This is a genomic window from Streptomyces nodosus, from assembly GCF_008704995.1.
In the GTDB taxonomy this organism is placed as follows: Bacteria; Actinomycetota; Actinomycetes; order Streptomycetales; family Streptomycetaceae; genus Streptomyces; species Streptomyces nodosus.
In genome coordinates this window covers 7,615,447-7,671,348 of record NZ_CP023747.1, presented here as the reverse complement: position 1 = coordinate 7,671,348, position 55,902 = coordinate 7,615,447, and the positions used below count along the sequence as shown (strand labels likewise).

General features: G+C 69.4%; 52 protein-coding genes and 3 pseudogenes (2 of these 55 cut by a window edge). 25 read left to right on the top strand and 30 right to left on the bottom strand.

From position 1 onward, the window contains the following. The 3 genes from CP978_RS34190 to CP978_RS34180 form a co-directional block, all read right to left on the bottom strand. Positions 1 to 608 carry the 5' portion of a FecCD family ABC transporter permease gene (locus tag CP978_RS34190; protein ID WP_043447592.1) on the bottom strand. Its footprint begins 454 nt before the window's first position, so only the first 608 of its 1,062 coding nucleotides appear in the window; its start codon is at positions 606 to 608; its stop codon lies off the left edge, out of view. Beyond that, a complete protein-coding gene (locus CP978_RS34185) occupies positions 605 to 1,663 on the bottom strand; it encodes a FecCD family ABC transporter permease (RefSeq protein ID WP_043450308.1) in 1,059 nt (352 codons plus the stop codon). Before CP978_RS34185 ends, CP978_RS34190 begins: the two co-directional genes overlap by 4 nt. 198 nt (positions 1,664 to 1,861) lie before the next feature. Beyond that, positions 1,862 to 3,217, bottom strand: a complete 1,356-nt coding sequence (locus CP978_RS34180) for a lysine N(6)-hydroxylase/L-ornithine N(5)-oxygenase family protein (protein WP_043447588.1) — start codon at positions 3,215 to 3,217, stop codon at positions 1,862 to 1,864. 252 nt (positions 3,218 to 3,469) lie between these two features. On the opposite strand from CP978_RS34180, the gene CP978_RS34175 reads away from it, so the two are divergent. Next, positions 3,470 to 4,417, top strand: coding sequence for a methionyl-tRNA formyltransferase (locus CP978_RS34175; RefSeq protein ID WP_043447585.1), 948 nt, complete (start codon positions 3,470 to 3,472; stop codon positions 4,415 to 4,417). Between the two features lie 185 nt (positions 4,418 to 4,602). Here CP978_RS34175 and CP978_RS34170 read toward each other — a convergent pair whose 3' ends face one another. Further along, entirely contained in the window at positions 4,603 to 6,030 is a 1,428-nt protein-coding gene (locus CP978_RS34170; protein ID WP_043447583.1) for a lamin tail domain-containing protein, read from the bottom strand. A 350-nt stretch (positions 6,031 to 6,380) separates the two neighbouring features. Here CP978_RS34170 and CP978_RS36285 point away from each other — a divergent pair, with 350 nt between their 5' ends. From CP978_RS36285 to infA, 9 genes and pseudogenes are all read left to right on the top strand, one after another. Further along, positions 6,381 to 6,473 carry an Ms4533A family Cys-rich leader peptide gene (locus CP978_RS36285; RefSeq protein ID WP_311775061.1) on the top strand — a complete coding sequence of 31 codons (93 nt, stop codon included), beginning with the start codon at positions 6,381 to 6,383 and terminating at the stop codon, positions 6,471 to 6,473. 174 nt (positions 6,474 to 6,647) lie between these two features. Then, entirely contained in the window at positions 6,648 to 8,366 is a 1,719-nt protein-coding gene (locus CP978_RS34165; RefSeq protein ID WP_043447580.1) for an ABC transporter substrate-binding protein, read from the top strand. A gap of 4 nt (positions 8,367 to 8,370) precedes the next feature. Then, on the top strand, positions 8,371 to 9,408 hold the full coding sequence (locus tag CP978_RS34160) for an ABC transporter permease (RefSeq protein WP_043447577.1): 1,038 nt from the start codon (positions 8,371 to 8,373) through the stop codon (positions 9,406 to 9,408). After that, the gene (locus CP978_RS34155; protein WP_043447575.1) at positions 9,405 to 10,403 is read left to right on the top strand and encodes an ABC transporter permease; all 999 of its coding nucleotides are present in this window, start codon (positions 9,405 to 9,407) and stop codon (positions 10,401 to 10,403) included. Before CP978_RS34160 ends, CP978_RS34155 begins: the two co-directional genes overlap by 4 nt. Then, on the top strand, positions 10,400 to 11,992 hold the full coding sequence (locus tag CP978_RS34150; RefSeq protein ID WP_043447573.1) for a dipeptide ABC transporter ATP-binding protein: 1,593 nt from the start codon (positions 10,400 to 10,402) through the stop codon (positions 11,990 to 11,992). Before CP978_RS34155 ends, CP978_RS34150 begins: the two co-directional genes overlap by 4 nt. A 222-nt stretch (positions 11,993 to 12,214) precedes the next feature. Then, on the top strand, positions 12,215 to 12,601 hold the full coding sequence (locus tag CP978_RS34145) for a nuclear transport factor 2 family protein (protein WP_079162454.1): 387 nt from the start codon (positions 12,215 to 12,217) through the stop codon (positions 12,599 to 12,601). A 12-nt stretch (positions 12,602 to 12,613) separates the two neighbouring features. Continuing rightward, positions 12,614 to 12,764 (top strand): annotated as a pseudogene (locus CP978_RS34140) (IS701 family transposase); the annotation flags it as partial. A gap of 173 nt (positions 12,765 to 12,937) precedes the next feature. Then, positions 12,938 to 13,729 (top strand): GNAT family N-acetyltransferase, encoded by a 792-nt coding sequence (locus tag CP978_RS34135; protein WP_043447566.1) that lies wholly within the window; start codon positions 12,938 to 12,940, stop codon positions 13,727 to 13,729. Next, complete coding sequence (infA, locus tag CP978_RS34130; RefSeq protein WP_010981942.1) at positions 13,726 to 13,950, top strand: translation initiation factor IF-1; 225 nt, start codon at positions 13,726 to 13,728, stop codon at positions 13,948 to 13,950. Before CP978_RS34135 ends, infA begins: the two co-directional genes overlap by 4 nt. A gap of 185 nt (positions 13,951 to 14,135) precedes the next feature. Here infA and CP978_RS34125 read toward each other — a convergent pair whose 3' ends face one another. Together CP978_RS34125 and CP978_RS34120 are read right to left on the bottom strand one after the other, a co-directional pair. Next, positions 14,136 to 14,789 carry a class I SAM-dependent methyltransferase gene (locus CP978_RS34125; RefSeq protein ID WP_043447563.1) on the bottom strand — a complete coding sequence of 218 codons (654 nt, stop codon included), beginning with the start codon at positions 14,787 to 14,789 and terminating at the stop codon, positions 14,136 to 14,138. A 287-nt stretch (positions 14,790 to 15,076) separates the two neighbouring features. After that, positions 15,077 to 15,430, bottom strand: a complete 354-nt coding sequence (locus tag CP978_RS34120; RefSeq protein ID WP_043447560.1) for a beta/gamma crystallin domain-containing protein — start codon at positions 15,428 to 15,430, stop codon at positions 15,077 to 15,079. Between the two features lie 626 nt (positions 15,431 to 16,056). On the opposite strand from CP978_RS34120, the gene CP978_RS34115 reads away from it, so the two are divergent. Next, positions 16,057 to 16,617, top strand: a complete 561-nt coding sequence (locus tag CP978_RS34115; protein ID WP_227745591.1) for a barstar family protein — start codon at positions 16,057 to 16,059, stop codon at positions 16,615 to 16,617. Positions 16,618 to 16,665: 48 nt separating this feature from the next. Here CP978_RS34115 and CP978_RS35980 read toward each other — a convergent pair. Beyond that, positions 16,666 to 16,779 (bottom strand): annotated as a pseudogene (locus CP978_RS35980) (MerR family transcriptional regulator); the annotation flags it as partial. An 11-nt stretch (positions 16,780 to 16,790) separates the two neighbouring features. Then, positions 16,791 to 17,360, bottom strand: a complete 570-nt coding sequence (locus CP978_RS34105; protein ID WP_311775060.1) for a GNAT family N-acetyltransferase — start codon at positions 17,358 to 17,360, stop codon at positions 16,791 to 16,793. A 35-nt stretch (positions 17,361 to 17,395) separates the two neighbouring features. Here CP978_RS34105 and CP978_RS34100 point away from each other — a divergent pair. Further along, positions 17,396 to 17,560: pseudogene (locus CP978_RS34100) on the top strand (GNAT family N-acetyltransferase); the annotation flags it as partial. Positions 17,561 to 17,640: 80 nt separating this feature from the next. Here CP978_RS34100 and CP978_RS34095 read toward each other — a convergent pair. Further along, entirely contained in the window at positions 17,641 to 18,213 is a 573-nt protein-coding gene (locus CP978_RS34095) for a TetR/AcrR family transcriptional regulator (RefSeq protein ID WP_043447554.1), read from the bottom strand. A gap of 101 nt (positions 18,214 to 18,314) precedes the next feature. Between CP978_RS34095 and CP978_RS34090 the strand changes: the two genes are divergently transcribed. Further along, positions 18,315 to 18,653, top strand: coding sequence for an EthD domain-containing protein (locus CP978_RS34090; RefSeq protein WP_043447551.1), 339 nt, complete (start codon positions 18,315 to 18,317; stop codon positions 18,651 to 18,653). A gap of 89 nt (positions 18,654 to 18,742) precedes the next feature. Here the strand turns inward: CP978_RS34090 and CP978_RS34085 are convergent, their stop codons facing one another. From CP978_RS34085 to CP978_RS34075, 3 genes are all read right to left on the bottom strand, one after another. After that, the gene (locus CP978_RS34085; protein ID WP_052454472.1) at positions 18,743 to 20,236 is read right to left on the bottom strand and encodes an amidohydrolase family protein; all 1,494 of its coding nucleotides are present in this window, start codon (positions 20,234 to 20,236) and stop codon (positions 18,743 to 18,745) included. Between the two features lie 140 nt (positions 20,237 to 20,376). Further along, positions 20,377 to 20,943, bottom strand: coding sequence for a DoxX family protein (locus CP978_RS34080; RefSeq protein ID WP_221501033.1), 567 nt, complete (start codon positions 20,941 to 20,943; stop codon positions 20,377 to 20,379). Continuing rightward, entirely contained in the window at positions 20,936 to 21,745 is an 810-nt protein-coding gene (locus CP978_RS34075; protein ID WP_043447549.1) for a citryl-CoA lyase, read from the bottom strand. Before CP978_RS34075 ends, CP978_RS34080 begins: the two co-directional genes overlap by 8 nt. Before the next feature lie 393 nt (positions 21,746 to 22,138). Here CP978_RS34075 and CP978_RS34070 point away from each other — a divergent pair, with 393 nt between their 5' ends. From CP978_RS34070 to CP978_RS34055, 4 genes are all read left to right on the top strand, one after another. Beyond that, a complete protein-coding gene (locus CP978_RS34070; protein WP_043447547.1) occupies positions 22,139 to 22,999 on the top strand; it encodes a DODA-type extradiol aromatic ring-opening family dioxygenase in 861 nt (286 codons plus the stop codon). Continuing rightward, positions 22,996 to 23,355, top strand: coding sequence for a hypothetical protein (locus tag CP978_RS34065; protein ID WP_043447544.1), 360 nt, complete (start codon positions 22,996 to 22,998; stop codon positions 23,353 to 23,355). Before CP978_RS34070 ends, CP978_RS34065 begins: the two co-directional genes overlap by 4 nt. A gap of 187 nt (positions 23,356 to 23,542) precedes the next feature. Next, the gene (locus tag CP978_RS34060) at positions 23,543 to 24,745 is read left to right on the top strand and encodes a CaiB/BaiF CoA transferase family protein (protein ID WP_043447542.1); all 1,203 of its coding nucleotides are present in this window, start codon (positions 23,543 to 23,545) and stop codon (positions 24,743 to 24,745) included. Positions 24,746 to 24,958: 213 nt separating this feature from the next. Beyond that, complete coding sequence (locus tag CP978_RS34055; protein ID WP_043447540.1) at positions 24,959 to 25,795, top strand: IclR family transcriptional regulator domain-containing protein; 837 nt, start codon at positions 24,959 to 24,961, stop codon at positions 25,793 to 25,795. Positions 25,796 to 25,909: 114 nt separating this feature from the next. On the opposite strand, the gene CP978_RS34050 is transcribed toward CP978_RS34055, so the two are convergent. From CP978_RS34050 to CP978_RS34025, 6 genes are all read right to left on the bottom strand, one after another. Beyond that, positions 25,910 to 26,290 carry a hypothetical protein gene (locus CP978_RS34050; protein ID WP_043447537.1) on the bottom strand — a complete coding sequence of 127 codons (381 nt, stop codon included), beginning with the start codon at positions 26,288 to 26,290 and terminating at the stop codon, positions 25,910 to 25,912. 3 nt (positions 26,291 to 26,293) lie between these two features. Then, complete coding sequence (locus CP978_RS34045; RefSeq protein ID WP_043447535.1) at positions 26,294 to 26,530, bottom strand: hypothetical protein; 237 nt, start codon at positions 26,528 to 26,530, stop codon at positions 26,294 to 26,296. 167 nt (positions 26,531 to 26,697) lie between these two features. Further along, complete coding sequence (locus CP978_RS34040) at positions 26,698 to 28,182, bottom strand: peptidoglycan D,D-transpeptidase FtsI family protein (RefSeq protein ID WP_043447530.1); 1,485 nt, start codon at positions 28,180 to 28,182, stop codon at positions 26,698 to 26,700. 264 nt (positions 28,183 to 28,446) lie between these two features. After that, positions 28,447 to 28,818, bottom strand: coding sequence for a hypothetical protein (locus CP978_RS34035; RefSeq protein WP_144401530.1), 372 nt, complete (start codon positions 28,816 to 28,818; stop codon positions 28,447 to 28,449). Positions 28,819 to 28,921: 103 nt separating this feature from the next. Continuing rightward, complete coding sequence (locus tag CP978_RS34030; protein ID WP_043447522.1) at positions 28,922 to 29,626, bottom strand: SDR family oxidoreductase; 705 nt, start codon at positions 29,624 to 29,626, stop codon at positions 28,922 to 28,924. Between the two features lie 274 nt (positions 29,627 to 29,900). Further along, a complete protein-coding gene (locus tag CP978_RS34025; protein WP_043447517.1) occupies positions 29,901 to 30,470 on the bottom strand; it encodes a TetR/AcrR family transcriptional regulator in 570 nt (189 codons plus the stop codon). Between the two features lie 128 nt (positions 30,471 to 30,598). Here CP978_RS34025 and CP978_RS34020 point away from each other — a divergent pair, with 128 nt between their 5' ends. Continuing rightward, entirely contained in the window at positions 30,599 to 31,261 is a 663-nt protein-coding gene (locus CP978_RS34020; protein ID WP_043447513.1) for a M15 family metallopeptidase, read from the top strand. 177 nt (positions 31,262 to 31,438) lie between these two features. Here CP978_RS34020 and CP978_RS34015 read toward each other — a convergent pair whose 3' ends face one another. Then, the gene (locus CP978_RS34015; protein ID WP_227745590.1) at positions 31,439 to 31,984 is read right to left on the bottom strand and encodes a hypothetical protein; all 546 of its coding nucleotides are present in this window, start codon (positions 31,982 to 31,984) and stop codon (positions 31,439 to 31,441) included. Between the two features lie 255 nt (positions 31,985 to 32,239). On the opposite strand from CP978_RS34015, the gene CP978_RS34010 reads away from it, so the two are divergent. Further along, positions 32,240 to 33,064, top strand: coding sequence for an alpha/beta fold hydrolase (locus CP978_RS34010; protein ID WP_043447509.1), 825 nt, complete (start codon positions 32,240 to 32,242; stop codon positions 33,062 to 33,064). Positions 33,065 to 33,130: 66 nt separating this feature from the next. Here CP978_RS34010 and CP978_RS34005 read toward each other — a convergent pair whose 3' ends face one another. Next, the gene (locus CP978_RS34005; protein ID WP_043450294.1) at positions 33,131 to 34,366 is read right to left on the bottom strand and encodes an FAD-dependent monooxygenase; all 1,236 of its coding nucleotides are present in this window, start codon (positions 34,364 to 34,366) and stop codon (positions 33,131 to 33,133) included. 159 nt (positions 34,367 to 34,525) lie between these two features. On the opposite strand from CP978_RS34005, the gene CP978_RS34000 reads away from it, so the two are divergent. Then, the gene (locus CP978_RS34000) at positions 34,526 to 35,038 is read left to right on the top strand and encodes a MarR family winged helix-turn-helix transcriptional regulator (protein ID WP_043447505.1); all 513 of its coding nucleotides are present in this window, start codon (positions 34,526 to 34,528) and stop codon (positions 35,036 to 35,038) included. A 269-nt stretch (positions 35,039 to 35,307) separates the two neighbouring features. On the opposite strand, the gene CP978_RS33995 is transcribed toward CP978_RS34000, so the two are convergent. From CP978_RS33995 to CP978_RS33950, 10 genes are all read right to left on the bottom strand, one after another. Continuing rightward, complete coding sequence (locus CP978_RS33995; RefSeq protein WP_043447501.1) at positions 35,308 to 36,963, bottom strand: beta-1,3-glucanase family protein; 1,656 nt, start codon at positions 36,961 to 36,963, stop codon at positions 35,308 to 35,310. Between the two features lie 304 nt (positions 36,964 to 37,267). Next, positions 37,268 to 38,164, bottom strand: a complete 897-nt coding sequence (locus tag CP978_RS33990; RefSeq protein ID WP_043447497.1) for a glycoside hydrolase family 19 protein — start codon at positions 38,162 to 38,164, stop codon at positions 37,268 to 37,270. 208 nt (positions 38,165 to 38,372) lie between these two features. Continuing rightward, a complete protein-coding gene (locus tag CP978_RS33985; protein WP_150478361.1) occupies positions 38,373 to 39,182 on the bottom strand; it encodes a helix-turn-helix transcriptional regulator in 810 nt (269 codons plus the stop codon). A 77-nt stretch (positions 39,183 to 39,259) separates the two neighbouring features. Continuing rightward, positions 39,260 to 39,634, bottom strand: coding sequence for a hypothetical protein (locus CP978_RS35130; RefSeq protein WP_043447494.1), 375 nt, complete (start codon positions 39,632 to 39,634; stop codon positions 39,260 to 39,262). Continuing rightward, a complete protein-coding gene (locus CP978_RS33975) occupies positions 39,631 to 41,994 on the bottom strand; it encodes a nitric-oxide reductase large subunit (protein ID WP_052454469.1) in 2,364 nt (787 codons plus the stop codon). Before CP978_RS33975 ends, CP978_RS35130 begins: the two co-directional genes overlap by 4 nt. Positions 41,995 to 42,248: 254 nt before the next feature. Beyond that, entirely contained in the window at positions 42,249 to 42,731 is a 483-nt protein-coding gene (locus CP978_RS33970) for a GNAT family N-acetyltransferase (protein ID WP_221501032.1), read from the bottom strand. Positions 42,732 to 42,869: 138 nt separating this feature from the next. After that, positions 42,870 to 43,634, bottom strand: a complete 765-nt coding sequence (narI, locus tag CP978_RS33965; protein ID WP_043447489.1) for a respiratory nitrate reductase subunit gamma — start codon at positions 43,632 to 43,634, stop codon at positions 42,870 to 42,872. Continuing rightward, the gene (gene narJ / locus CP978_RS33960) at positions 43,631 to 44,401 is read right to left on the bottom strand and encodes a nitrate reductase molybdenum cofactor assembly chaperone (protein ID WP_043447485.1); all 771 of its coding nucleotides are present in this window, start codon (positions 44,399 to 44,401) and stop codon (positions 43,631 to 43,633) included. The genes narI and narJ overlap by 4 nt, the downstream gene beginning before the upstream one ends. Then, the gene (gene narH / locus CP978_RS33955) at positions 44,398 to 45,957 is read right to left on the bottom strand and encodes a nitrate reductase subunit beta (protein ID WP_043447482.1); all 1,560 of its coding nucleotides are present in this window, start codon (positions 45,955 to 45,957) and stop codon (positions 44,398 to 44,400) included. The genes narJ and narH overlap by 4 nt, the downstream gene beginning before the upstream one ends. 1 nt (position 45,958) lies before the next feature. Beyond that, positions 45,959 to 49,687, bottom strand: a complete 3,729-nt coding sequence (locus CP978_RS33950) for a nitrate reductase subunit alpha (RefSeq protein WP_043447479.1) — start codon at positions 49,685 to 49,687, stop codon at positions 45,959 to 45,961. 271 nt (positions 49,688 to 49,958) lie between these two features. On the opposite strand from CP978_RS33950, the gene CP978_RS33945 reads away from it, so the two are divergent. The 5 genes from CP978_RS33945 to CP978_RS33925 all read left to right on the top strand — a co-directional run. Next, positions 49,959 to 50,141, top strand: coding sequence for a hypothetical protein (locus CP978_RS33945; protein ID WP_043447477.1), 183 nt, complete (start codon positions 49,959 to 49,961; stop codon positions 50,139 to 50,141). Positions 50,142 to 50,433: 292 nt separating this feature from the next. Next, positions 50,434 to 51,687: a TIGR04053 family radical SAM/SPASM domain-containing protein gene (locus tag CP978_RS33940; RefSeq protein ID WP_052454468.1), complete on the top strand. Its 1,254-nt coding sequence runs from the start codon at positions 50,434 to 50,436 to the stop codon at positions 51,685 to 51,687. Beyond that, complete coding sequence (locus CP978_RS33935) at positions 51,684 to 54,287, top strand: multicopper oxidase domain-containing protein (protein WP_207312858.1); 2,604 nt, start codon at positions 51,684 to 51,686, stop codon at positions 54,285 to 54,287. The genes CP978_RS33940 and CP978_RS33935 overlap by 4 nt, the downstream gene beginning before the upstream one ends. Then, positions 54,287 to 54,733 (top strand): hypothetical protein, encoded by a 447-nt coding sequence (locus CP978_RS33930; protein ID WP_043447474.1) that lies wholly within the window; start codon positions 54,287 to 54,289, stop codon positions 54,731 to 54,733. Before CP978_RS33935 ends, CP978_RS33930 begins: the two co-directional genes overlap by 1 nt. Positions 54,734 to 55,147: 414 nt before the next feature. Beyond that, positions 55,148 to 55,902, top strand: the 5' portion of a protein-coding gene (locus CP978_RS33925) for an MFS transporter (RefSeq protein ID WP_043447473.1). Its footprint extends 487 nt past the window's final position; the window shows 755 of its 1,242 coding nt (coding positions 1–755); the start codon lies at positions 55,148 to 55,150; its stop codon lies off the right edge, out of view.

The following is a 55,902-nucleotide window of genomic DNA, read 5'->3' as shown; positions in this document are numbered from 1 at the left end:
TGGGCCCGGGCCACGTCCCTGATGTCGGCCTTGACCAGCAGCCAGGTCGTGATCGACTCCATCACCGCGCTCACCGAGATGCCGATGAGGATGAGCCGGAAGCCGTCGATCCCGCGCCGCCAGGCCAGGAAGTAGACGAGCAGTCCGGTGCCGAGACCGCCGGCGAGCGCCGCGGCCGACAGGCCGATGGAGCTGACGATCGCCGCGGTGGTCCCTCCGGACACCGTCACCAGGAACACCGCGACGGTGCCGGCACCGCTGGTGATCCCGAGGATGTCCGGGCTGGCCAGCGGATTGCGCGCGATCGACTGGGTGAGGGCGCCGGACACGCCCAGCGCCGTCCCCACGACCAGTCCGGCGAGGGCCCGCGGCATCCGCAGATCCATGATCACGAACTCGTCGACCCGCTCGCCCCGGCCGAGGATCGTGGCGAGCACCCGGGGCAGACCGATCGGGAAGTCCCCGACGGCGATGGACACGCAGAAGACCAGGAAGGCGAGGGCGGCCAGTACGACCGTGACCAGGACCATCCAGGGCCGCCACACGAAGGACAGCTGGCCGAGCCGTACGCCCGGCGCCACCGAGGACTTCATATCTGTCGCGTTCATGTGTTCCTGAGCTTTCCGCGCCACACCAGAACCGCGAAGAACGGGGCGCCGAGAAGGGCGACGAGCACACCCGCGTCCAATTCTCCCGGCCGCACCACCAAGCGGCCCACGATGTCGCAGACCAGCAGGACGACGGCGCCGAGCAGCCCCGCGTACGGGACCAGCCAGCGGTAGTCCGGTCCGGTCAGATACCGGGCCACATGGGCCACCATCAGTCCGAGGAACGCGATGGGGCCGCAGGCGGCGGTCGCCGCGCCCGCGAGCAGGGTGATGGCGGCGATGCCGACCGTCCGGGTCAGCGCGATGTTGACGCCGAGGCCCCGCGCCACGTCGTCGCCGAGATTGAGCAGGTTGAGGGTGGGCAGGGTGGTCAGCGCGAGCACCAGTCCGACCGCGATGAACAGCGTGACCGGCCCAATGACGTCGAATCCGACACCGGCCACGGAGCCCGCGTTCCAGAACCGCAGCGCGTTCAGCGCCGCGTTGTCGGACAGCGAGATCGCCGTGGTCATCGCCGCGAGGAACACCGTGACGCCCTGCCCGGCCAGCGCGAGGGTCAGCGGGTTGCCGGCTCCCCGGCCGATGCTGGCCAGCCCGAACACGACGACGCCGGCGACCGCGGCCCCCAGGAACCCGAACCAGACGTACTGGAAGGGGTGGGAGAACCCGAACACCGCGATCACCGTGACCACGGCGAACGAGGCGCCGGAGTTCACGCCCAGCAGGCCCGTGTCGGCGATCGGGTTGCGTGTGTACCCCTGGATCAGCGCCCCGCCTACCCCGAGGGCGATGCCCGCGGCGATCGCGAGCACCGTCCGGGGCACCCGCACGGTCTGGACGATCAGCCTGATCTCGGTGAGCCGCCGGTCGGCGTCCGGCGCCGCGAACAGCCCGTGCCACACCTCGGCCGGGCTCAGTGCGCGGGCACCGACGGCCAACGACACCACTCCCGCGACCACGAGGATCACCAGCAGCGCGCCCAGACCCACGAGCCGCCGCCTACGGGCCGGGATCGTGCCCATGGGCGCGGAACGCTCCACAGCGGTCGTGACCATGCCGACGAACGTCATCCCTCGGATCCGTCGGAAGTGCGCGACCGGGAGCCGGCCGACTTCCGGCGGAGGCCGGCGAAGCCGGTCGGCACGGAGGGTGTGTCCGTGGGCATGGTCATTCCTTTCACAACGTCGCACCGTGCTGTCGCGCGGATCGCGCCGGGGCGGCGGCGCGGGTGTGGGCCCGGACGGCGGCCGGGTTCAACGGGCGGTGCCGCCGGTTCCGTCGGCGACGGTCCGTGCCTCGTCGGAGGCGGACTTCAGGCCCCGGTCGAGGAGCGAATCGAGGATCTCACCGACCCTGACGGCGGTGTTGGACAGCAGGGGCGACGTGATGCCGTGCGTGTGCTCGGTGCCGCCCTGCAGATAGATGCCGCAGCGCAGATCGGGATCGGTCGCGATGCGGTAGTCGCGCTCGACGCGGACCCGGCCCTCGTCGTCGCGGAGGCAGCGGTCGGCGACCTCGCCGAGCAGACCGATGGGGTCGGCGGGGCTGTAACCGGTGGCGTAGATCACGACATCGGCGTCCAGGAGGGTGTCCTCGCCGGTGACCAGGGAGGTGACGGTGGCCCGGACACCGCCCGGGGTCTCCTTGACGTCGGTGAGCCGGGAGACGTTGAGGAACCGCAGGCGCTCGGTGCCGAGGACCTTCTCCTGGTACATCTGGCGGTACAGGTCGTCGATCAGATCGATGTCCACCACGGAGTAGTTGGTGTTGCCGTGGTAGTCCATGAGCCGGCGCTTGACGTCCTGAGGGGCGCTGAAGAAATCGTCGACCGCGGCGGGGTCGAAGATCCGGTTGGCGAAGCTGCTGTCGTCGGCGGGGCTGTAGCCATAGCGGGAGAAGACCGCGCAGATCTCGGCCTGCGGGAAGCGGCGGTGCAGGAACGCCACATTCTCCGCGGCGCTCTGTCCGGCGCCCACCACGACGAACCGTTCGGGCGCGGTGCCGTCCAGGCCGTCGACCTTCGCGAGCAGATCGGAGTTGTGCCAGACGTGGTCGGTGCGCTCCACACCCTCCGGCATCAGCGGGCGCAGCCCGGTGCCGAGGACAAGGTTGCGCGTCCGGTGGACCGCGAGCCCCTCCGCCGAGCGGACGGTCACATCCAGGTACTCCACGGCGCCGTCACGGACGACAGGCATGACGCCGACGACCTCATGGCCGTAGGAAACCATGCCGTCGACCTGGTCGGCGGCCCATTCGAAGTAGTCGTGGAACTCCACCCGCAGCGGGAAGAGGTTCTTGTGGTTGATGAAGTCGATCAGCCGCCCCCGGCTCTTCAGATAGCACAGGAAGCTGAACTCACTGGCGGGGTTCCGCAGCGTCACCAGGTCCTTGAGGAAGGACACTTGCATCGTCGCGTCATCGATGAGCATGCCGCGATGCCATCCGAAGCACGGCTGCTGCTCGAAGAAGTGAGCGGTGACCGCTTCCTCCGCGCCGACGCGTGCGTTGTGCTCGCTGAGCGCGATCGCCATGGCCACATTGGACGGCCCGAAGCCGATGCCAATGAGGTCGTGGATCAATCGCGTGTCGCCAGGACGAGCCTGTGCCATGTCACTCCCATCGTGCGGGCGGCGCACGTGCGAGACACGCAACCGCTGGTCGAGCATCGGGAAGTACGGACGTGGGGCACGCCAAGGAGGCGCGACCCGAACTTAGGCAAGGCTAAGCTCATCTCGCAAGGGCTGTCCAGTACGGAAGTGCCGGGAATGGATCATCAACTCCACTCCCCCTGGGCCCCGTTGACCACTTAGGTAAGCCTTGCTTTACTGGCCACGCCATTCCCGGAGCTGAGGAGGAACCCCATGCGGGTCGTCATGTTCGGTTACCAGACCTGGGGGCACCGCACCCTCCAAGCCCTCCTGGACTCCGAGCACGACGTGGTCCTGGTCGTGACACACCCCAAGAGCGAGCACGTCTACGAGAAGATCTGGAGCGACTCGGTCGCCGACCTCGCCGAGGACAACGGCGTACCGGTCGTGCTCCGCAACCGGCCGGACGACGACGAGCTGTTCGAGCGCCTCAAGGAGGCCGACCCGGACATCATCGTGGCCAACAACTGGCGTACCTGGATCCCCCCGCGCGTCTTCGGCCTGCCGCGCCACGGCACGCTGAACGTGCACGACTCGCTGCTGCCGAAGTACGCGGGTTTCTCGCCGCTGATCTGGGCACTGATCAACGGGGAGCCCGAAGTGGGCGTCACCGCGCACATGATGGACGAGGAGCTCGACGCGGGCGACATCGTCCGGCAGGAGGCGGTACCGGTCGGCCCGACGGACACGGCCACCGACCTGTTCCACAAGACGGTCGACCTCATCGCCCCGGTCACCATCGGGGCGCTCGACCTCATCGCCGCCGGGCGGACCGACTTCACCCGGCAGGACCGCTCCCGGGCGAGCTTCTTCCACAAACGCTCCATCGACGACAGCCGCATCGACTGGACCTGGCCGGCCCAGGACCTGGAGCGCCTCGTCCGCGCGCAGTCCGAGCCGTACCCCAGCGCCTTCACCCACCACAAGGGCAAGCGGCTCGAGGTGCTCAGCGCCTTCGTCTCCGAGGGGCGGTACGGCGGCACGCCCGGCCGCATCTTCTACCGCGAGGGCGACGGCGTGGTGATCGTCGCGGGAGCCGACGCCCGCACGGGGCGCAACCACGGCCTCGCCATCACACGTGTACGGACCGAGGACGGACGGGAGTTGCCCGCCACCCAGTACTTCACCTCCATGGGCGGCTACCTGACCGCTCACCCCTGACGGCCCTAGCGGGGAGGTCGGCTGGTTGGTTCCGGCGGCGAGTTCGGGAGTCGATATGCCGGTGGTCTCGGCCCGGGGCGGGGCCGACAGTTGTGTTCGTCACGGCCTGGGCGGCGGGCGGCGGGACCGCGCGGCGGGAGGTCACCGCCGACCGCCTCCAGGATGCTGTGGAGTGCGGTGCCTGATCAGCAGGTGATGGTGCCCTTGCGCAAGGCGTGACCGCCGTCGTTGCTGTCGTCGGCCCAGTAGACCGGCTTGGAACCGGCCACACATTCGTCGGCGCCGGCGAGGGAGAAGCCCTCGTTGTTGTAGTTGGGCATGCCGCTGGGACGGTTGTAGACCGCGCTCGTGGTGAAGGCGCCGGTGGTGTCGATCTTCAGGGTGCGGTGCTGGCCGTTGCAGGTGTCGTCGCAGACCGCCCACAGTCGGGTGGCCTGCGGTTCCCACTGCAGTTCCATCACGCCGGACATGCCGCTGCTGAAGGAGGCGACGCGGGTGTACGAACCGGAGTCGGTGAGGACGTATCCGTAGATCATGCCGGTGCCCTCGACGGCGACGAAGAACACGCCACCGCTGTGGGCGCTGTAGCGGGCCGGGGCGTAGGCCGCACCGGTGGAGGCGTCCTTGAGGCCGGCGCCGGTGAGGTAGGCGTCGGGGATCCAGGTGATCCCTTCGAATCCAAGATTGGGGTCGGTCTTGGGCAGGTCGGAAGTGAGGTTCCATTCCGTGGTGGCGGTCAGCGACGAACCGCCGGCAGCGACGTCGTACTTCAGCACCGACAGACGGCTGGTGCCCGAGGCATCGCCGTTGCGCTCACTGGCGATGAACACCCCGCCGGCCGAGCCGGAGCCGGTGAGGGTGACGCCCTCACTGTCGGGGCTGCCGGAGCCGCCGGGGAAGCGCAGGGTCCTGCCGGAGGACCAGTTGCCGGTCGTATCCGGCTTCCAGCCGCCGGAGCCGTCACGCACCAGGCGCCACAGCTTGCCGCTGTTCTGCGCGCCCCACAGCACGTTGCCCTCCTGGTAGAGGCCGCTGAGGTCCTGACCGAACACATTGGCGGCATCCGCGGTCGACACACTGCCGCTGCCGGGCCACGCCACCGGGGTCGTCGGACCACCGCCGGTGGTGCCGCAGGCGTTGGGGCCGCCGAGGGTGACGGCCGTCGCCTGCTTGAACTCGCCGGTGCCGTCGGGACAGCGCGACCAGGACGGATCGGAGTGCTTGCTCCAGGAGAAGCTGTCCACCAGGGTCTTGCCGTCCGCGAGGTAGAGACGGGCCTTGTCGTCGGAGCCCAGGCCGAACTCGTTGTGGATGTCGAACGCCCGGTACCCGCCCGGACTCAGCGTGGTCCCGGAAGCGATCTTGTACTTGTGGTCGTTGTCGTCGTCCTTGAGGATCCAGCCCGAGACGTCGATCGTGGCGGTGCCCTTGTTGAAGAGCTCGATCGAGTCATTGACCTCGTCGCTGGTCACCACCTCGTTGATGCGGATGTCGTCGGCCGCAGCCGCGTGCGCTGAGGGCACACCGGTCAGGGCGCCCGCGACCAGCAGCGGTCCGGCCACGAGCAAGCGGGTGAGAACACGACGCCGACGGCGAGCGATCGATGCGGTCACAGAGATCCGTCCTGACTTTGTCATGGGCAGGGCGACCTGACGGTCCCGGCCCCGCCCGAACAGGACTCCATCATTGAGGGGGACGGCCTACGAACGGCGGACGAAATTCTGTGCCGCTCGACGTGGGTGGGTGATGTGCTCGGGGCAACGGCTCCGCCCCTACGAACGGAATACCGCTCGCCTCCTGGCCTTCACCAGCATGTCCGCCCCAACTGGTCCCCGCATCCGAGATACCCTGCGCGTCGACCGCGACCGGCACCTTCTGCCCAACCCCTGGCTGTGTCCGGGGAGTTGACACGTGACGCAGGCGTCACATTGACATGCGCAGAAAGTTCCTTCATATTTCTGGCATGTCGTCCCTTCACGCCTCCCCGCGCGCCGCCATCGAGCTGGCGCTCATCGGCGTGACCGCGCTCTGCGTGGCCGACGTTCACTGTCGCTGACACCCGCCCACGGGCGGTCGCGTCGCGATCTCTCTTCTCCCGCGTGACTTCGGTCAGGCTCTTTCGACGACCCGACGACCCGACGCCCGGGCGGACGTCTGTCTCTTTTCGTCTCGCTCCTCGTCAATCCGTCTCGTCAACCGAGACTCCCCTTTCCGAGAGGTCGTCATTCCGATGCGTCAACCGTCCGTAAACAGCGCCCGCGCGGCGTACGTTTCGCTGACCCTGGTCGTGGCAGCGGGCGCAGCCGCCTGCGGGCCGAAGGACAACGATGCCAACGGCTCCGGTGGCGACTCCACGCCGCACAAGGGCGGCACACTCACCGTCCTGAACTCTGCTCCGCAGTCGAACTTCGACCCGGCTCGTCTGTACACCTCCGGCGGCGGCAATGTGCCCTCGCTGGTGTTCCGCACGCTCACCACCCGCAACCGCGAGAACGGCGCTGCCGGTACGAAGGTCGTCCCCGACCTGGCCACCGACACCGGGCGTCCCGACAAGAACGCGACCGTCTGGACGTACACCTTGAAGACTGGCCTGAAGTACGAGGACGGCACCCCGATCACGTCCGCCGACATCAAGTACGGCATCGAGCGGTCCTTCGCCCCCGAACTCTCCGGCGGTGCGCCCTACTTGCGGGACTGGCTGGTCGGCGCGGCGGACTACCAGGGGCCGTACAAGGACAAGAAGGGGCTCTCGGCGATCGAGACGCCGGACGACCGCACCATCGTCTTCCATCTCGACAAGCCCGAGGGCGAGTTCCCGTATCTGGCCACGCAGACGCAGTTCGCGCCGGTCCCGAAGGACAAGGACACCGGTACCAGGTACGAGCAGCACCCGATCTCGTCCGGCCCCTACAAGGTCGTGAAGAACGAGAACGACGGTGAGCACCTCGTCCTGGAGCGCAACACGCACTGGTCCGCCGCGACGGACGCCGAGCGCAAGGCCTATCCCGACACCATCGACGTCAAGTCCGGGCTGGACTCGTCGGTGATCAACCAGCGGCTGTCGGCGTCCCAGGGCACGGACGCGGCCGCGGTCACCACGGACACCAACCTCGGCCCGGCCGAACTCGCCAAGGTGACGGGCGACAAGGAACTCGCCTCGCGCGTCGGCACCGGGCACTTCGGCTACACGAACTACGTCGCCTTCAACCCGAAGGTGAAGCCGTTCGACAACCCCAAGGTGCGGCAGGCGATCTCGTACGCCGTCGACCGGTCGTCCGTGATCAACGCGGCGGGCGGCAGTGCGCTCGCCGAGGCCGCCACCACCTTCCTGCCGAACCAGAAGTCCTTCGGCTTCACGGGGTACGACCTCTTTCCGGCCGGAGCCACCGGCAATGCGGCCAAGGCCAAGGAGCTGTTGAAGGAGGCGGGTTACCCGAACGGGCTCACCGTCACACTGACCCACAACAACGCCCAGAACTTCAGGACCAGCCCGGAGATCGCGACCGCGGTCCAGGACGCCCTCAAAAAGGCCGGCATCACGGTCAAGCTCCAGGGGCTTGAGGACAACAACTACTCCGACACGGTCTACAACGTGAAGACCGAGCCCGGCTTCTTCCTCTCCGCATGGGGTGCCGACTGGCCCTCCGGCGGTCCCTTCCTCGCCCCGATCTTCGACGGCCGGCAGATCGTCAAGGACGGTGCGAACTTCAACACGGCCCAGCTCGACGCCACATCGGTCAACGAGGAGATCGACGCGATCAACAAGTTGACCGATCTTGACGCCGCTGCCGGGCGATGGGGTGCGCTGGACGAGAAGATCGGCGCGCAGGCCCTGACCGTGCCGCTGTTCCACCCCGTCTACAAGCGACTGGTCGGCAAGGGCATCAGGAACGTCGTGATCAGCGACTGGACCGGTGTCCTGGACATCTCCCAGGTCGCGGTGAAGTAGCGCCGTGAGCAAGGCACTTGTCGCCACCCAGGCCTCCGAGGCGCCCGCCTCGGGGGCTTCGGGGGCCCGTCAGTTCTGGCGGCGGCTGCGTGCGCAGCGGGCCGCCATGGTCGCGGCGGGGACCGTCGCACTGCTGGTCCTGGTCGCGCTCGCGGCGCCGCTGCTCACCGCGCTGGAGGGCCAGGACCCGACCACCTACCACTCCGCCCTGGTGGACTCGGCGCGCGGTGGCGTGCCGATCGGCTCCCTCAGCGGTATCAGCTCCGACCACTGGCTCGGCGTCGAACCCCAGACCGGACGGGACCTGTTCGCGCGGCTCGTCCACGGTGCCCGGGTCTCCCTGGGCGTCGCGCTGGCGGCGACCACCGTGCAGGTCGTCCTCGGTGTCGTCGTGGGCGTCACGGCCGCGCTCGGCAACCGCTGGGTCGATCAACTGCTGAGCAGGGCCACCGACATCATCGTGGCCATGCCGTTGATCATCATGGCTCTGGCGCTGCTGGCCGTCGTGCCCAGCGGTTTCCCCAGGCCGGTCCTGGTGTCCCTGATCATCGGCTTCGTCGCCTGGGGCACCATCGGCAAGATCGCGCGCGCGGCAACGCTCTCCCTCAAGAACCTCGACCATGTGGCCGCCGCGCGGCTCAGTGGCTGGAGCACCTGGCGGATCGCCCGCCGGGAGCTGTTGCCCGGCCTCGCCGCGCCGGTCATCACCTATGCCGCGCTCATGGTGCCGAGCAATATCGCCATCGAGGCCTCGCTGTCCTTTCTCGGCGTCGGGGTGAAGCCGCCGACGCCGTCCTGGGGACAGATGCTCACCTCCGCCAACGTCTGGTATCAGGCGGCCCCGCAGTATCTGCTGCTGCCGGCTGGCGCCCTGTTCGTGACCGTGCTCGCGCTCACGGTGCTCAGCGACGGTGTCCGCACGGCCCTCGACCCGCGCGCGGCCTCCCGGCTGCGTGTCGGCACGGGCCGCAGGCAGGAGGCGCAGGCGAACGCCGTGGCGGAGACGGCGAAGACGAACGCCGTGCAGGAGGCCGGGTCATGAGCGGCTTCGCCGGATTCGCGCTGCGTCGCACGGTCGGCGCGGTGATCACCCTGCTGGCCATCTCGGTGATCGTCTACATCGTCTTCTATGTCACTCCCGGGAACGTCGCCCACATCACCTGCGGCCCGCGCTGCTCGCCGGAACAGGTGCACCAGGTCGCCCGGCAGCTCAGGCTCGACGACCCGCTGTACGTGCGGTACTGGCACTTCCTGGAAGGTATCTTCGTCGGCCAGGACTACTCGACCGGCACGTCCGTCGGGCACTGCTCGGCGCCGTGCCTGGGACTCTCGTACCAGACCGACCAGCAGGTCACCCAGATCATCCTGGCCAAGCTGCCCGTCAGCCTGTCACTGGTGATCGGCGCGATGGTGCTCTGGCTGCTGCTGGGCGTCGGCACCGGCGTTCTCTCCGCCTGGCGGCGCGGCCGGTTCACCGAGCGCGCCCTGACCGGACTCACCCTGGCGGGCATCTCCACACCGGTCTTCGTCATCGGACTCGTACTGATGATCGTGGTCTGCGGGCAGCTGGAACTGCTGCCGTTCCCCGAGTACGTCCCCTTCACCGACGATCCCGAGCAATGGGCGTGGAACCTCGTACTGCCGTGGCTCACCCTCGCACTCGCCGAGGCGGCCTACTTCGCCCGGCTGACCCGGGCGTCGATGCTGGAGACGCTCGCCGAGGACCATGTCCGCACCTTCCGGGCCTACGGCGTCGGCGAGCGCTCGATCGTCGGCCGGCACGCGCTGCGCGGCGCGCTGGCGCCCGTCATCGCCCTGAACGCCAACGACCTCGGCAGTTCCGTGGGGGGAGCCGTGCTCATCGAGACCCTCTTCGGTCTCCCCGGCATCGGCCAGGAGCTGGTCCACGCCGTCACCGTGGTCGACCTGCCCGTCGTCGTCGGCATGGTCCTGGTCATCGGCTTCTTCGTGGTCCTCGCCAACGCCGCTGCGGATGTGCTGTACGCGCTGGCCGACCGAAGGGTGGTACTGACATGAGCCTGGTCCAAGTCACTGACTTGACCGTCGAGTTCGGCGATCTGCGGGCCGTCGACGGGCTCACCTTCGAGCTGGAGCGGGGCGCCGCCCTCGCGCTGGTCGGCGAGTCCGGCTCCGGAAAGTCCACGGTCGCCTCGGCCTTGCTCGGGCTGCACCGGGGCACGGGCGCGGGGGTCGGCGGCTCGATCGAGGTCGCCGGCACCGACGTCCAGCGGGCCTCCGACGAGGAACTGCGCAGGCTGCGTGGTGCGAAGGCGGCGATGGTCTTTCAGGACCCGCTGTCCTCGCTCGACCCGTACTACGCGATCGGCGACCAGATCGCCGAGGTCCATCGCGTACACACGGGCGGGTCACGACGGGCCGCACGCGCGCGTGCCGTGGAAGTCCTGGACCGGGTGGGCATCCCGGACGCCGCGCGCCGGTCCCGGTACCGGCCGCACGAATTCAGCGGCGGCATGCGCCAGCGCGCCCTGATCGCCATGGCCCTCGCCTGCGAGCCCCAGCTGCTGATCGCCGACGAACCCACCACCGCGCTCGATGTCACCGTCCAGGCCCAGATCCTCGACCTGCTGCACACGCTGCGCGAGGAGACAGGCATGGGCCTGCTGCTCGTCACGCACGACGTGGGGGTCGCCGCCGAGAGCGTCGACGAGGTGCTCGTCATGCGGCACGGGCGCATGGTCGAACAAGGTCCGGTCACCACCGTGCTCGGCACGCCCGCTCAGCCGTACACCCGCGAACTGCTCTCCGCCGTCCCGCGAATCGGTGCGGTGCGCACGCCCTCCGGGGCCACCGATGAGGTCGTCCTGGAGGCGGCCGGCCTGCGGCGTGCATTCGGGCGCGGCAAGCGGGCGTTCACCGCCGTGGACGACGTGTCGCTGACCGTCCGCCGGGGGGAGACCCTGGGCGTCGTCGGGGAGAGCGGCAGCGGCAAGACCACGCTCGGCCGGATGCTGGTCGGGCTGCTGGAGCCGACGGCGGGGGAGGTCCGTTACTGCGGGCACCCGCGCATCGGCGTTGATCCGGCCGTCCAGATGGTCTTTCAGGACCCCGTCTCCTCTCTCAACCCCCGCCGCAGTGTGGGCGAGTCCATCGCCGACCCGCTGCGCGCACGTGGCGAGAGGGACGAACGGCGCATCCGGGGGCGCGTGACCGAACTGATGGAGCGGGTGGGGCTCGACGGGGCGCACTACCACCGCTACCCGCACGAGTTCAGCGGCGGTCAGCGCCAGCGCGTGGGCATCGCACGGGCACTCGCGGCCGACCCGCGCGTCATCGTCTGCGACGAGCCGGTGTCCGCGCTGGACGTCACCACCCAGGCGCAGGTCGTCGCCCTGCTCGGCGAACTCCAGCGCGAACTCGGGCTGGCACTCGTCTTCGTAGCCCACGACCTCGCCGTCGTGCGCCAGGTGAGCGACCGGATCGCGGTGATGCGTGGCGGCCGGATCGTCGAGACGGGGCCTGCCGACGAGGTCTACGACCGCCCCGGTGACCCGTACACCAGGCAGCTCCTTGCCGCCGTACCCACACTCGACCCGGAGGCCGCGGCCCGGCGGCGGACGGATCGACGGAAACTGGCGTTGACGTGACGTCCCTGCCGATCCGGGCGTGCCGCCCCTCCCCCGGCTGATCGCTCAGCGCGACGTACACGGGAATGCCACGGCCGGCCGTTCACCCGTCCCGGTGGCGCGATGGACAAGCGTCCACCGCGCCACCGCGTCGCTCGTCGCCTTGGTACTGCCCGCTGCGCGGACGTGGCAGCAGATGAAATCGGTTGCGGCGGGAACCCTGAGTCCGCTGAAGATACGTCCATGGACGATGCAGAAGATGATGTGAGTCAGGCGATCGCGGGCGAGCTGCAGCTCATGGATCCTCGTGTCCGCGCCTCTCAGGAACTCGCCGCGCAGCTTCTCGACCCAGAGTTCGTGGAGGTCGGCGGGTCGGGGCGGCGATGGACTTATGAGGACATGCTCGCCGAACTGCCTCACCTTCTGGGCAGTTCGGCGGATGGTCTTCGATATGAACCTTCGGAGATCTCGGGAGTGCTGCTCGCTCCGGGCCTGGTACATCTGACCTTCGAGACCCTGCTCGGCGAACACAGGACCAGGCACAGTTCGATCTGGCGCAAGGGAGACCACGCCGCAGGCTGGCGGATGTACTACCACCAAGCCACGCGCGTGCCGCCCGAAGTGGATTAGGACTACCGGCACCAGTTGCTGCTGCGCTGCAACCGCGCCACCGGTGAACTCGCCTACTACCGCTGCTGATCCGCCCGGCTCGGTGTCCCTGGCCACACTGGTGCGGGTCGCCGGGTCGAGGTGGCGGGTAGAGGAGAGCTACCCATCCGAAAAGGGTTTGAGCGAGGCGGCGCCCCGCTGCTACTTTCGCGGTGGACCGTGAAGTCGTCGTTTTGGAGGTGAGCCCCGTGAACGCAGTTACCCGTGGGTGCTCCCTCAACCCGTCACGGTCCGGCGGCTGACGTTCGGTGTCGCCAGGAGCGCCTGAGATCGAGGCACTCCTGGAGGGAGACTCCGATGAACACAAAGCCTTTCGTATCTGGCCTGAGCGAGAACGCGGTGATGATCACGCGCGTCGCGGACAGGCAATGGCATGCACTGGATGACGACCTGGTGGTCGGCCGCGGGTACGCGCAGCACCGGCCCGACGGACGGCTGTTCGTCAGCATCGACGCCTGGCACGACGCCGCCTTCGACCGGCTCGCCGCGGCGATGCCGGCGGAACTGCCGGCGCCGCTGTACACGGTGGTCGACGAAGCCGACGTCGAGCTGACAGCTCGCTGGCGGCGAGCCGGTTTCACGATCCGGCGCCGTGAGTGGGAGTACGTCGTGCCGACCGACCCGCGAGTCACAGGGCTCGAAGACGTCCTGCCGCCTTCGGGCGTGACGATCGTGCCCGCCGGTCAGGCGGACGAGCGTCTACTGCGGGCGGTGGACCGCGCGATCCGTGACGAGGTCGAGGCGACCGTCGGATGGCAGTCGATGCCCGCGGAGGTAGTTCCCCGACCCGAAGGCGACACCGTCGTCGACCCGTCGAAGTACGCGGTGGCCGCGGCGCCGGATCACTACCTGGGTCTGATCCGAGTGGTGCCGATGTACCGGCCGCGCATCGGGCTCGTCGCGGTCCGGGCCGGCGAGCAGCGTCGCGGCATCGCGCGGGCGCTGCTGGCCCATGCATTGGGGGCACTGCACCGCTCCGGGTTCGCCACGGCCTGGACCGAAGTCCACGAGTCCAACCGAGCGGCCTCGGGACTGTTCGAGAGCATCGGCGCCCGGCCGCTGAGCAGCAACCTGGAGCTGGTGCGATGACCAAGAACAAGAATGTCATCGAAGTCGAGGGCAAGGTCGTCGAGTGCCTGCGCAGCGCCATGTTCACCGTGGAACTCGAGAACGGCCACCAGGTACTCGCGCATATCAGTGGGAAGATCCGCAAGAACTACATCAAGATCATGCTGGAAGACCGGGTGCTGGTGGAGCTCCCGCCGTACGACCTGACGCGCGGCCGGATCGTGTTCCGGTACCGGAACTAGCGGCGGTCGGCACCTTCCGCAGTAGCTGACCCTGGACCCCGGTCACGGCGCCTTCGTGACCGGGGCCCCGATGATCACGTCGCCCGTCGTCCCGACGCCCTGGCCGGCCAACGCCGGGAGTGCGCCGGGTCCACAGCAACGTCAGTGATCCGGCGCGGGCGGCCTCGCCGCAGGAACCTGCTCTGTCAGGGCCTTTCGGGCTTGCGGGCCAGGAGGCAGGCGTGCGGTCTCTTCACCCGTCCGCTTGGCTCCTGCTCCAATCGCGCAGTGACGACGAGTCCAGCCTGGCCCAGCAGGCCGACCAAGCGGTCCAGGGGCAGGAGGTGTGACCCGTAGGACACCGGACGGCCATAGCCGTGGGTCGGCTGCAGCCATTCATCGCCGACGTAGTCTCCCCAGAGCAGGAAGCCGCCGGGCGCGAGCGTGCGGTGGAATTCAGCGAACACCGCGGGCAGCCACTGCGGGGGCGTGTGGTGGGTGGAATACCAGGCCAGGATGCCGCCGAGTTCATCGTCCTCCATCTCAAGGGCGGTCATCGAGCCCTCGGTGAACCGCAGGTCCGGGTAGGCGTTGCGGGCCAGCTCGATCATCTTCGGTGACAGATCGACGCCGAAGGCGGACACCCCCAGCTCGGCGAGGTGCGCTGTGATGCGGCCGGGCCCGCACCCCAGGTCCGCGACGGGTCCCAGACCTGCTGTCCGCACGAGTTCAGCAAACCCCGCCAGCATCGCGCGGGACAGCGGGTCCATCTCCGCTGGAGGCGGGACGCGTTCGACGTAGTCGGCGGCGACTGTGTCGTACGACTCCCGGACAGCGGTCAGAAAGGAGGGCTCGGCCATGCGGGCGACCCTAGACCAGGGAACTGACAGACAGTGGCGCGGCCACCGCGTCTGGGCCTGATGTCCGCGAGCGGTGCCCTGGCCTTCTGAGGCTCGCCCGATCGGAACAGAACACCGCGTCAATGGCCGCAGGGTCTACCGCCACGGCCAAGTCCGCACCCCGCCCCCGGCCGTCCGGCCGTCGGCGGTTGAACCGCCTGATAGCGGCCGGACAGGCCGGATCAATCACTGTTCGATCCCTGAGCGCGGGTTCGCTCCGCCTTGGCTGACGGCCTACTGTCAGGCCGTCACAGGATCTGGATGGCGCGGACCTTCGGCGGGCGGTTCGGGAAGGTGATGTCGTGCCAGCGCTCGATCTTCACGGAATCGCCGTTGGCGTCGTAGTAGATCAGGTCGTTGTTACCTGTGGAGATCCGGTCGACCCACCACCCGCCGAAGTCGGTCTTCCCGGCGTTCGCGTAGCAGTCGACACTCTGGCGGCCGTTGAGGTGCGACCAGATCTTCAGGTAGTTCTCGCCGCCTACGCATTGAATGTGGTCGATAGCGAAGGCGGTACCGCTCGGTACAGCGACGGTGAACGCAGCCGCTGCGGAAAGTGCCATGGCCAGGGAACCGACAGTTCTCTTGCCCTTCGAAATCACAGGTTCTCCTTTACACGAAGCCCAGCGCACGGCCTGGCTGTGTGGGTGATATCGCGCCACGACTGGACAGGGCGCTTCGTTGGTGCCGGGAATCGGCCCGGGGCCGATCTTGTTGCCAGGCCCTCGGCAGGCGCAGTAGGCAGAACCATGTCGCCGGTTTTCAACCCGATCGGACGCAGACGAACCCTTTTCCTAGAGGACGGCCTGCTCAGAGTTCGCGAAATGGCACTCAAACGGTGTCTCACGCGGCACTTGGCATTGGGGCATCATGAGCGGCCGTTCCGAGGCTCAGGGCATCCCACTGGCTGTCGGCGACCGTGTGGCAGGTCGCAAGCCGCCGGTAGGATCAGTGCTCTCATGGGGAGTGCGATGCGAACATCAGGGTGGGGCGGCGAGGGGCAGAAGTACGCGCTGACCTCGAGCGATGACGACGCTGACTTCTGGGGCTTTGCTCGCGAGGCCGATGGGTTGTTCACGCCGCTGCCGGATGAAGAGGGAGCACGCCGGGTGCATCTCGCGGGCTGTCTCCCGCAAGGTGGCCTAGTCAAAAGCGCTGAACGCATCGGTAGCCGTCGCGCCCGGCGGGCAACGCCTGGTTCGCGATTCTGGATGCCGACGGTGACACCATGGGGTCCTACTTTGTCAACGATGTCACCGTCGTCGGTGTCGAGCCTTCCGCCCGTGGCGCCGGCCTCGTCGACCTCACGGTGACGCTGTGGTGCGAGAACGCCCTGCCCGGAGCGGAACGAGTGTGGGATCTGGTCCGCACGGGTCGCCTGGACCACACCGGCATCTGGCATGAACTTGCGCCCGAGGACAGAGACGCGTGGCTGTCGGTGGCGCTGTGGTCCCGGGAGTACCAACGCCAGGGAAAGCCCGATGCTCCCGCAGGTCAGGTGTTCACCTTGGACGGCCGGCACATCGTTGACAGGACCAGCTTCTACTGCGCGATCGGTGAGGCCATCAACGGGCCCGGCGGATACTTCGGCTGGAACCTTGACGCTCTGAGGGACTGCCTGAGGGGCGGCTGGGGCGCCACTGCTCCGTTCTCCTTGCGCTGGGATTCCTCGGCCGAGACCAGAACACGGTTGGCAGAGCGCGTGCCCATCGGCGATCGCGACGTTTCGCTGTTCGACCTGCTCCTGGAGATCTTCGAAGAACGGGGCGTAAGCGTCATCCTTCATTGACTGCCGGTCGCTTCCAAGCAACGGTCGGCCCGGGGAAGGCCATTCGACCTTGGGTGCGATGATCCGGTTGAGACGGGTGAACTGTGCAGCCGTGTAGGAGCGGTAACCGGTGGCGGGGTCGACATGGTCCGGGCGCAGCAGGCCGGTTGCGTCGTAGTGACGCCCTCAAACCATCAGGCTGTCATTGAGTGGAGTTGGCCGAACTCGCCGGCGAGCATGCCCATCATGACGACATCGCGGTGGCGACCGGCGAGGAACGCATGCTCGCGAAGGCGGCCCTCCTCGATGAACCCGAGGCGACGATGAAGAGCCAGCGATGCCTCGTTGTGTGCGAAGATCCGCACTTGGCATTTGTGGTAACGCTGCTCGGCGAACATGAAGCGCAACAGCAGCACCGCGGCCTCCGCCGCGTGGCCCTTGCGGCGATGTTCGGCACCGATCGTGACGCCGTACTCGAACCAGCCCATACGCGCGTCGGCATGGTGCGAGCCGACGGCACCGACTATTTCCCCGGTGTCAAGGGATTCGACTGCGAGCTGGAAACGGCCGCTGTCAGGCTTGGCGGCCGCCTGCTCCTTCGCCCAGACCCGGTAACTCTCGGCGGAGCGGGGCGGGTGCAACAGGTCGCCCAGCCGCTCCTCGTCCTGGGCGAAACGCATCAACGCAGGCGCGTCGTCGGGCTCAATACCGCGCAGACGGATGCGTTTACCCACCCAAAACGATGTCATCCCGTATTCGATCATTTCCGGCTCCTCAAGTCCAGACCGTCGAGACGTCTCACGCCGTGACCGGCAGTTCCTTGCATGTCTTTCAACAGAACACCGCTGCCCGCGCGTTCTACGAGCGCCACGGTTTCACCGTTCTCGACGCCAGCGAAGGTGATCGCAACATGGAGAACCTGCCCGACATGACACTTCGCTGGACACCGATCGGCACGCGGTAAGCCGTGCCACCCTGACGAGTCGAGGGCCTACGCCGCGTTGGCCGGGTAGCGTCCGCCCAGAGCCAGCAAGGTGCCGCCCGTCAGCCGGCGATCCCTTCGATGACCAGTCGGAGAAGTCTCTCGGGCCTCTCCTGGTCGCCGCTCTCGCTCGCCGTCGCCAAGGCGCCCACCAGGGCGAGCAGATCGGAGATCCGCAGGTCCCCGCGTACCTCTTCGCTCCGGACAGCCGCTTCCAGCAGTGCGCTACCGGCCTCGGTGACCGCCGCCTGGCATACGGCGACCAGGGTGTCGTCCTCCTGCGTGCCGGTGTTCAGCGCGGCGCCCAGTCCTCGGTGGGCACTGACGTGGTCGATGTAGGCCCGGATCCAGTCGATCAGTGCGTCGCGTGGATTCGGCTCAGCGCGCAGTCGCTCGGCCAGCTCGCACAACGTCTCCACCTCGCCGACGCATACCGCCACCAGAAGGTCGCGCCGGGTCGGAAAGTGCCTGTAGAGCGTCGCGTTGCCGACGCCGGCCCGTCGCGCGATCACGTCCAGGGGGGCGTCGGGGCCTTCCGCGGTGAAAACCTCCTCCGCGGCGGCGACCAGCGCCTCGTAATTGCGCCGGGCGTCGGCACGTACCGGCGGGCGGGCGAGTTGCCTCGGGGTGATCACGGACAGTCCTCGTTTGACGAAGTGGGGAGTTCCCCGTTAGCTTACCAGGAGAGAACCGGGGAACTCCCCGGATTGATTCACCAGGAGGCGCGACCACCGTGATGAAGTTGCTCAGCTACCTGAAGAAGCGGGACGGCATCACCAGCGAGGCGTTCAAGGAGTACTACGAGACCAACCACATCCCGCTCATCCTGAGCCTCGCTCCGTCACCCATCGTGTACAAGCGGCACTACCTGATACGCGGCGACGCGTTCAACATCCAGGAGGACGAGATCGACTTCGACGTGGTGACCGAGATGGGCTGGGAGGACCGCGACGCCTTCCAGGCGTGGATGACGGCCGTCATGTCCGACGAGCGGGTGAGCATCGATGAGGCGCAGTTCCTCGACCGGACCCGGACCCGTGCGGTCCTGATCGACGACCGGGTGACGGCGGGCTGAACCCGTAGGTCCCGGCAGTCCCTCTCAAGGTGACTGCCGGGGCTTTCCGTCCAGCAGCCGAAGGGTCTCGCCCGCTTCCGCCGGCGGCGTCAGCTCTCCGCCCCTGTCCGCTCCGGAGCCGGTCCGCCGGGGGCGTTGCGGTACTCGGTGTAGGTGTACGGGTTGTCGAGGACCTTCGACTCGGGGATGTCCGGCTGCATGCCGGCGATCCACTCCTGCTCGCCCAGCGCGCTGCGAAGGTGTTCCACCGTGCCCTCGACCGTCTGACGCGCCCGGGACAGGTCGATGCCGACCAGGCGGCCGCCGTACTTCACGACCCGGCCGTCGACCAGCACGGTGTGGACATCACCGCGCTGAGCCTGGAACACGACATGGCCGTAGGGGTTGACGATCGGAAACATGGCGGGAGACTCGTCGTTCTTGATCAGTACGATGTCCGCGCGCTTCCCCGGCTCGAGGCTGCCGACGACGCCGTCGAGCCCCAGTGCCCGGGCACCGCCGCGGGTGGCGTACTCCACGACGTGCTCGGCGCGCAGCCCGATATGGGTGACGGTGTCGCCCCGTGCGTGCGCCTCCAGATGCTCCCGGGTGCGGTCGGAGGACAGGGTCGCGCGCATCGCGGCGAACGGGTCGGCGCTCCACCACACGCTGGTGTCGACCGAGAGCGAGATCGGGATGCCGTGTCGCCGCAGCGCCCAACTCGAGGGGTAGCCCTGACCGCAGGAGGCCTCGCTCTCGGCCGACACCGAGGCGTGGCCGCCCGTGGCCGCGATCCGCTGATAGGAGTCGTCGGAGAGGGTCGCGGCGTGGACATAGACGGTCTCCTCGGTCATGAACCCGTGTTCGTGCATGAGGCGGATGCCGTTGTCGTTGGTCGCGCCCCACACTCCGGCGTGGGTGGTGACCGGTGCGCCGAGCTCACGGGCGGCCTCGAATGCCGTCTTCTCGGGGAACTCCGGGTCTCCGGTGACGTCGAAGGCGAGCTGAAGACCGAGCATGTCGGTGCGCGGCATGCGGCGCTCGACGAAGCTGAGGAAATCGGCCGAGGTGCTCCACTCCCAGGGTGCGCTGTGGATGTTGCCGTAGCCGAACACAAATCGGCCGGGCACCTCCTCGAGGGCATCCACCGCGGCATCGGCGTGGTCGATCGTGGACAGACCGTGCGACCAGTCGACGCTGGTGGTCACGCCGGAGTCGAGCGCTTCGATCGCCGAGAGCAGATTGCCGGCGTAGCAGTCCTCGGGGCGGAACTTCTTGCCGTGTTCGAGATAGTTCCATACGAAATACTGAGTGAGTGTCCAGTCCGCGCCGTACCCGCGCAGGGCGGTCTGCCACATATGGCGATGTGTGTCGATCATGCCTGGCAGCAGGATTCCACCGGACGCGTCGATCTCGGCGGTTCCCTCGGGCACCTCGAGGTTGTGCCCGACTGCCTCGATCGTGGGTCCGACGACGAGCACATCGCCGGAGTGCAGGACCGTATGTGCGTCGTCCATCGTGAGGACCAGCCCCCGGCGGAACACGACGGCGGGTGCGGCGCCGGGCGTCGCGAAGGGTGCGGTCGGGCTGCTGGGGTCTGACATGCCGGTCTCTCCGTTTCTGCAGGCGGCTTGGGCCGGGGCCCTGCTCGGTTGGCGGTCGGGGTCGGCCGGGGGCGAAGGGCGGTTTCTCCTCGGCCAAGGGCCGGGCGGTACGAGAGGGGAAGGGGCGGTCGGTGGGCCCGTCACGTGTTCGGGTCTCCTTGAGGTCCCGCTTCTGATCGGTCGGGCGGTCGGACGGGCTCGGTGGTGTGGCCGCGGAGGGCACGACGCCGGTTGAGCAACGGCGGTACGGCGGCGACGACTCCGAGAGCGATGGCCGCCGGAGCGCCCCAGACTCCCGCGTCCGGCAGCCCCGCGACATGGTCGAGGGAGAACTGCCCGGGCCCGGCGATCGCGAGGCAAGCGGCTGTTCCGGCATAGGTCACGGGGACCTCGCAGCCGCCGAGGTGCGCCCAGAGGCCGTTGCCGGCGTTCGGAGCGGCGGCCACGATCATCGTTCCGATCACGATCGCGCAGCCGACCCGGGTGAGCAGACCGGTCGCGAGGAGTGTGCCGCCGAGGAGTTCGCAGGTGGCGGCCAGGGCCACTTGGCGACGGCCGGGGCGGAACCCCCAAGACTCGAACACCTCGGCGGTCTTCTCGAATCCTGTGCCGCGGAACCAGCCGACGCTCTTCTGCAGGGCGTGGCCGGCGAGCAACCCGGCCAGCAGCAGCCGAAGTGCGAGCAGCCCCGCGTCGATCTCATCCATCGTCGTCCTCCGTCAAGGTCGCCGGGTCCACGAAGACGGCGTTCCTCTCGACCATGAGATAGGTGTCCATTCCGACGGGCATGCGCAGTTCCTCGGCGAGTTGGCCGAGGAGCCCGGCGGCGCGGGCGAACAGGGCGAAGCCGCGCAGCAGTTGCGGAGGCAGTCCCAGATCGGCGAGCGCCGCACCGACCGCACCGGCGCCGTTGAGGACGAGTCGCCGGCCGAGGACTTCCTCGTGGACCCTGCCGATCGCCTCGAACAGCGCCAGGTGGGGGCCGTAGCAGCCCTCCTCATGGGCGATGTTGATCAGGGCCGGGGTGCGCGGGTCGAGTTCCTTGTGGACCGGGTGGCCGAGCCCCGGAATGATCCGCCTCTCGGTCCGCTCACGCCGTACCACGGTCCTGGCCGTGTCGTCCCAGCCCAGGTCGTCGGTCGGCTGCTCGGGGAGTTCCGTCACGGTGGTGGCGAGGAACTGGCCGCAGTCCTCGGTCACTCCGAGGAACCGTGAACCGCCGCCCAGCAGGCCTGCGGCCATCGCGCCCTGGACCGAGTCCGGGGCGGAGAGATACGTCAGCCGCGCCGCGATCGCGGTCGGGGTGAACCCGTGGTCCGCGAGCGCCAGCAGGCAGGCGTCGAGCATCCGGACCTGGCCGGGGCTGGGCACTCGAAGGGTCACCATCCGGTGGACCAGTTCGGTCAGGCTGACCTTTCCCATCAGGTCGCGGGCCAGGTCCTCACCGAGGAGCGTGATCGTCGAGGTGGTCGACATTCCCAGCGAGGTCGGGAAGCGCGGCTCGTTCATCGGCGGGCTGCCCGCTGCCGTGTGCGGTCGTCATATGTCCCGGTCCGGGTACGGCCGGGCAGGCCGCCGACCGCACGGCCCCGCGGGCGGATGGCGTCCATGCCCGGTGCGGCGACACCCGGGTGATCGACAGGGATGAGTGGCCGGCCGTGTGTACCCATGGCGTTCCCCAAGCTGTACGGACAGGTGTCCGGCAGCATAGGGACCCTCTGAGGTTGCATCAAGAGCCTTGGATATACGGGCTATTACAGGAACGCACCCTTGACGCGGTGACGCGGTCGGAGTCAAGGTGACACAGGAGGCCGCAATGCGGACGACTGTCCGCCAAGGGTGGGGACGGGAGTCCGGCCCGCCTCAGGAGGGCTCGGAGGCGCCTTCGGGCAAGGAGGTCCCATGGCGAAGGTCGTGGCCGTGCTGGCCACCACGCACCACCCGTTCTTCTACCGGACCAGCAACCTGCCCGCCGAGGAACGTCCGGAGTACGCGGACGCATGGGTGCGCAAGGTGGAGGCCTACCGGGCGACACTGGAGCGGGCCCGTCCGGACCTGCTGGTGATGGTGGGCTCGGACCACTTCCACCAGTTGTGGCTGGACAACATGCCGCAGTTCCTCGTAGGCAAGGCACCGATGTACGACGCCAACTTCTACAACGAGGAGCGGGAGTTCGGCCTGCCGCGCATGTCACTCAAGGGGCATGAGGAGCTGTCCGCCCATGTGCTGCGCGAGGGGCTGGACCGCGGATTCGACCTGGCGTTCAGCAACGAACTGCGGATCGACCACAGCATCACCTGCCCGATCATCACGGTGCGGCCCCAGAACGATCTGCCCATCGTGCCGATCTACACCAATATCTTCGCCCCGCCGCTCCCCCGGCCCGAGCGTTTCGTGCAACTGGGGCGCACCATCAGGGAGATCATCAACTCCTGGCGGGGAGACCTCAGGGTCGCGGTGATCGGCAGCGGCCATCTGTCCCTCGAACTGGGCGGTCCGCGCCAGTTCGGACCGCACGGCCCCGACCCCGAGTTCGATCGACGGGCCATCGGGTGGATCTCCTCCGGTGACATCGAGGGCGCCCTGGCCGGGGTCAGCCTGGACAGCCTGTGGGAGCCGGGCAACGCCACCCATGGCTTCCTGGACTTCCTGCTGATGATGGGCGTGGCCGGCGAACGCAAGGCCGACTACGCGGACAGCCTCGATCTGTTTCACACCATGGAGGCCTACTTCACCTGGTACCCGAACGGAGTGCCGGCATGAGCAAGTACCTGCTGGACAAGTTTCTGTACACCGTCGACCGCGACCCGGAACTCGTCAAGGCCTACAAGGAGGACCCGGCCGCCCTGGTCGCCCGCTGGGAGGCCGACCATATGACGCGGCTGACCGGTGTCGACGCCGACCGCACGACCTGGCTCGCGTTCACGGAACGGGAGCGCACCGCTCTGATCGAGCACGATCATGTGACGCTTTTCGAGCTCGGTGCGCACCCCTTCCTCACCCTCACGCTGTGGATCGGGCTGTTCGAGCAGGACTACGACGAACCACTGGCCATGCAGCGCGAGTACGCCGCCCGCCTCGCGCACTTCTCGCTCCCGTACCCGGACATCAGCACCTGAACTGTGGTCGCCATCGCTCTGCCCGCTTGTGCCCCACGCCTGCTTCCCGGCCCCTGTACATCAAGGAGTGGCTCGTAAACGGGGTGCGTTGGGCGGACGGAGCGCACACCCCCGCTGCGCGGCTCCACTCCGGGGATACGTTCCCTCCCCGCCCTGAAGGGCGGGGCTTCCACGCAAGGAGATTCCGATGACCGGCTCCGAGTCCGCCCGCACCGGCCCGCTGTCCGGCCTGGTGGTGGCGGACTTCTCCAGAGTGCTGGCGGGCCCCTATGCGACCATGCTGCTGGCGGACCTGGGCGCCGAAGTGATCAAGGTGGAGAGTCCCGGCGGGGACGACACCCGCACCTGGTCGCCCCCGGTGCGCGACGGCGTCTCCACCTACTATCTGGCGGTCAACCGCAACAAGCGTTCCATCGTGCTGGATCTCAAGGACCCGGACGATCTGGCCACGGCCCAGGAACTGGCCGCGCGTGCCGATGTCGTGATCGAGAACTTCAAGCCCGGCGGCCTGCGCCGGTTCGGCCTGGACCACGACAGTGTCCGCGCCCACAACGCGGATGTGGTCTACGCCTCGATCAGCGGTTTCGGCACCGGGGCCGGAGCATCCCTGCCCGGTTACGATCTGCTGGTGCAGGCCATGTCCGGGCTGATGAGTTTGACGGGCGAGCCGGAGGGCCGTCCCTACCGTGCCGGTATCTCGGTGTTCGACGTGATGACCGGCATGCACGCGGCGATCGGCATCCTGTCCGCGCTGCACCACCGCGCCCGCACCGGGCAGGGTCAGCACATCGAGGTCGACCTCCTCTCCTCCGCCCTGTCCACCCTGGTCAACCACACCTCCGCCTATGTGGCCGGCGGTACCGTGCCGCTCCGCATGGGCAACGCCCATCCCAGCCTCTTTCCCTACGAACCGCTGCCCACCGCCGACCGGGAACTGATCGTCATCGCTGGCAACGACGGCCAGTTCCGCAGGCTCTGTGCCGTCCTGGGCCTCGAGGAACTGGTGGACGACCCGCGGTTTCTGCACAACGAGCACCGCACCGCCAACCGGGAGCAGTTGCGTCCCCATCTGGTCCGCGCGCTCAAGCAGCGCGGTGCGGACGAGTGGTTCGAGCTGCTGACTGGGGCGGGGTTGCCGGCCGGTCCTATCAACACCGTCAAGGACGGTGTCGAATTGGCCGAGCGTCTGGGGCTGGACCCCGTGGTGCGGGTGGGCGAGGGCGGCGACATGGTGCCCTCGATCCGCAACCCGATCACCTTCTCCGCCACCCCCGCCTCGTATCTCCTGGCGCCGCCCCGGCTGGGCCAGCACACCGAACAGATCCGCGCCTGGCTCGCCGCACGCCCCTCGCCCGCCGGACCTGACGATTCCACGGGACCCACCGGCTGAACTCGTCGAGCTGCTTCCCTGCGGTTCCGCGAACGACCGTGCTCCATCGGCCAGATGTACGCATGGCGGACCGCATGGATCTCCACGCCCGGCGGCGGGGGAAGCTGCCTTCTGGTCCCCGGCCGCGGTGCGCGGATGGCTGTCCGTTCATGGAACCATGGGACCCGAGCCCGACAAGCCGGGCCGGGCGTTTCCACCTACGGAGGCACGAACATGGCAGGACGGGGCAGCAGCCCGGACTTCGTCGAAGCTCTGGCCAGGGGGCTGGACGTGCTGACCTGCTTCGACGCACGCCGCCCGCGGATGAGCCTGACCGACATCGCCACGGCGGCCGGCCTGGCCCGCCCCACCGCCCGGCGACTGCTGCTCACCCTGGAAGAGCTCGGCTATGTGCGCGGTGCGGACGGTGACTTCGCGCTCACCCCCAAGGTGATGCGTCTGGGTATCGCCTACGCCTCCTCACTGGGCCTGTGGGATGTCGCGCGCCCCCATCTGGCCGACCTGGTCGCCGCCACCCATGAGTCGTCCTCCATGGCTCAACTCGACGGTTCCGACATCGTGTATGTGGCCCGCGTCGCCGTTCCCAAGATCATCGCTCTGCGGGTCGACATCGGTACCCGCTTCCCGGCACTGCGTACCTCTCAGGGCAAGGTGCTGCTCGCGGCCCTGGAACCCGGACGGCTGGAGGAGGTTCTCGCCGAACCCAGCCGCTCCGGTCTTCCCCCGTTCGTCCCGAACGATCCCGACGATGTGGCCAAGGAACTGATGACCGTGCGCGCTCGCGGCTGGGCCCTGGCCGACGAGGAACTCGCCCCCGGCGTACGCTCCGTGGCCGTCCCCGTGCGCGACGGCAACGGCACGGTGCAGGCGGCGATGAACGTCACGGTCCACGCGGCCGAGACCAGCATGGAGACGCTGCTCGACCGGCATCTGCCGAGACTGCTGCGTGCCGCAAGCGACATCAGCGGCGACTGGGCCCTGTGGCAGCAGCGTCCTCATGCCGAACACGGACCCGACGGCGAGCTTCGGCCGGCAGCCGGGGGGCGGTGACGCTCAAGTGCACGTCGCCGGGCGTACGTCCGCGTCCAGCGGTCCTGTCGCGGACTCGGATGCTGCCCGGTCGGCACGGCGAACTGTGCGACGAAGCGCGTCGTCCGTGAACGGTCAGGGAATCAGCAGGGACCGGAGCCGCTCGGCGAGACCGTACGAGTCGAGTTCCAGGGCACGGACTTCACCGATCAGCTCGCGCCAGACCTCGAACTTCGTGTCCACGCGCTTCCCGTGCATCTCCAGGTACGCGATGGCCAGGCCGTAGCCGAACAGCTCGTTACGGGCCGGGAGCGGGCGCAGCACCACGCACTCCTCCAGGAACACCGCCGCCCGCCAGAATGCGTCCGGCTGGTGCTGGTCATGGCGGGGTGGGTCGACCTTGTGGCGGGCGGCCATGCCGACGAGGACGGAGAAGTCGTTGACGGTCAGGTCGTCTGGCAGGAGCTCTTCCTGTCGTTCCAGGAACCACCGGTAGTCGACGAAGTACTCGGGCACAGGTCAGGCCGCCCGCGGGGCGTGCTTGGCCGTCGGGTTGCCGAACTCGGCGTCGAATGCCGCGACGGTCGCCGGGTCGCCGGTCACGCGGCGGAATGCCTCGGCGCCCGCCGCCAGCGCCCGCTCGCGCTGCTTCTCCTCGGCCACCAGGGCGAGGTAGGTCTCCAGAGGGAGCCCAGCTTCGTCCGCCAGGGCCTGCAGAGTGGCCCTGGTGGTGTCGTCGATCTCGATGCCAGCCATGCCTTGAGTATGCCGCGCGGCACCACGCCAGGGCCACCCAGTCTGAGATTTGGCTCTGACCTGGCCTTTTACGCTTCGCGAGGGTGCCGGTGTGAGAGGGGGAGGTGCCTGACCGTTGCCGATCAGGCACCTCCCCCGTGGATGCCCACCCTGGTGCGAGTCCTCTGCTACTGCAGTACTGCCTTCATCACGCTGCGGGCGATGGGAGCACCGAGACGGCCGCCGGAGATGTCCTGGCGGGAGATGTCCATATCGGTGGGGTCGATGAACACGGCGACGGCAACCGAGGCGCCGTCGGGCTTCTTGCCGTAGGAGACGAACCAGCCGTAAGGCACTTCATCGGCAACGTTCACGCCTCGCTGTGCGGTGCCCGTCTTGCCGCCGACGATGATGCCGTCGATCAGCGCGCGCTGGGCGCTGCCTTCCTTGGCGGTGTGTTCCATCATCTGCTGCACCTTCCGGGCGGTGTCGGCGGAGACGGCCTGGCTCATGACGGCCGGCTTCGTCTTCTCCAGGGTGCTCAGGTCCGGTGCGCGGATCTCGTCGACGATGTAGGGCTGCATGAGTGTGCCGTCGTTGGCCAGCGCCGCGGTGACCACGGCCATCTGCATGGGGGTGCTGGTGAGGCTTCCTTGGCCCATGCCGGTCAGAGCGGTTCCCGGCTTGTCCAGGTCCTGCGGATAGATGCTCTTGGTGGCGAGCAGGTCTCCGAAGTCCGGCGAGTAGACGTCCTCGTTGAACCCGAACTTCTCCGCCGTCTCACGCATCCGGTCCTGCCCCAGCTTGGCGGCGGCGTCGAGGAAGACGTTGTTGCAGGAGTACTGCATCGCGGTCTTCATGGAAGCGTTGCCGCAGACCGCGTCGCCGGCCTCGCTGCCGATCCGGTTCGTCGACTGGGGCAGCGGGTAGGGGGACACCGCCCCGCTCGGGGCGTCGATGTCCGTGACCACGCCGTGCTCCAGAGCCGCGGCAGCCGTGAGGATCTTGAACGTGGATCCGGGCGGATAGGTCTCGCGCAGCGGCCGGTTCGCCAGCGGCTTGCGCTTGTCCTTGTCCAGGGCCAGGAACTTGTCGGACTCCTTGAAGGTGTTGCCCGCGAACACCGACGGATCGTAGGACGGCGCGGACGCCAGGGCCAGCACCTTCCCGGTCTTCGGATCCAGAGCGACCACAGCCCCCCGCGCGCCCTTCAGACCGGTCAGCCCCTCATAGGCCGCCTTCTGCGCCCGCGGGTCGATCGTGGTCACCACGGCCCCTGTGCCACGGTCCTTGCCCGTCACCACGTTCAAGAAGTGCTGGAACGCCAGCCGGTCGTCCTGTCCTGACAGGATGCCGTCATACGTCTTCTCCAGCAACGACATGCCCTGTGCCTGCGACGCGAAGCCGGTCACCGGCGCGTACATCGGACCGTTGACATAGCTGCGCTTGTACTTCAACTCCCGGCCCGCTACCGCCTCGGACCCGGTCACCGCCTGGCCACCGACGATGATGTCACCCCGCGGGGAGGCGAACCGTTCGATCTGCACACGGCGATTATTGGCGTCCGACGCCAACTCGTCGGCGACCCCGTACTGCAGCCAGTTCGCCCGTATCAGCAAGGCCAGCATCAGCAAGCCGCAGAAGACTGCGATCGCCCGCAAAGGCCGATTCATGACGGACCTCCCACTGCGAGCCCGGGCATGGTGGCCGTGGTCGACCGAGCGATTAACAGGCAGAGCCCGACGGACATGAGGATTGGTAGCGCCATGCGAGCACCCTAACCCGACGCTTCGCACATATTTTCGGAGCCCCCTGACGTCGCACCCGGACCGCGAAGTCGTCGGTGAGCCGTACCTTGAGGATATGAGGGTGCGGGCCTACCGACGGTCGCAGGAAGGGTTCCGCTTCCAGCTCCAGGAGAAGCTGGAAGCGGAGGTTCAAGCTCGCTCTCCGGTGCCGCCGGCCTGCAGACGTTCTGTGATCATCTCTCGCCAGAGTGCGTTGAGGGTGGCATAGACACTCTGCTGGGCGTCGATCGCCGCGTCGCACTCCACACCTTCATACATCGAGGCGTCGGGGTTTTCCGCGTCGAAGCCATGGGCCACATAGGAACCACCGTTACCGTGTGTCAGGTCGAGCTCTTCCATGCCGAGGTACCAGTCGTCCTCGCCACTGAGCTGCGCCGTGACGCAGCAGGCCCCGACACCGACATCCAGTTTGTCCACGTCGATCTCGCGCTCCCAGCCGGGGCGCTTCTCGTCCAACAGTGTCGCGCCTTTGAGGACGCGTGCCCTGTAGTCGATCGTCATGGGTTCCCTTTCGCCGAGTTCACCGGCGGCGAGGCCCGTGCCGGCGTCGCCGCAGCCCGATGCTGTCATCACCTGGGGCGCGGGCGCATGTCGATGGGACGCCCTAGCCCGCCAACTGCGGGTACAGCGCGGTCAGTTCTCCGGACAGCCCCGCCTTCACACGGTGTGTGATCTCGTCGGCCAGCACCTCGTGAGCGCCCGTCTCGATCCCGTCGAGAGCGAGGACGGCGACATCGCGGGGGCGGGACTTGGGCGCGTCCACGCGCGCGGCCATATCGGTGTCGATGTATCCGACATGCAGCCCCGTGACCGCGATTCCACGCGGGCGGAGCTCCAGGCGCAGGGAGTTGGTCTGCGACCAGAGTGCCGCCTTGGAGGCGCTGTAGGAGCCGGCGACACCCAGCCAGGAGAGCACGGAGTGGACGTTCAGGATGTGCCCGCCGCCGTTGCGCTCGATGATCGGGGCGAAGGCACGGGTGACCAGGAGCGGACCGTAGAAGTTGGTCTCGAAGTCGCCGCGTATGTCCTTGAGTTCGGCGTCCAGGAACGAGGTGGCCCCGTGCGAGACGCCCGCGTTGTTGATCAGGACCGTGACGTCGCCCGCCTGTTCGGCCGCGACGGCCACCGACTCGGGGCTGGTGACCTCCAGGCCGAGCGGTACGGCGTCAGGGTGGGTCACCGTGCGCGGGTCGCGAGCCGTGGCATACACCTTGGCGGCGCCTCGCTCGTACAGCTCCTCCACCAGGGCCTTGCCCAGGCCGCGGCTGCCGCCTGTGACGAGCACCACGGCGTTCTTGATCGACGTCATGTTCTTCCCCATCTCGGAAACCGATCGGTTTCCAATAAAGTAAACCGATCGGTTTCCGGGTGCAAGTGGAAGGTGAGCGGGGTCGCTCAGGAGCATGGCCAGGCCGACAAGACCCCGTGACGGCATGCCGAGGCAGGCCCGCGGGAGGGAAGTGGATCGATTACGGCCCTGTGGGGAACGCACGGCGCATGGCCGCCTGTGCGGTGCGGGCCGTCACGGGAGACAGGTGACTTATGCGGCCGAGAGTGCCGATGTCACAGTCACAGATATGGGGTCAGCGCACTCCGGCCGCGTCGAGCAGGGCGGCCAGCGTGGGCTCCAGAAGGCCGGCCAGGTCGTCGGCCTTGATGCCTGCCCGTGCACTGGCGCCGTCGAAGACCAGGGCGAGTTGCCGGGCCAGCAGGTCGGGGTCGCTCGCTCCTCCGGACGCCGCCTCCGTACGGAAGAAGTCGATCAGCTGCTCCTTCACCCGGCGCGCCACGCGGCTCGCAGGGTGATCCTCGTCCTTGAGCTCGACCTGGACGGCGAGATACGGGCACCCCCGGTACTCCTGCACCCCCGCCTGCGCCTCGACCTGCCGGAAGACGTCAAGGATCCGCTCGCGCGGCGAACGTCCGCTGTCCGGTGGCGGCAGGAACAGGGCGGCGAACCGCGTGGCACGGCTCTCCAGGCTCGCCGCCAGCAGTGCGTCCTTGCTCTCGAAGAGCTGATACATGGACCGCTTGGAGACGCCGGCCGCCTTGCAGAGCGCGTCGACGCCCACGCCCACACCCTCGCGGTAGGCGAGGGCGGCCGCCGTATCCAGCAGCCGCTGCCGGGGGCCCGACTTCACCTCTGTGGTCATACAGAGAGGTTAACCCCGTTTCCGCCATGGAGACCGGTCGGTTTACCTGCGGCCACTACATCCACGTCGCCCCCCCGTCTTGTGACCAGGAAGGTTCACCGGGGTGAGCTCTGCGGAATGATCGCGTCATGAGTGAGATCGTGTTGATGTCGGACCCGAAGGTCGCTGCCATACCCGTTGCGGAGTGCGGTGAACGTCTCGTGGACGTGCGCCGCGGCGGCTTGTTATCGGTCGATGCGCGCAAGCAGGATCCGGCAGGCGCCTTCATGTACCTGCGGGAAAGCGTGTTGGAGCGGCTGCTCAAGGCCCAGGCGATGCTTCCGTCGCACCTGCGGCTGCTGTTCGTCGAGGGGTACCGGCCTCCCGCCCTCCAGCGGGAGTACTTCGAGGAGTACGCCGGTCAGCTACGCGCCATCCACCCCGATCGGTCCGCCGAGCAGATCCGCTCGGCAGCCAGCCGGTATGTGTCACCGCCCGAGATCGCTCCGCACAGCGCGGGGGCGGCCGTCGATCTCACTCTGGCCGACGTCGAGGGGCGCGAGCTGGACATGGGCACACGGATGAACGCCGACCCGGAGGAGAGCGAGGGCGCCTGCTACACCGATGCCGCCAACATCAGCGAGGAGGCCCGCGCCAACCGGAGGCTGCTGGGCACTGTCCTCACGGCGGCGGGACTGGTGAACTACCCCACGGAGTGGTGGCACTGGTCCTTCGGGGACCGCTACTGGGCCCTGATCACAGGGAAAGCCAAGGCCCTCTACGGCCCAATGGAGATCAACTCCGGCGGCTGACGGCGTCGCACACCGCCCAGCCGAATACCGGGTCTGCCCGGTAGACCGCGCAGGACGCTCGGCTGGGAAACTCCAGCCGAGCGTCTCAACGGACTGCGCGCGGCTCGGGACTCACCGCGGTGTTGCAGCGACTCCAGGGATTCGCCGGAGCCGAGTGCGGGCCCGGGGTACGCCAGGTCAGCAGCCGCCGCAGTTGTAGTAGACGACGTCCCAGTGGTTGCCCTCGTCGGTGTACACGTTGCCGGCACCGGACGTCCACATCTGGTAACCGTCGCTACGCAGACCGGAGTAGCTGAAGTAGGCCTTGATGTAGTTGGTCAGGCAGGTGACCTTGCCGAAGTCGAGCTTGTAGCCGTTCCAGTGCGAGTAGGTGCCGCTGGCATGGCCGGTCTCCGTGCCGCCGGTGATGTTGAGCGCGCAGCCGCTCGAGTTCTTCAGGGTGACAGCGCCCTGGGCGGTGGTCAGGTTGAGCTGGTCGAACGACGTACAGGTGGAGACGTTGCGGTTCGTGCAACCGCCGGACGAGGACCAGGTGATGCCGGCGCTGCGGAACATGCTCTCCGCCTGAGCCTGGGTCATCTTGGTCGCGGCGTACGCGTGGTTCGACGAGGCCAGGCCGACACCGGGTGCGAAGAGCACCGTCAGGACGAGGGCCAGAATGCCGGCCACGACCCGGGCGCGCGGCTGCAGCCGGTGGCGAAACTGAGCGACGGAACTGTTCATATGAGTTCTCCTGCTGATGCCGAGTGAGTTCTGCTGTGCAGGTGGCGCAGGAGGGAGTGTGGCCGACTCTACGCGCGTTTTCCAGTAGGTGTACGTGTACACGCCAAGAATGAACGGTGACCGAAGCGCCCCCGGACCGCTACTGCCGCCCCATCCCTGCGGCAACCGGGGCGTCCGACTGTGGTAACACACCGGGCCCTGATGGAAGTCGACGGATTCCCTGTGCTGCCCGAGGAGGGGAACTAGGATCTGCCCATGCCGGAGATCGCACTCACCGCGGGAACAATCTCCTACGACGACACCGGTGGTGACGGACCGGTCGTGGTCCTCCTGCACGGCCTGGTCCATGACGCCACCGTCTGGCGCGACGTCACCGCCGGGCTCCGTGCCGGCCACCGGGTGATCGCGCCCACGCTGCCCTACGGCTCCCATCACGTCCCCATGAACAAGCCACCCACCCCGGACCTCGTCATCGACCTGATCGTGGAGTTCCTCGAGCGGCTCGACCTGAGGGACGTCACCCTGGTGGAGAGCGACTGCGGCCGGGCCCAGACGGTCGCCGCCCAGCACCCCGAGCGGCTGGCCCGGCTGGTGCTGATCTCCTGCGAGGCCTTCGACAACTATCCGCCCGGCCTGCCCGGCAAGATGATCGGCGCGGCCTGCCGGGTGCCCGGCGCTCTGCCTCTCATGGTCCGCGTCCTGGGATTCAAGCCACTGCGCCGGCTGCCCGTCGGTATCGGCGCCCTCACCAAGCGCCCCGTACCGGACGAGATCGTCGACCGCTGGCTGCGCCCCCTGCGCACCGACCCGGCGATCCGGCGCGACTTCCGCCACTACAACACGCACATCCGCAGGAGCGAACTGCTCGAAGCGGCCGAAGGGCTGCGGAAGTTCGACAAGCCGGCGCTCGTCGCCTGGGCCACCGAGGACCTGATGATGCCCCGCGCCCACGGCCGCTCCCTGGCCGAACTCCTCCCGCAGGGACAGCTGGTGGAGATCGAGGACTCGCGGACCCTGATCGCCGAGGACCGGCCGGAGCGACTGGTCGAGGTCCTGAAGGAATTCATCAGCCGGACGTGACCGTGCCGTGCGGGAGGCACCGGGCCGACGGGGCTCGGCCCGGTGTGGTCCGCCGGTGGCACCGGCTCAGGCGGTCGCCGGGTAGTCGGGCAGTGCGAGTGACGAGTGCGCCGCTCGTCCCTGCTCCGCGCCCGCCGTCGCCATCGCCTCCTGCGCGGCCTGGGGGTCGCGCAGGAGGGCGTTGCGGGCGTCCAGTTGCTCCCGGGTGGTCGGAGTGACCATCGTGCCGCCGCTGGTGGCCAGCGCCTGGTTGCGTTCCGCGAAGGGGCGCATCCGGTGTTCGTAGGCCGCGAAGGCCTCGGCGTGGTCCGTGTGGCCGGCGAGTTCTCCGGCGAGGACATAGGCGCCGACGAGGGCCACGCTGGATCCCTGGCCGGAGAGGAACGAGGTGGCGTGCGCGGCGTCGCCGGCCAGGACGACGCGGCCGTGGGACCAGGCGGGCAGGTGGATCTGGCTCACGATGTCGAAGAAGAGGTCGTCGGCCTCCCCCATCGCCTCCACCAGGCGCGGCACATGCCAGACCTGTTCCGGAAAGTGGGCGGCGACCAGGTCGCGCTGGGCCCGCGGGTCACGGAACGCGTCGAAGGGCGGGGTCTCGCGGGTGAAGGTGAGGAAGCCGTGCACCGGGGCGGAGGGTTCGTGGGCGTAGAGGACGGCGCCGCGTCCCGGTTCGCTCCAGATGACGGCCTCATGGGCGAGCCCGAACTCGTTCGGCAGGGTGAAGCCGGCGAAGACATGGCCGAGGTAGCGGTGGAAGGGCTCCTCTGGACCGAGGGCCAGCCGGCGCGTGTTGGAATGCAGTCCGTCGGCGCCGACCACGAGGTCGAAGGTGCGGCGCGTGCCGCTGTCGAAGACGATGTGGACGGTGTCCCCGTCGTCGTCCAACGTCGCGATCGAGTCGTCGAAGAGGAACTCGACCCGGTCCCGCAGCGGTGTGTACAGCGCGTCGGCCAGGTCTCCGCGCCGGACTTCGAGATCGAGACCCGCCTCTCCCCCGGTCAGTTGCTCGGGCCGCAGGGAGCCGACCGTCTCGCCGGCCGCATCCAGGAAGGTGATCCGCTGGCTGTCGACGTGCGCCTCGCGCAGGCGCGGCAGCAGGCCCATGCGGTCCACGACGTCGCGGGCCGTGCCGCGTATGTCGATCGCGTACCCGCCCCCGCGCACGGCGGCGGCCTTCTCGACGACCGTCACCTCGAAGCCGTACCGGTCGAGCCAGTAGGCGAGGGCGGGGCCCGAGATGCTCGCTCCGGAGATGAGTACGCGGCGCCGGGTGGCGGGAGAAGAAGGGGGCGGGGGAGGCATCTGGTTCACGGTGTTCCGTCCCTTGTCCGTCGTACGCGCCCTGCGACCTGCACAGATGCGTACCTTAGGTATCCTTATGGGGGCCATACGGCTTTTCAGTCCGCCGCGGCCACCGCCCACGATATAGATACCTAACTCAGGTATGCAAATGGAGATGCCATGAGCCCCGAGTCCCCCGGGGAGCCCGGTTCCGAGGATCCGCCCGCCGACCTGCTCGCCGTACTCCCCCGCATCACCCAGCTCAGCGCCGCCTTCACCAAGGGCCGGATCGCCGAACGCGCCACCGAGGCGGCCGGGCTCACGCTCGACCGCCCCGCGCTGGGCGTGCTGGTGACCCTGCGCACCGCCGGCAAGCCGCTGCGGATCGGTGAGATCGCCGACCGTCTACAGGTCGTCGGCCCGCATGTCACCCGGCAGGTCCAAGTGCTGGAGAAGCGTGGGCTGGTCCACCGTGTGGCCGACCCGCACGACCGCCGCGCGAGCCTCATCGAGCCGACCGAGGCCGGCACCGAGGCCGCCAACCGGTATGTGACCTCCCTCCTGGGCTGGTTCGGGGACGCACTGGCCGACTGGCCGCAGCAGGACCGCGACGACCTCACCCGCCTCCTGGCCCGGCTCGCCGACGATGTGACGGCCCGGCTCGCGCGGCTCGACGAGGACGGGGAGGGCTGAGGGGCCGGGACTACGGCGGCGTTCCGGGGCCGGTCCTCGGCGGTGGTGGCGGGTCGTCCGCGGGGCGAGCGCGCATCGCATCGCCAAGTGGAGCCGGGACTCACGGCCTGCTGACCCGGCAGCGGTGCAACTCCCCCGGTGGGGGGTGGTTGCACCGCTGTCGGCTGACCCTGTATCGGCCGGATCACGGTACGAGACCTTCACCTCGGTCGTGCACCGGTCCGCCGAAAGGCGCCATGCCCGCGACGCCTGCTGTTGCGCAGACGTGGTCAGTTGGTGAAGGTGAACCAGTTGATGTTGGTGAAGTCCGAATTGCTGCCCCGGAAGACCAGGTAGACGTCGTGGACGCCGGTGGCGGGGGCGACGATGTTCGCGGGGACGGTCTGCCAGTTCTGCCAGCCGCCGTTGTTGGCGAAGTTGATCTCGGCGATCTTCGTACCGCCGGTGCTGTCGAGCCGCACCTCGATGGCGCCGCTGACACCGGGGTCCGCGCCCGACGCCAGCCGGGCCTTGAACTGGTTCGGGGAGGCCGAACCGAAGTCGACGGAGGAGTACTTCAACCAGTCGCCGTTCGAGATGTAGCCCACGTCGCTGCCGCCGCCGGAGTCGGAGCAGCTCTCGACGGCGGTCCCGCTCTGTGCCGAGTAGGACTCGGCCTGGATGGTGCTGTAGGCGCTGACGTTGCCCGAGCCGCCCCCCGGTCCGCCACCGGAGCCGCCGGCGCCCAGGGTGATCGTCCACGAGGTGGGAGCCCCGTCCTGGATGTGGCCGTCGACGGGGGCCGAGCCGGTGGGGCCGACGTCGTCGTAGGGGAAGGCGTAGCCGATGCTGGCGTACTTGTGGACGAGCCGTGCGTAGTGGTTGGTGATCGAGTCCTGGTAGTACTGCGAGGGTGTCAGCCCGTCGGGCTGGTTGTTCCCGCCCGGGACCAGGAGCGAGCTGCGGTTGAGCGCGGCGGCGAGCCGGGCGGCGATCGCCCCGCGGGCGTCCGACCCGGAGTTGTAGAGGGGACCGGACGCACAGCCGAAGATGTCGACGGCGCTCGGCTTGGTGAACGGCACGCCGTTGGTGTTGAGACCGGAGAAGACGATGGCGTTGCCGGAGACGGTGCCGGTGTAGGAACCGATGCCGCCCTGGCCGTTGATGGTCAGCGGGGTGGAGGCATAGTGACTCCAGACCCGGTTCAGGTAGTCGTCCCAGTAGCCGCCGAAGTCGACCGGCGAGTGCGAGGGGGACATGACGCGCAGCACCGCACCGGAGGAGTCGGTGACCACCAGCCTGTCCCAGGGAGCCCCGTCGGAGGCGTGCTGTGCCTGTAGGCCGGAGGCGATGGAGGCGAGCGCGCCGGAGGGCAGCGGACTGACCGACTGGGTGCCCCCGCTGCCGGTGCTGCTCATCGAGATCGGCAGCGCCACCATGTCGACATAGGAGATGTTGGCGTAGAGATTGGCGCTGTTGAAGGTGAACTCGCAGAACGTCCAGTTGGTGGCCCAGTTGGGGTCGGCGCTCACCAGGGCGGGCTGCACCACGCCGGGCACGGCACCGGGGTTGACGAAGAACTGGAGTTTCTGCCCGACCGAGAACCAGACCCGGCCGCCGATGATGTAGTCGGTCAGGGTGACGGTCTTGGCGGCCGAACCGGATGCGCCCAGCGCGATCGAGTAGTCGGCGATGGGGGTGACCGGGGACGACGGGTTGGGCAGCCGGTTCAGGCCGCCGTTCGCCGAGACGAAGACCGGCCAGCCGCTGCTGTCGGTGCCGGATATGTAGGCGTAGACGGTGTCGTGGCCGGAGTTGTTCGCCAGTTTCACGGGGAGCGAGACTCCCGCTGCCGCCGCGGTGGAGGCCAACGGTGAGAACGGGCTGAGGACAGCCGCACCGGTGACGGCGCCGGCCGCGGCCAGGAAGGAACGTCGGGAAACCACAGGGGCCCTCCCGGAGGGGGTGATGGTCCGTCAACGATGCGACGGCCTGGGGGTGTTGTTTCATGTGGGGTTCTGTGCAGGGGTGACGGTATTGGACTGGACCAATACCGTCAAGGTTACGGAACCGTTACTTCCGTGCGGCGGCGTCCGCTCGTCGTGCCGAGGCGCGTCAGGCAACGCAGATGGGCCGCATCACGCCGAAGCGGATGCGGCCCACGGTCGCGTCAGCCGGTGGTCCGGGTGTCTGTGCGCGGGGCCCCGTTCCGAGGTCCCGGGAACGATTCACGCACACCCGGGGCCCGGGTCAGCAGTACAGGTTGGCGCCCGCCGACACGCCCAGGATCTGCGTGAACCGCTGGTATGTGTCCACCCGGCTCTGCACCTGCGCCGGGTTCCTGCCGTCGCACTCGAGGGAACCGTTGATGGAGCGGATCGTCTGCCCGAAGCCGGCGCCGTTGACCATGGCGTTGTGCGGGGTCATGGATCCGGGGCCGGACTGGGTGTTCCAGTACCAGAGACCCGTCTTCCACGCCACGGCGGAGTCGGTCTGCACCAGCGAAGGGTTGTTGAGCAGGTCGATGCCGAGCGCATCGCCTGCGGCCTTGTAGTTGAAGTTCCAGCTGAGCTGGATGGGGCCGCGGCCGTAGTAGGCCGCCTGGCCGGCCGGGCAGCCGTACGGCTGACTCCAGTCGCAGTAGGTCGGATAGTTGGCGGTGTTCTGCTCCACCACGTAGACCAGTCCGCCTGTCTCGTGGCTGACGTTGGCGAGGAAAGCGGCCGCCTCCTGCTTCTTGGTCTCGTCGCCGCCGGTGTTGGCGAAGCCGGGATAGGCGCCGAGCGCGGCGGTCAGACCACTGTAGGTGTAGAAGCCGTTGCGGTTCGGGAACATCTGGTTGAACTGGGCCTCGGAGACAACGAAGTTGCCGACGGGCGTGTCGCCTCCACTGCCGCTGTCGCAGTTGTACGGCTCCCAGTACCAGGTGCTGATGACCGGGTCGTAGCCCGGGTTCTCGTGCTCAGCGATATAGGCCCGGCCGTCCGTGTAGCGGACGATGTCACCGGTGGCGTACCACTGGCCGGCCACCCAGTTCGGGTAGCTCGAACAGGCGGCGGCGGACGCGCTGGCGGCCGGCACCAGCACCGGTATGGCGGCGGAGAGGGCGAGCGCGGTCACGACCGCGGAGATTCGACGCCTCGACACGGAATCAACTCCTTGACGGAGAACGGTCGTACCCGGCGCAGGCAGGACGGAGCGAGCCTTGTGCGCGTACCGGCGGGACCGGACGGGGCGCGGGGCCGACCTTGGTGGGGGGTGTGAGGCACACTCAACCGTATTGGTCTGTACCAGTCAAGGCGTAGACCGATCAGTGGCGAAGGAGCGGCGGGACGGGCGGCACGGCCAACTGGGCTCAAACGGGGCCCTGTTGGGCGGAGGGGCCATCGCACACATCCCGGTCGGTCGGCAGGTCGGTGCGGCGCAGGGTCGCCACGCACAGGTGCGGGGTGACGAAGGGCTCCAGGGACTCGGCGGTCAGCGGGGCGCGCAGGGTGTCGACGGTGCCCCGCATCAGGCCGAGATGGACCGCGCAGATGATGTCCGGGCGGCGCTGGGCGACCTCGCGGAACGGGCAGTGGTGCAGCCGCAGCCGCCGGATGCCCTCGGCGTCCTCGGCCCCACCCCCTGCCCCACCCTCCGGAACTCCGGCCGCCGGTTCATCGGCCGGTTCCCCGGCCGGGGCCTCCGCCTCCGTGACGAAGCCCATGCCTTCCAGGGTCGCCCTCAGCCGCCGCTGCCCCTCCTCCGCCCCGATCCGCTCCGTGGGGGCGGGGGCGTCGGTCAGATAGGCGCCCCAGGAGCGGCCGGCCTCGGTGGCGGCGGCCACCGGGTCGTCCACCGCCCCGGCCACCACGCCGAGCAGGATGTCGGAGAGCAGACGGAAGCTGCGGGCGCCTTCGGGGCCCTCGGCCGCCACGGCGGAGTAGACGACCTTCGGCCGGCCCGGCTCCTCGCGGGGGGCGGTGCCCCGTACCGCCAGCTCCTCGGAGACCAGGGCGTCCAGATGGAACCGGGCGGTGTTGAGATGGACGCCGACACGCTCGGCGACCTCCGCCGCGCCCAGCGGGGTGCCCGACTCGCGCAGCAGTTGGAGGACGGCAGCCCGTCGGCCCCGTTGCGCAGGGGCGTTGCCGGGGTCGGTGAGCTGTCGGGACGCAACCATGACGGGATCGTACAACCACGAAGAGTAGAAACAGTATTAATTGTTTCTACTCTTCGCAGAACCTCCACCACTCGGCACTACTCGGGCGGCGTCACCTCGATCCTGCGCAGTCTGCGCACCAGTACCACTGCGAGCAGCCCGTGCGGGACGGCGACCGCCGCGAGCACCACGGCCTCCGCGGGCCGGTGGTGCCGGACCAGTTCGGCGCTCGCGAGCGTGAGCGCGACCACGCAGACGAACAGGGCGACGGCCCGGTGGAAGCGGCCCACCTCCGAGTGCGGCCAGTCGCCGGGGCCGGCCGGGGCCGGGGCGTCCCGCACCGCCCGCCGGTAGCCGGCGAAGACCCGGGACGCCCAGGCGCTGGTGGTCTGCCGGGCGTAGGCCTCAAGACCGAGGACGACGCCCAGGAGCACCCCGAGGTAGCCGGCGGCGAGCAGCGGTTCCGCGGTCATGGCTCCACCATCTCGTCGGCGGGCGGCGGTCCGGCCGGGCCGGGGGCCGGGACGATCTCGGTGAACAGCAGCGTCGACTCGGCGTCCTCCGGCTGCCGGGTGGCGCGCGCCCGGTGCCGCACGCCGAGCCAGGTCATCCACAGCAGCGGGAGCACACCGCCGACGATGAAGACCACATCACCGGGGAGCCGCAGCCATTCCAGGAACGCGTTGGTGTCGCCCTGGAGGTAGCCGAGGCTGCGGGCGTCGGCGTAGCCGCTCTCGACGACCTTGTAGAGCTGGAGCGCGCCGCCGGGCAGCAGGGTGGCGAACGACATCCAGGCCAGGCCCAGGTTGAGCGACCAGAAGGCCAGCCGGGGCCAGCGGTCCGACCAGCGGTTCTCGGGGATGAAGTAACGCAGTGCGAAGACCGCGAAGCCGACCGCGAGCATTCCGTAGACGCCCATCATGGCGGCGTGCGCGTGGTTGGCCGTCAGACCGGTCCCCATTTCGTAGTAGGAGACGATCGGAAGGTTGACCAGGAAGCCGAAGACTCCGGCGCCGAGGAAGTTCCAGAAGCCGACGGCGGCCAGGAACATCACCGCCCAGCGGTGCGGGAACGGTGTGCTCGACGCGGTGTGGCGGCGGGCCCCGATCTGCAGGAAGCCCCATGCCTCGACGGTCAGGAACAGCAGCGGCACCACTTCGAGCGCGGAGAACGTCGCGCCGAGCGCGAGGTGTTCGGCCGGCTCGCCCGAGAAGTACAGGTGGTGCATGGTCCCGATGACACCGCCGGCACTGTAGAGCACGATGTCGAGGAAGATCACGGCCAGGGCCACGCGCTCCCGGACGACGCCCAGCAGGACGAAGAGATAGGCGACCGTGGCGGTGGTGAACAGTTCCATGAAGTCCTCGACCCACAGGTGCACCACGATGAAGCGCCAGAAGTCGGCGGTGGTGAACTGGGTGTCGGGCGTGGCCAGCAGCCCGACGGCGTAGAACGCGGGCAGGGCGAGCGCCGCCAGGAAGAACAGCCAGGGCATGTTGGCGACGCTCTCCTGACGCAGTCTGCGGCGCAGTCCGCGGAAGAGGATCACGACCCAGACGACCATGCCGAGCGTGAGCAGCACCTGCCACACCCGCCCCAGGTCGAGGTACTCCCAGCCCTGGTTGCCGAGCGCGCTCCACAGACTGCCGAGCCAGCCGCGCTGTCCGGCCAGCTCGCCGAGCAGGCTGCCGAGCACCACGACGACCAGCGCGCCGAGCAGCGCCCGGGTCAGCAGGGCCTGTTTGCGGGGCTCCCAGCCGCGGGCGATCAGCGGGGTGATGAAGACGCCGATGGCCAGGAAGGAGGTGACCACCCAGAAGATCGCGAGCTGGGTGTGCCAGGTGCGGGCGAGGTTGTACGGCAGCCACTGGTCGAGCGGGATCCCGAAGAAGCTGCCGAGGTCCGCCCGGTAGTGCTGGGCGGTGGCGCCGAGCAGCGCCTGCACCAGGAACAGGGCGGCCATCACCAGGAAGAACCAGGCGGTGGTCCGCTGCGCCGGGGTCAGCCGGACCCGGTCGGGGGCGTGGAAGCGCAGTTCGCGGTGGTCGCGCCGGTGCCAGCCGAGGAAGTTCCAGCGGCCGAAGGCGGCGAACAGTCCGCCCGTGCCCACCAGCAGGAAGATCAGCGAGAGCACGCTCCAGGTCACCGTGTGCCCGGTGGGCTCGTTGCCGACCAGGGATTCCGAGGGCCAGTTGTTGGTGTACGAGTAGTCGTGACCGGGGCGCTCGGCGGCGGCGGTCCACGCGGTCCAGCCGAAGTAGGCGGTGATGTCGTGGATCTCGTCCGGGTCGGTGATCGCGGAAGGCCGTAGCCCCTGTTTGCCGTCGGGCGTGCCGAGCAGGTCGGCGTAGTGCCGGGTGAGTTCGGTGAAGGCGGCGGCCTGTGCGTCGGTCCACACCAGGGTGCGGGTTCCGGCGTCGTAGCGGTTGGTGCGGAAGTCCCGCACCGTCTGTGCGCCGGCGTCGGCCGACCCGTCGCGTTCGTGGGACTTCCGCACAAATGTGGCGCTGCGGTCCAGGTAGTCGGCGGTGAAGTCCGGGCCGAGGTAGGCGCCGTGGCCGTAGATCGAGCCGTACTGCATGAGGCCCGAGCGCAGGAAGACCTTCTGGCCGTCGCGGACGTCCTGCCCGGTGAAGACCACCTGTCCGGTGGAGGTGACGGTGCGGTCCGGGATCGGGGGCTGGGCCTGGTAGGTGCGCATCGCCAGAAGCGCGAGGACGAAGAACCCGCCGAGGGTGACGAGGATCGCGGCCTGTGTCCAGCCGCGGGCGATCATCCGCTTCCGTCTGCCGGTGACTTGAGGCGGACCCTCGGTCGGTGGTGCTGCTGCCATACGGCATGACCTCCTCACAGACGCGGCGGTCGCTCGACACGATCGCCGACTCCTGGGAGGAGAGTAGTACCAACAAGATTCGTATTAACAAGTGGCGTCGTTTAAATCAGCCAGCGGGGAACCGGCGTTGGCGCCGACGGGCCGGTGAACTCGAACACGCCGAAGGGGCGTCCGGGCCGGTCCGGACGCCCCTCCAGGCGCGTACGTCTGCCGTCACCAACAGGTTCGCAGTCTGTTCGAGTCGGCCCCTGGCTTCACCCGTCCCCGGCGTCCTGGGGCAAGGTGAGCCGCAGGACGATCTCGCCGTCGTAGATCTCCCCGGTGGGCTCGAACCCGAACTTCCGGTAGAAGGGCAGCGGTTCGCCCTCGCCGGTCTCGTAGCTGGTCAGCAGTTCGGTACCGCCGTCCGCTCGCACCAGGTCGGCGATCTGCGTGAGTGCGTCCCGGCCGATCCCCCGACCCTGGTACCGCTTGTCGACGAGGAGGCGCCAGAGGAAGTACCGCCCTGTGAAAGGCCCGGTCGGCGGCTTCCAGGACAGCATCACGAAGCCGGCCGGCTCGTCGCCGCAGTACACGGCCCGATACCAGGGATTGGCCTCCGCCGTCTTCGCCGCGTCCTTGAGCGACCTGGACACGGAGGCGACGAATCGCTTCTGGTCCCGGCGGACCCGGAGGGCGCGAACGGCCTCCCGGTTGTCGTCGGTGATTTCCTCCAGGCGCACCCCTGGGGACCTCATGCCACACCCCTTCCTGGATCGGGCGACCTCGCGCCATCCGGGCCGATGTGAAGAGCTGCCGCCGCAGCGTATGCGACGCCGGCGACCTGGAGCGTGACCGGCACGCCCGGCAGCGGCAGGAGGGACACCGGCCGCACCTCACACGGCGCGCCGGGAACGCGGTTCGGAGGCCGGGACGCCGCGTGCCACGGGTGCCGGGGTGGCCGCCCGTCGCCGGTAGACCAGATAGGGACGGACCAGGTAGCCGACCGGGGCGCTCCACACATGGACGAGGCGGGTGAACGGCCAGGTGGCGAAGAGCAGGCAGGCGCTCAGCGCGTGCAACTGGAACAGCAGCGGTGCCCCGGCGATCGCCTCGGGATGCGGGTGGAGGGTGAAGACGCCGCGGAACCAGACCGACACGGTGGTGCGGTAGTCGTAGCCGCCGCCGAACACGTTGTGCACGGCGGTGGCGCTGAAGCCGAGGAGGACCGTGACGGACAGCAGCGGGAACAGCACCTTGTCGCTGCGGTCGGTGGTGAGACGGACGCGGCGGGCGAGCAGCCGCCGGGCGCACAGCATGCCCAGACCGGTGACCATGGCGACCCCCGCGACGGAGCCGAGTGCGACGGCCGTGGTGTGGTAGGCGTGCTCGCCGATCCCGGCCGCCTCGGTCCAGGACGCGGGTACGGCCAGGCCCACCACATGTCCGCCGATCACCGCGAAGGCACCCAGGTGGAACAGGGGGCTGCCCCAGCGCAGCCAGCGGTGTTCGAGGAGCTGGGTGGTGCGGGAGGTCCAGCCGAACTGGTCCTGACGGTAGCGCCACACATGCCCGACGACGAACACGGCGAGGCAGATGTAGGGGAAGGCGACCCACAGCAGCAGGTCGGAGCCGCCGGGGGCGGCCGCGTACGGGTTCATCGAGCACCTTCCGGGCGGGAGGCCGGTGGGGCCGGCAGGGGCGGTACGAAGGTGTCGGGCGGGGCGAACTCCCCGTGCCCGTAGGTGCCGTAGGGGTCCAGACCCACGTCCTCGTTCGGCGGTCCCTCGGCCGCCAGCTTCGTCACCGCCTCCTCGTCGGCCCGGGACGGCGGGGGCAGGAGGGCGAGCAGCGCGGCCAGCACGTGCCGGTACGGCGAGCCGGCGGACTCCAGCGCCCGGTGGATCAGGTCGAGGCCGCGGCGGTGCTGGCGCAGCGGCGCCTCGCCCGCACCGGTGCCGGCCAGGGCGGCGAACTCCAGGACGACCGGCAGATGGTCGGGCAGTTCACCGCCGCTCGTGTCCCATCCCGCGGCCTGGTAGCGGCGGGCCAGGGTGAGCAGGGCCATGCCGCGGCGGCGGGTGTCGCCGTGCAGATAGTAGGTGAGGTAGAGGCTGCTCCTGCGGCGCAGGTCGAAGGTCTCGACATAGTGCCGCTCGAGTGTCTGGGGGTCCTGCTCGGCGAACCAGGTGGTGAAGGCGGCCAGTTCGGTGGCGGCCGGGGAGGGCGGCAGAGCCCGTACGGCGGCGAGCACGGTGGGCCGGGCGGCGGCCAGCTCGGCGTCCGGGTACTGGAGGGCCAGGGACAGCAGTCGCAGCACCAGCGCACGGTCCCGGGTCTCCTCCGGGGTGAGCCGGGCCGGGCGGCGCACGGCCGCCCGCAGCCGGGTGCGGACCCGGGCGGGCACGGTGGGGGGAACGGCGTTCACGGGCGGCCTCCGGCAGGGGCGTCGGGGTTGCGGCGGCGCAGGGTGGGAAGGCCGAGCATGACCTTGCGCCCGGCCGGCTCGGCGGAGGACTCCACCGGGCAGCGGTTCTCCAGGGCGGTCAGCGCGGCGGCGTCCTCCTTGTGGGCGGCGGGGACGACATAGCGGTCCTTGTATTTGGCCACCGCGAGGAGCCGGTGCAGGTCCTCCGCCTCCCGGGCGGTCAGTCCCACGGCCTTGAGCGCGGTCTCGTCGCCGCTCTCACCCAGGGTCTTCGCGCGCATGTACGACCGCAGGGCGGTCAACTTCATCAGCACCCCGGCGACCACGTCCGTGTCCCCGGCGGTGAACAGCTCCGCCAGGTATTCGAGCGGGATACGCAGCCGGGTGACGGCGGCGAAGACATGGTCGGGGTCGTCCTGGTCGCCTCCCGCGACGCTCACCGCGTCCAGGACGGGGGAGAGCGGAGGCACGTACCAGACCATCGGCAGGGTCCGGTACTCCGGGTGCAGTGGCAGTGCCACCTCGTACCGGCGGACCAGGTCGTACACGGGTGAGCGGCGGGCCGCGTCCAGCCAGTCCTCGGGGATGCCGGAGGCGCGGGCGGCCGCGATCACGTCGGGGTCGTGGGGGTCGAGGAAGACGTCGCGCTGGGCGTCGAGGAGGTCTTTCTCGTCCGGGGTCGCGGCGGCCTCGCCGACCCGGTCGGCGTCGTACAGCAGCAGCCCCAGGTAGCGCAGTCGGCCCACGCAGGTCTCCGAGCAGACCGTGGGCTGCCCCGCCTCGATGCGCGGGAAGCAGAAGGTGCACTTCTCGGCCTTGCCGGTGGCGTGGTTGACGTACACCTTCTTGTACGGGCAGGCCGTCACGCACATCCGCCAGCCCCGGCAGCGGTCCTGGTCGACCAGGACGATGCCGTCCTCCACCCGCTTGTACATGGCGCCGGACGGACAGGCCGACACGCAGGCGGGGTTGAGGCAGTGCTCGCAGAGCCTGGGCAGATGGAAGAGGAAGGTCTGCTCGAACTCGAACCTGACCTTCTCGGCCCACTCGCCCCTCAGGTTCGGGTCGCCGCCCGCGTGCTCGGGCGCGCCGCCGAGGCTGTCCTCCCAGTTGGCGCCCCAGGTGATCGAGGTCGGCTTCCCGGTGAGGACCGAGCGGGGGCGGGCGACCGGCATGTCCGGCCCGGCCGGGGCGCTGACCAGGTTGTCGTAGTCGTAGGTGACCGGCTCGTAGTAGTCCTCGATCGACGGCAGGTCCGGGTTGGAGAACAGCGAGAGCAGGCGCTTGACCCGGCCGCCGGAGCGCAGCACCAGACGCCCGCGCCGGTCCAGCATCCAGCCGCCCTTCCACTGCTCCTGGTCCTCGTAGCGGCGCGGATAGCCGAGGCCGGGCTTGGTCTCGACGTTGTTGAACCAGGCGTACTCGACGCCGGTCCGGTTGGTCCAGGTCTGCTTGCAGGTGACCGAGCAGGTGTGGCACCCGATGCACTTGTCGAGGTTCATCACCATCGCGATCTGGGCCATCACGCGTCCGACGGTGGCTTCGCCACGGGGCATGTCAGTACTCCACTTGCTGGCTGCGGCGGCGGATGACGGTGACCTCGTCACGCTGGTTGCCGGTCGGGCCGTAGTAGTTGAAGGCATAGGTGAACTGGGCGTAGCCGCCCGCGAGATGGGTCGGCTTGACGAGCAGGCGGGTGAGCGAGTTGTGGATACCGCCGCGCTTGCCGCTGACCTCGGTCTTCGGGACGTTCACCGTGCGGTCCTTGGCGTGGTACATGTACACCGTGCCCTCGGGCATCCGGTGGGTGACCACGGCGCGGGCGACCACGACGCCGTTGCGGTTGTACGCCTCGATCCACTCGTTGTCCTTGACGCCGATCTTCTCGGCGTCGGCGGTGGACATCCAGATCACCGGGCCGCCGCGGGAGAGGGCGAGCATATAGGCGTTGTCCTGGTACTCGGAGTGGATGGACCACTTGGAGTGCGGAGTGAGGTAGCGCACGGTCACCTCGGCGCGTCCGTCCTCGTGAAGATGCTCGTCGCCGTAATGCCGGATCGCGTTCAACGGCGGCCGGTACACGGGAAGTTGCTCACCCAGCTCGGCCATCCAGTCGTGCTGGACGAAGAAGTGCTGACGGCCGGTGAGGGTGTGCCAGGGCTTCTTGTGCTCGACGTTGATGACGAAGGGCGAGTAGCGGCGGCCGCCGGTCTCCGAGCCGGACCACTCGTACGACGTCATCACCGCGCGCGGCTGGGTGCGGGTGTCGGCGAAGGTGATCCGTTCCGCCTCGCGCTCGGACGCCAGCTCGACCAGGCCCTTGCTGCCGGTCTGCCGCTCCAGTTCCCGGAAACCCTCCGTCGCCAGGCGCCCGTTGGCGGTGCCCGACAGTGCGAGGATCGCCTCGCACATGTCGCTCGCGGTGGCCAGGGAGGGACGGCCGGCGCCGATCCCGTCGCGCACGGTGCCGCAGCGGTGGCGCAGCTCCTCGATCTCCCGGTCGGGGTGCACGGTGACGCCCTTGGTGGTTGTGCCCAGGGTGTCGAGCAGCGGGCCGACGGCGCGGATCTTCTGGGCGACGGCCCCGTAGTCCCGCTCGACCACCACCAGCTTCGGCATGGTCCGGCCCGGGACCGGCTCGCACTCACCGGCCTTCCAGTCCCGTACGACCCCGCCCGGCTGGGCGAGTTCGTCCGGGGTGTCGTGCGTCAGCGGCACCGCGAGGACGTCGGTGCGGGTCCCGAGATGCTCAGCGGCCAGTTCGCTGAACCGGTCGGCGATGGTCAGGAAGGTGTCGTAGTCGGTGCGGGCCTGCCAGGGCGGGGCGATGGCGGGGGTGAAGGCGTGCACAAAGGGATGCATGTCCGTGCTGGACAGGTCGTCCTTCTCGTACCAGGTCGCGGCCGGCAGGACCACGTCCGACAGCAGCCCGGTGGAGGTCATCCGGAAGTCCATGGTGACCAGCAGGTCGAGCTTGCCCTCGGGGGCCTCCTCGTGCCACACCACCTCCTCGGGCCGCTCGCCCGGCGGGGTCTCGGCCGAGCGGACGGCCGCGTCCGCGCCCAGCAGATGACGCAGGAAGTACTCGCTGCCCTTGCCGGAGGAGCCCAGCAGGTTCGCCCGCCACACGGTCAGCACCCGGGGGAAGTTGGCCGGGTCGTCCGGGTCCTCGGCGGCGAACCGCAGCCGCCCCGCCTTCAGTTCGTCCACGATGTGCTCGGCGACCCCGCGCCCCCGGGCCGCCGCCTCGTCGGCCAGATCCAGCGGGTTGCGGTCGAAGCCGGGGTGGCCCGGGGTCCAGCCGAGGCGCACCGCCTGCGCGAGACAGTCCGCGAACGCCTTGCCCCTGAACCGACCGGCGCCGAGCGGCGAGGCCAGCTCCTCGGGACCGAAGGCCTCGTACCGCCACTGGTCGGTGTTGAGGTACCAGTACGACGTGCCCGTCATGTGCCGCGTCGGGCGCTGCCAGTCGAAGGCGAACGCCAGGTGCTGAAAGCCCGTCAGCGGCCGCACCTTCTCCTGGCCCACGTAGTGCGCCCACCCGCCGCCGTTGACGCCCTGGCAGCCGGTCATCGTGGTCAGCGCCAGAAACGCCCGGTAGATGGTGTCCGAGTGGAACCAGTGGTTGGTGCCCGCCCCCATCGCGATCATCGACCGGCCGTTGGTGCGCTCCGCGTTGCGGGCGAACTCCCGGGCGATCCGCGCCGCCTGCTCGGCCGGTACGGAGGTGACCGTCTCCTGCCAGGCCGGCGTGTACGGCTGGGACGCGTCGTCGTACCCGAGCGGCCAGACGCCCGGCAGACCGGGTCGTGCCACCCCGTACTGGGCCAGCATCAGGTCGAAGACGGTGGTGACCAGTCGGCCGCCGACGCGCCGGACGGGGACCCCGCGTACCATCACGGAGCCGCCCTCGGTGGCACCCTCGTCGAACCGGGGCAGCGCCACCCGCACCAGGTCCTCGGCGGACTCCAGAAGGCTCAACTCGGGTACGACGTCGCCGAGATCGAGGTTCCAGCGGCCCTGTCCGGCCTTGTCCCAGCGGAAGCCGAGCGAGCCGCCGGGAACCACCGGCTCACCGGTGGCACGGTCGAGGAGCACCGTCTTGAACTCCGCGTTCTCGGTGGTCTCCGCGCTCTCCGTGTCCCCCTCGGCCTCGCGGCCGAGGTCGGCGGCGGTCAGGAACCCGTCCGGGACCAGCCCGTGGGCGCCGTCCCGCAGCGTCACGAGGAACGGCGCGTCCGTGTACGTCCGCAGGTAGTCGCGGAAGTAGGGCACTTCGTGGTCGACAAGGAACTCGCGCAGGATCACATGCCCCATGGCCATCGCGAGCGCCCCGTCCGTGCCGGGATGCGGGGCGAGCCACTCGTCGGCGAACTTGACGTTGTCCGCGTAGTCGGGACTGACCGCGACGACCTTGGTGCCGTTGTAGCGGGTCTCGGTCAGGAAGTGGGCGTCCGGGGTCCGGGTGACGGGGATGTTGGAGCCCCACATGATCAGATAGCCCGCGTTCCACCAGTCCGCCGCCTCGGGGACGTCGGTCTGGTCGCCGAAGACCTGCGGGGAGGCGACGGGGAGATCGGCGTACCAGTCGTAGAACGACAGCAGCGTGCCGCCGATCAGCGACATGAATCGGGACCCGGCCGCGAACGACGCCATGGACATCGCCGGGATCGGGGAGAAACCGGCCACGCGGTCGGGACCGTACGCCTTGATCGTGTGGACCTGGGCGGCGGCGACGAGCTCGGCGACCTCGTCCCAGTCGGCGCGCACCAGGCCGCCCTTGCCGCGGGCCCGCTTGTAGGCGCGCGCCTTGACCGGATCGCCGGCGATCTCCGCCCAGGCCGCCACGGGATCACCGAGTCTGCGCCGGGCCTCGCGCCACAGCTCCAGCAGGGCACCCCGGACGTACGGGTAGCGGACCCGGCTGGGCGAGTAGGTGTACCAGGAGAACGACGCACCGCGCGGGCAACCGCGCGGCTCGTACTCCGGGCAGTCCGTGCCGATCGACGGGTAGTCGGTGGCCTGGTGCTCCCAGGTGATGATCCCGTCCTTGACGTACACCATCCACGAACACGACCCGGTGCAGTTCACGCCGTGGGTGGAGCGCACCACCCTGTCGTGGGCCCAGCGGTCCCGGTAGAACCCCTCCCACTTGGGGTCGCCCTCACCGAAGACGGCGCGTCCGTCGGCCGACACCTCGCGACGGGTCAGCAGCCGACGGGCGGCCAACGGCCAGCCCTGCCCTGCGCGCCGCTGCGACGGGCGCGCGCTCTCGTCGTTCTCCATGACCACGAACGTAGGGGCCGATCCCGCTCCGGGCCCCGGGGCCGAACGGCCCTGTCGGGACACCTACCGGCCCGGTCCGCATCCTGGTCCTTCGTGAACTTCACCTCCGTCGAGGGCCGTTCCGGGCGGTGACAAGGGGCCATGGGGCGGTGCCCGAGGGCCGGTCGGCTCAGGCGCAGACCGACGCGCCACGGCGATCCTGACCGGTGACCGGCCGGGAGCGGCCAGGGACCGTCAGGTCCGGCCGTCCGGGCCACGTCTTCTCGTGTCCATGGGCTGGGACAGCCGCGGCACGCTCCTGGTCCGGTCCCCGTCCGTCGCCGATCCGGCGCCGCCACGGCCGCCTGCGCGGTCCGCGGTCATCGGGACGCCCGGCTCCCCCGAACCGACCGGCATCGGCATGGCGCTGCCGGCCACGGCGGATGCGTCGGGCACGGGCCTGCACCGCTCCTGACGGATCCACCCGTCGCGTGGTGATCGCCGGAAGCAGGGACGATCGGCCCATGTCCGTGGGCTCTTCGGCCGCTGCCGTCGGACCGGCTGATGCCGAATGCTGGCTGCCGACCGATCCGGAGGTATCCCGTGTACGACCGAACGAGGCGCCCGCACGGCCGTCTCCACCGTCGTCCCCCGTGGTGGGCGCCGCACGCGGGCCGGACCGGTCGCCGTCCGACCGCCCGTCACGTCTGCCCTGACTCCCGGGCGGTCGGACGCACGATGCGTACTCGACCTGTACGGAGGCCGCGATGAGCGGTGTGCAAGCGATCCGCCGACAGCACCAGAACGTCGCGGACAAGCCGTTCATCGTCATCTGGGAGTCCACCCGGGCCTGCCCCCTGGCCTGTCTGCACTGCCGTGCCGAGGCCGTACCGGACCGCCACCCGCGCGAGTTGGACACCGCCACCGCCAAGGACCTGCTCCATCAGGTCGCCGCGTTCGGACAGCCCGCCCCGCTGTTCGTCATCACCGGCGGGGACCCGTTCCAGCGCCCCGACCTGCTGGAGCTGATCAGGTACGGCGAAGAGGCGGGCGTCCGTGTCGCCGTGTCCCCCTCCGGCACCCCCACGCTCACCCCGGACCGGCTGCGCGCCGTGCACGAGGCGGGTGCCGTCGGGCTGTCGCTCAGCCTGGACGGCTCCACGGCCGAACTGCACGACGGATTCCGCGGTGTTCCCGGGGTGTTCCGCTGGACCCTGGACGCCTGGGACACCGCCCGCGCCCTCGGGATGAAGGTGCAGATCAACACGACGGTCGCCCGGCACAACCTCCTTGACCTGCCGGACATCGTCCGTCTGGTCGCCGAGCACGGCGCGATGCTGTGGAGCGCCTTCTTCCTGGTGCCCACCGGGCGCGGCAGACAACTCGGTGTCCTTACGGCGGCCGAGGCCGAGGATGTGCTGAACTTCGTCCACGACGTGGGCCTGACCGTGCCCGCGAAGACGACCGAGGCGCACCATTTCCGACGCGTCGCGCTTCAGCGGAAGGTGCTGGCGGAGCTCGGCGAGGACCATGTCGCGGTCCTGGGGCTCGGGCCGCTGTACCGGCAACTGCGCGACCGCGCCGCAGAGTTGGGCTTGAACGCCGGTGGGCGCCGGGCTCGTCGGCCGCCGTTGGACGTCAACGCGGGCCGTGGCTTCGTGTTCATCTCGCACACCGGCACGGTGCATCCCAGCGGCTTTCTGCCGCTGGGCGCGGGGAGCGTACGGGAGAGGCCGCTGCCCGAGATCTACCGCACTTCGGAGTTGTTCACCGGACTGCGGGACCCGGACCGGCTGCGCGGCCGGTGCGGGGCGTGCGAGTTCCGCCGCGTGTGCGGAGGCTCCCGGTCCCGCGCCTACGGCGTGACCGGAGATCCGTACGCGGAGGAGCCGTGGTGCGGCTACCGGCCCGGGACCTTCCCCTATCAGAGAGAACTGGCCGCGTTGCTGCCCGGCGACGCCACCGCGGCGGGTTCCTCTCCCCCGTCCGAACGCCGCGCACCACAACAGGACGTCATGTGAGCAGCCAGGTCGATCACCCCGCACCCACCGATGCCCGGCATCCCGGCGGTCTCAAGCAGCCGGACCTGAAGACCCGTCAGCTACGTGCCCACTCGGTGGTGGCGGTGTGGGTGGGGCTGGCGCTGGTGGCGGCCGGCGCCCAGCAGACCCTGCCGGTGGCGCGCTGGCTGGCGGTCCATCTGTTCCTGCTCGGTGCCGCCACCACCGCCGTCATGGTGTGGAGCGAGCACTTCGCCGTCGCCCTGCTGCACGCCCGTCGTCCCGACGAGCGGAGGAGCGATGCCCGGCTCGCGGCGGTGAACCTCGCCGTGCTGGGTGTGCTCATCGGTGTGTGGCTCGACCGGCCGGTTCTGACCGGCGCCGGCTGCGTACTGCTGGTGGCCGCGCTCGCCGCCCACCTGGTGGTGCTCGTGCGCATGGGGCGAGGGGCCCTGGGCGGACGTCTCGCCCGGGTGGTCGGTTTCTACCGGGCGGCCGCGGCGGCGCTGATCGTGGGCGCGGTACTGGGCGGACTGATCGCAACCGGTCACGCGGGTCCTCGGTACTACGCCGGGCTGCGGCTGGCCCACATCCATGTGACCCTGCTGGGCTGGATCGGACTGCCGGTCCTGGGCACCCTGTTCATGCTCTGGCCCACCGTGCTGGGCGTGCGCATGACGGAGCGCACCACGCGGGTCGCGCGCTGGGTACTGGCCCTGACCGGGGGCGGACTGCTGACCGCGGTGGTCGCTCTGGTGGCCGGACGGCGTTGGCCCGCTGTGGCCGGTGTCATGGCGTACGCCGTCGGCACGGTCCTGATGACGACCCTGCTCGCGCGCACGATCCGCCGTCGACGCCCGGTATCGGCGGCGGCCGCATGGATGCTGGGCGCGGCGGCCGGATGGCTGTGCGCCGGCGTGGCCGCGGACGCGGGCGTCCTGGCCGTCCGGCCGCTCACCGAGGCAGGGGAGGACTTCACTCTTCTGGTCCCGGTCGTGATCGTCGGCTTCGTGGCGCAGGTCCTCATCGGCGCCCTGACGTATCTGCTGCCGATCGTGCTCACCGGTGGGCCGAGGGAGCGGGCCGCGCTGCGGGCGGTCCTGGAACTCGGCTGGCCGGCCCGGTTCGTGGCCCTCAACGGCGGAGTGGCGTTGCTGGCCCTGCCGCTGCCCGATCCGGTGGGCACGGCGGGACTCCTGCTGGCCGCGGGGGCCGGAGCGGCGTTCCTCGCTCTCCTGGTCCGCGTCCTCGTACGCAGGGGCGGCGGTGCGGGGGAAAGCCCCTCGTCGCGACGGCCGGTCCTGCTGGGCACCGCGGGCGGCACCGTACTGATCGTGCTGGCGGTACTGGTGGCGAACAGTGGCGGCGGCACCGACCACCCGGCCGACGCCTCACGAGCGGGCGGCAACGGCGCCGCCGTCACACGCACCGTCGATGTGACCCTGGCCGGCATGCGCATCCGGCCCGGCAGGATCGATGTCACGGCGGGCACCGAACTGCGGCTGAAGGTCACCAACAAGGACGCCCAGCGCCACGACCTCAAGGTCGAGGGCGGCCCCGCCACACCGCTCCTCTCCCCCGGGCAGAGCCGGACCCTCGATCTCGGGCCCGTCACCGAAACCCGAACGGCGTGGTGCACCCTGCCCGGTCACCGCGCCGCGGGAATGACCATGGACATCGTCGTGCGGAACAGCACCGACGACATGGCCGGCATGCACGACGGGCCGACCGCCGTCACCGACGACAGCAATCCGGACCTCTCCGCCGGCTTCTCCCCCGGCTGGAAGCCCCGCGACGCGGCCCTGGCCCCCGCACTCGCCGGAACGGTGCACAGGATCGAACTGCACGCCGTCCGCCGGACCATCGAGGTGGCCCCGGGCGTCAGACAGCAGATGTGGACCTTCGGCGGCACCGCTCCCGGCCCCGTACTGCACGGACGGGTGGGCGACGTCTTCGAGGTCACCCTCGTCAACGACGATCCCGCCATGGGCCATGGCATCGACTTCCACGCCGGCTCCCTCTCCCCCGACCGGGCGATGCGCACCATCGCTCCGGGACAGCGGCTGGTCTACCGTTTCCGTGCCGAAAGGGCCGGCGCCTGGCTGTACCACTGCAGTACGGCGCCGATGCTCCAGCACATGGGCAACGGCATGTACGGTGCCGTCGTCATCGACCCGCCCGGCCTGCCGAAGGTGGACCATGAGTATGTGCTGGTGTCCTCGGAGCTCTATCTCGGCACGCCCGGCAGCGCGGCCCAGGTGGCGAAGATGCGTCAGGGCGCCCCGGACGCCTGGGTGTTCAACGGCGTCGCCGCCCAGTACGCCAAGGCGCCCCTCAGGGCGAAGGCCGGGCAGCGGGCCCGCTTTTGGGTGGTGGCCGCCGGGCCGGGTGACGGCATCGCATTCCACATCGTCGGCACCGTCTTCGACACGGTCTACGAGGAGGGCGCCTACCTCGTCGAGCCCGGTCGGCCCGGGGGCTCGCAGGTGCTGGGCCTGGCCCTGGCCCAAGGAGGTTTCGTCGAGACCACGTTCCCCGCGGCCGGCCACTACTCCTTCATCGACCACGACATGCGCCACGCCGAGGCCGGTGCCATGGGCATGGTGGAGGTGAGCAAGTAGTGGGCGGTGTCGGTCTGTGGTCTCTGGTGCGCTTCCTGCACGTCACCGGTGCCGTCCTGTGGGTCGGCGGGCAACTGGCCCTGTCCCTGGTGGTGTTGCCGCTGGCCCGGCGGATGCTGTCCGAGGACGCCAGGGACCGTTTCGCGGCCGAGGCGGGCCGCCGCTTCGGACTGCTGACCGGGGCGCTGTTCCTCCCCCTCCAACTCGGCACCGGCTGGGCCATGGCCTGGCACAAGGGTGTCACCTGGGCCTCGCTCGCCGACCCCGGCTACGGACGCACCCTGGCGGCCAAGCTCGGGCTGTTCGTCCTGGTCATGCTCGCCGCTGCCGGCCATGGCATCGCCCACACCAGAGGGCGCGCCGAACTGGCCCGAGCCCTTGCCGTCGCATCGCTGGTCGGTTCGCTGGGCGTCGTCCTGCTCGCCGCCGCCCTGCCCGCCACATAAACGCGGTGATGTCCCCAGGCCCTTCCGGTCCGGGGACATCACCGAACCCTCTTGTGGACCTCCCGCTACGGCCCTGAGGCCCAGCGGCATTCTGCGACCGGCGGCGGGGGCCTGTGCCGCGGGGACGACAGTCAAGGTCTCCGAGCCCGCGGACGTCGGTACCACACCCGCCCGCGGCCGCACCGTCGCGTCCGGGCGTGTGGGCAACCAGCGCACGAAAACCTCGCGGCCCGGTCGGACGGAAATCGGGGACGGCCGGACCGGGTGATGAGGCCGGACGGCCCGGCCCATGGAGAACTCCGCACGCGGATAGTGGCGTTGGGCCGACGGCACGCACCACGCCGTCGGACGGCCTGTGGCCCGGACCCCTTGGCCGGGGCCACACCACCGCGAACGCGAAGGGACGGGCTGACGATGCTTCAGCCATCGAGCAAGCAGAACGAGGCGACGGCCGTGTCCGTGTCCGGCCGGGCATGGCTGATGCTGGCACTGGCCACGGTGGGCTTCGCGGTCAACTTCTGGGCGTGGGCCCTGCTCAGCCCGCTCGGCCCGCACTTCAAGGACAGCCTGCAGCTGACCTCGTTCCAGCAGTCGCTGCTGGTGGCGGTGCCGGTGGTGGTCGGCTCACTGGGCCGGATACCGGTGGGCGCGCTGACCGACCGCTTCGGAGGGCGCGTGATGTTCCCCCTCGTCTCGGCGGCCACGATCGTGCCCGTGCTCTACCTCGGCCTCGCCGGCCACTCCTCCCTCGCCGCCCTGCTGGCGGGAGGGTTCTTCCTCGGCATCGGCGGCACCGCGTTCGCCGTCGGAGTGCCCTTCGTCAGCGCCTGGTTTCCGCCCGAGCGGCGCGGGCTCGCCATCGGGATCTTCGGGGCCGGCATGGGCGGCACCGCGATCAGCGCGCTCACCACGGTCAAGCTGGTGACGGCGCACGGCATGGCCGATCCCTTTCTGATCACCGCCGCCGTGCTGGTGGTCTATGCGGTGGTGGCGGCCCTGGTGCTGCGGGATGCGCCCGGCCGCACGGTGCCCACCGAACCACTGGCCGGCCGGCTGGCCACCACCCTGAGGCTCGGGATCACCTGGCAGGCATCCGCCCTGTACGCGGTGGTATTCGGCGGCTACGTCGCCTTCTCCGTCTATCTGCCCACCTATCTGAAGACCGGCTA

Excerpts from the sequence above, each read along its gene's own strand:
- CP978_RS34185 (WP_043450308.1), bottom strand. The coding sequence starts at position 1,663 with ATGGTCACGACCGCTGTGGAGCGTTCCGCGCCCATGGGCACGATCCCG.
- CP978_RS34180 (WP_043447588.1), bottom strand. The coding sequence starts at position 3,217 with ATGGCACAGGCTCGTCCTGGCGACACGCGATTGATCCACGACCTCATT.
- CP978_RS34175 (WP_043447585.1), top strand. The coding sequence starts at position 3,470 with ATGCGGGTCGTCATGTTCGGTTACCAGACCTGGGGGCACCGCACCCTC.
- CP978_RS36285 (WP_311775061.1), top strand. The coding sequence starts at position 6,381 with ATGTCGTCCCTTCACGCCTCCCCGCGCGCCGCCATCGAGCTGGCGCTC.
- CP978_RS34165 (WP_043447580.1), top strand. The coding sequence starts at position 6,648 with ATGCGTCAACCGTCCGTAAACAGCGCCCGCGCGGCGTACGTTTCGCTG.
- CP978_RS34155 (WP_043447575.1), top strand. The coding sequence starts at position 9,405 with ATGAGCGGCTTCGCCGGATTCGCGCTGCGTCGCACGGTCGGCGCGGTG.
- CP978_RS34150 (WP_043447573.1), top strand. The coding sequence starts at position 10,400 with ATGAGCCTGGTCCAAGTCACTGACTTGACCGTCGAGTTCGGCGATCTG.
- CP978_RS34145 (WP_079162454.1), top strand. The coding sequence starts at position 12,215 with ATGGACGATGCAGAAGATGATGTGAGTCAGGCGATCGCGGGCGAGCTG.
- CP978_RS34135 (WP_043447566.1), top strand. The coding sequence starts at position 12,938 with ATGAACACAAAGCCTTTCGTATCTGGCCTGAGCGAGAACGCGGTGATG.
- infA (WP_010981942.1), top strand. The coding sequence starts at position 13,726 with ATGACCAAGAACAAGAATGTCATCGAAGTCGAGGGCAAGGTCGTCGAG.
- CP978_RS34125 (WP_043447563.1), bottom strand. The coding sequence starts at position 14,789 with ATGGCCGAGCCCTCCTTTCTGACCGCTGTCCGGGAGTCGTACGACACA.
- CP978_RS34115 (WP_227745591.1), top strand. The coding sequence starts at position 16,057 with ATGGGGTCCTACTTTGTCAACGATGTCACCGTCGTCGGTGTCGAGCCT.
- CP978_RS34105 (WP_311775060.1), bottom strand. The coding sequence starts at position 17,360 with ATGATCGAATACGGGATGACATCGTTTTGGGTGGGTAAACGCATCCGT.
- CP978_RS34090 (WP_043447551.1), top strand. The coding sequence starts at position 18,315 with ATGAAGTTGCTCAGCTACCTGAAGAAGCGGGACGGCATCACCAGCGAG.
- CP978_RS34085 (WP_052454472.1), bottom strand. The coding sequence starts at position 20,236 with ATGTCAGACCCCAGCAGCCCGACCGCACCCTTCGCGACGCCCGGCGCC.
- CP978_RS34080 (WP_221501033.1), bottom strand. The coding sequence starts at position 20,943 with ATGGATGAGATCGACGCGGGGCTGCTCGCACTTCGGCTGCTGCTGGCC.
- CP978_RS34075 (WP_043447549.1), bottom strand. The coding sequence starts at position 21,745 with ATGAACGAGCCGCGCTTCCCGACCTCGCTGGGAATGTCGACCACCTCG.
- CP978_RS34070 (WP_043447547.1), top strand. The coding sequence starts at position 22,139 with ATGGCGAAGGTCGTGGCCGTGCTGGCCACCACGCACCACCCGTTCTTC.
- CP978_RS34065 (WP_043447544.1), top strand. The coding sequence starts at position 22,996 with ATGAGCAAGTACCTGCTGGACAAGTTTCTGTACACCGTCGACCGCGAC.
- CP978_RS34060 (WP_043447542.1), top strand. The coding sequence starts at position 23,543 with ATGACCGGCTCCGAGTCCGCCCGCACCGGCCCGCTGTCCGGCCTGGTG.
- CP978_RS34055 (WP_043447540.1), top strand. The coding sequence starts at position 24,959 with ATGGCAGGACGGGGCAGCAGCCCGGACTTCGTCGAAGCTCTGGCCAGG.
- CP978_RS34045 (WP_043447535.1), bottom strand. The coding sequence starts at position 26,530 with ATGGCTGGCATCGAGATCGACGACACCACCAGGGCCACTCTGCAGGCC.
- CP978_RS34040 (WP_043447530.1), bottom strand. The coding sequence starts at position 28,182 with ATGAATCGGCCTTTGCGGGCGATCGCAGTCTTCTGCGGCTTGCTGATG.
- CP978_RS34035 (WP_144401530.1), bottom strand. The coding sequence starts at position 28,818 with ATGACGATCGACTACAGGGCACGCGTCCTCAAAGGCGCGACACTGTTG.
- CP978_RS34030 (WP_043447522.1), bottom strand. The coding sequence starts at position 29,626 with ATGACGTCGATCAAGAACGCCGTGGTGCTCGTCACAGGCGGCAGCCGC.
- CP978_RS34025 (WP_043447517.1), bottom strand. The coding sequence starts at position 30,470 with ATGACCACAGAGGTGAAGTCGGGCCCCCGGCAGCGGCTGCTGGATACG.
- CP978_RS34020 (WP_043447513.1), top strand. The coding sequence starts at position 30,599 with ATGAGTGAGATCGTGTTGATGTCGGACCCGAAGGTCGCTGCCATACCC.
- CP978_RS34015 (WP_227745590.1), bottom strand. The coding sequence starts at position 31,984 with ATGAACAGTTCCGTCGCTCAGTTTCGCCACCGGCTGCAGCCGCGCGCC.
- CP978_RS34010 (WP_043447509.1), top strand. The coding sequence starts at position 32,240 with ATGCCGGAGATCGCACTCACCGCGGGAACAATCTCCTACGACGACACC.
- CP978_RS34005 (WP_043450294.1), bottom strand. The coding sequence starts at position 34,366 with ATGCCTCCCCCGCCCCCTTCTTCTCCCGCCACCCGGCGCCGCGTACTC.
- CP978_RS34000 (WP_043447505.1), top strand. The coding sequence starts at position 34,526 with ATGAGCCCCGAGTCCCCCGGGGAGCCCGGTTCCGAGGATCCGCCCGCC.
- CP978_RS33985 (WP_150478361.1), bottom strand. The coding sequence starts at position 39,182 with ATGGTTGCGTCCCGACAGCTCACCGACCCCGGCAACGCCCCTGCGCAA.
- CP978_RS35130 (WP_043447494.1), bottom strand. The coding sequence starts at position 39,634 with ATGACCGCGGAACCGCTGCTCGCCGCCGGCTACCTCGGGGTGCTCCTG.
- CP978_RS33975 (WP_052454469.1), bottom strand. The coding sequence starts at position 41,994 with ATGGCAGCAGCACCACCGACCGAGGGTCCGCCTCAAGTCACCGGCAGA.
- CP978_RS33970 (WP_221501032.1), bottom strand. The coding sequence starts at position 42,731 with ATGAGGTCCCCAGGGGTGCGCCTGGAGGAAATCACCGACGACAACCGG.
- narI (WP_043447489.1), bottom strand. The coding sequence starts at position 43,634 with ATGAACCCGTACGCGGCCGCCCCCGGCGGCTCCGACCTGCTGCTGTGG.
- narH (WP_043447482.1), bottom strand. The coding sequence starts at position 45,957 with ATGCCCCGTGGCGAAGCCACCGTCGGACGCGTGATGGCCCAGATCGCG.
- CP978_RS33950 (WP_043447479.1), bottom strand. The coding sequence starts at position 49,687 with ATGGAGAACGACGAGAGCGCGCGCCCGTCGCAGCGGCGCGCAGGGCAG.
- CP978_RS33945 (WP_043447477.1), top strand. The coding sequence starts at position 49,959 with ATGGGCTGGGACAGCCGCGGCACGCTCCTGGTCCGGTCCCCGTCCGTC.
- CP978_RS33940 (WP_052454468.1), top strand. The coding sequence starts at position 50,434 with ATGAGCGGTGTGCAAGCGATCCGCCGACAGCACCAGAACGTCGCGGAC.